Raw genomic sequence first — 57076 nt, 5'->3', positions numbered from 1 at the left:
CAATGAAAAGAAAAGCAATAACGATCGGGCTGCTGGCGTTGGCGATTGCCGGCGGCGCGCGGGCCAATACGCTGGTCTACTGTTCCGAAGGCTCGCCGGAAGGCTTCAACCCGCAGCTGTTCACCTCCGGCACCACGGTGGACGCCAGTTCGGCGGCGATCTACAACCGGCTGGTGGACTTCAAACCCGGCACCGTCGAGCTGCAACCCAGCCTGGCGGAAAGCTGGGAGGTGAGCGAGGACGGCAAGCGCTATACCTTCCACCTGCGCAAGGGCGTGGCATTCCAGAGCAATAAATATTTCACGCCCACCCGCGATTTCAACGCCGATGACGTCATTTTCTCGTTTATGCGGCAAAAGGACGCCAACAACCCGTATCACAAGGTCTCCAACGGCGCCTACACCAACTTCGAGTCGATGGAGTTCGGCACGCTGATCGACCGGATCGTCAAGGTGGACGACAACACCGTGCGCTTTGAGCTCTCCCGCGCCGAGGCGCCGTTCGTCGCCGATTTGGGCATGTACTTCGCCACCATTTTTTCGGCGGAATATGCCGACGCGATGCTGAAGGCCGGCACGCCGCAGCGGGTGGACAACGATCCGATCGGCACCGGGCCGTTCCAGCTGGTGCAGTATCAGAAAGACGCGAAAATCCTCTACAAGGCGTTCGATCGTTACTGGGAAGGCAAACCGAAGATCGATCGGCTGGTGTTCTCGATCACGCCGGATGCGACGGTGCGTTACGCCAAGCTGCAAAAGAACGAGTGCCAGGTGATGCCTTTCCCCAATCCGGCGGATCTGGCGCGCATGCGGCAGGACGGCAACCTTCAGGTGATGGAAAAATCCGGCTTGAATATCGGCTTCCTGGCGTTCAACACCCAGAAGAAACCGTTGGATAACGTCAAGGTGCGCCAGGCGTTGGCGCTGGCGGTCAACAAGCCGGCGATCATCGAGGCGGTGTTCCACGGCGCCGGCCAGCCGGCCAAGAACCTGCTGCCGCCGACCCAGTGGGGCAGCAACGCGCAGCTTGAAGACTACCCGTATTCGCCGGAGCGGGCGAAGCAGCTGTTGCAGGAGGCCGGGCTGGGGCAGGGGTTCGACATCGATCTGTGGGCGATGCCGGTGCAGCGGCCCTATAACCCCAACGCCAAACGCATGGCGGAGATGATCCAGGCCGACTGGGCCAAGATCGGCGTGCGCGCCAAAATCGTCACCTTCGAGTGGGGCGAATATTTGCAGCGGATTAAAAACGGCGAGCATCAGACCGCGCTGATGGGCTGGACCACCGCCAACGGCGATCCGGACAACTTCTTCGGCCCGCTGTTCACCTGCGCTTCGCTCGGCGGTTCCAACTCGGCGAAATGGTGCTACAAACCGTTCGACCAGTTGATCCTGCAGGCGCGCGAGGAGAACGATCACGCCAAGCGGGTGGCGATGTACCAGCAGGCGCAGGTGATGATGCACGATCAGATGCCGGCGCTGATGATCGCGCACTCGACCATCTTCGAACCGGTGCGCAAGGAAGTGAAAGGCTACGAGATAGACCCGTTCGGCAAACACATCTTCAAGCAGGTATCGCTGGAGAAATAAAGCAGGGCGCCGCGGCAATGCGGCGCCCAAAGGTTTTACCAGCTGTAGCTGACCGTGGCGGTGACGGTGCGGCCGCTGCCGTAGAAACAGGCGTCCACGCCGCCGCAGGACGAAACGTAATGCTTGTCGGTCAGGTTGTTGACGTTAACCTGCAGCGCGGCGCCTGCCAGGCTCGGAGCCACTTCTGCCAATTCGTAGCGCGCCATCCAGTCATACAGCGTAAAGGCCGGCACTTTGTAGGTGTTGGTCGCATCGCCTTGGCTGGCGCCGTTGTAACGTACCCCAGCGCCGGTGGAGAAGCCTTTCAGCGGCCCTTGCAGGAAGCTGTAGGTTCCCCAGGCGGAGGCGGCGTGCGTCGGCACCATCACCAGCGTCTTGCCGCGCTGATCGTCGACATAGGTTTCTTTGGTAACGATGTCGGTATAGGTGTAGGCCGCCATGAGCGCGATGGCCGGGGTGAGCTGTGAATGCACTTCGGCTTCCAGCCCCTTGGAACGCACTTTGCCGATCTGCTCCTTGTATTTGGTTACCGGGTTGGTGGAGCTGACGTTTTTCTGCGTCAGATCGAACAACGCCAGCGTCATCAGCGTGTTGCTGTTCTTCGGCTGGAATTTCACGCCGATTTCGGTTTGTTCACCGGTGGTGGGCTTGAACGGATCGGTGCCCGGCGCGCCGGTATCGAGGTTGGGTTCAAACGATGTGCTGTAGCTGATGTACGGGGCAATGCCGTTGTCAAAGGCGTACAGCAGGCCGCTGCGGCCAGTCAGCTTGGTGTCGTTTTGCTGACTGTCGCTGGATCTCAACATGTCCTGAGTGCGCAGCTCGGTCCAGTCGTTGCGCAGCGACAACAACAAATTCCAACCGCCGTAGCTCATCTGATCCTGCAGATAAACGCCGAGTTGGTCCAGCACCTTGCGGTTATCGGTGACCTTCGGCAATGCGCTTTCGTTGACCGGCATGCCGTAAACCGGCCGAGTCCAGTCGAGGAAATAGCCCGCGCTGTCGCCGCGCCAGTTTTGGGTATTGACCTTGCTCCACTTGTAGTCAAGGCCGGTCAACACGCTGTGCTCGACGTCGCCGGTGCTGAATTGCGCTTTCAGTTGGTTATCCAACCCCAGCTCATGGGATTTGACGATATCTTTTTGCGGACGGCGCTGCAGCAGCGTGCTGTTTTTGGCTTGCGACATGAACACCAGATATTTGTAACGTTCATCCACCGTGGTGTAACGCATGTTCTGCTGGAAAGAGAAAACGTCGTTAATATAGTGCTCGAAGATATAGCCGAACGAGGTTTGTTCGCGGCGAGCCTGGTTGAAACCGGGATCGCTGACGTTGAAATCATACGGCAGATAGCCGGCGCTGCTTTTGATCGCCACGCCGGAGGTCGGCAGGAAGTTGCGGTAGCCGTTCTCCGGTTCCTTTTGATAGCTGGTCAACAGGGTGAACGTCGTGTCTTCATTGGCGATATAGGTCAGCGCCGGTGCGATGGCGAAGCGTTTTTCCTTGTGATCTTTGATGCCGGTCTCTTTGGTGCCGGCGATGCCGTTAAGGCGATACAGCAGTTTGGCATCTTCGTCCAATGCGCCGCCGAAGTCGAAAGCGGCCTCTCCTTGATGCAGGTTGCCCGCGCTCAATTGCAGTTTGCGAATAGCCTGGGCGACGGGCCGCTTGCTGGTCATCGCCACCAGCCCACCCGGGTTGGCCTGGCCGTACAGCACAGAAGCCGGGCCGCGCACCACCTCAACGCGTTCAAGCAGCCAGGGGTCGATCTGGCCGCTTTGATAGCTCAGGCCGTCCAGATATTTTGGGGCGTAACGAAAGCCGCGTACGATCACTTCGTCGCTGCGGTTAGAGGTGCCGCGGTATTCCGCCACGACGCCGCTGGAGTATCGCAGCGCCTGAGCGACGGAAGCCGCATCCTGCTGATCCATTTGATCGCGCGTGACGACGGTGATGGCCTGCGGCGTTTTTACCAACGGCGCGGCGCTTTTGGTTCCCGCCGCGCTTTCTTTGGCGACGATGCCCTGCAGCGGCGCGGTGACGTTTTCCTGTGCGCCGGCGACGACGGTGATATCACGCTCAACGTTGTCGGTTCCGGCCTGTACGCCCGGCGCCAGCAGCATGGCTGAGGTCAGCAAGAGCTTGGCGACTGGGTGACGCAGAGGTTGATTGGCGGTATTTTGGGGGTGTTCTGACATTTTTCATCCCTTAAAAAACAATTTTATATCAAGCTATTGCTGTCTTTTTTCATTTGGCGCCGCCGAGAAGGGCTGCGCAGTTCCTTGCCATAAATGAACGGTGGACGAATCGCTTACCGTTTTGCAGAGCCACGCTTCGAAGTGGCCTTGTTGACCTCAGGCGCGTTGATTTATAATTGGTTACATTTTATTGAAAATACAAATGATTCTCAATACCATTTGCATTATTCAAGAAAACAAAAAACGCCGGGTGCGGTGAACAGGGGAAAAAGGAAAAATGCATTCGCTTCATGCCGATGGCCTGGTGCTCAACCTGCTGCAAAGGCCCGATCTCGGCGGAAAAGATTGGTGGCGTCAGGTCGCGGAGTTGGGAACGCCGCTCGTCGAATCGCTGCCCGCAGCGCAGGTGCGCGTTACCTTTTTCTGGCGCGACCCGTGGGGCGATGAACGGCGCTCGCCGATTAAAAAGGTGTATGTCGATATCAACTGCGTGACCGACCATCACAGCCCTTCGCCACAGAGTCTGGAACGCCGGCCGGGTAGCGATATTTGGTGGTGGCAGTTCACTGTTCGCGAAGATTGGCGAGGCAGTTACAGTTTTATACCCATTGAGACGGCGCAACTGCCGCCCGCTTTTACCGGCGATGCGGCTCAGCGTCGGCAGCAGCAGCGTCAGTGGTGGTGTTCGTTGTTTCCGTTGATGCGCCATGATCCGCTCAATCCGGTGGCGCCGCACTGCAGCAGCCGCGGCTTCCCGTTGTCTGCGATACATTTGCCGGCGGCGCCGGATCAATCAGCGTGGCGGGCGTTGGACGCCGGGCAAGCATTGCCCGCCGCGTCTGGGCGTTTGCAGCACTTCTTTTGGCACAGCGAACGATTGGCTAACCGACGCAACATCTGGCTGTACGCCACCGGCGCAGGGGAAGACCGCCCGTTAGTCGTACTGCTGGACGGGCAATTTTGGCTGCATGGCATACCGATTTTTTCCGCACTGGACGCCGAGACGCTTAACGGAAGGCTGCCGTCGGCGCTTTATCTGTTTATCGACGTGATAGACATGGCGCGGCGTGCGGAAGAATTGGCCTGCAATGCGGCTTTCTGGCGGGCGGTGCAAGAGGAGCTGCTGCCGCAGGTGGCGGAGCGTGCGCCTTACAGCGACGATCCGCAGCGCACGGTGGTGGCGGGGCAGAGTTACGGCGGGTTGGCGGCGTTGTATGCCGGGTTGCATTGGCCGCAGCGTTTCGGCTGCGTATTGACCCAGTCGGGTTCTTTCTGGTGGCCGCATATTGAAGCGATGATTAACCCGGCTGAGGAGTATGACGCCGACGTCGGCTGGTTGACTGAACAGGTGCGGCGGGGCTTGTGCGCCGCGACGCCGCTGCGCGTCTTTCAGGAAGCCGGTGAAGGGGAGAGGGATATTCATCAGGTCAATCGCCAAATGCATCGGGCGCTGGTGGAGGCGGGGCATCGGGTCGATTATCGCGTGTTCGCCGGCGGGCATGATGCCGTCTGCTGGCGCGGCGGTTTGCTCGACGGATTGCGGGCGCTGTTGGCTCCCTAGTCATGGATAAACGAAGGCCGGGCTAACCCGGCCTTTTTCATGCCTGCGGCGTGTCGCAGTGGTAGCGGCCGCGCGGGATCACCAGCGGCGTGTGGGACAGCGGATCGTCGATGATCATGCACGGCATGCCGAATACCCGTTCCACCAGCTCGGCGGTGATGATCTCCGCCGGTTTCCCCTCCGCCACGATCTTGCCGTCGCGCATAGCGATGATGTGATCGGCATAGCGGCAGGCGTGGTTGAGATCGTGCAGCACCGCGATGAGGGTTTGGCCGTGCTCGCGGTTGAGCTGGCGGAACAGATCCAGCAGCTCGATCTGATGCGCGATGTCCAGATAGGTGGTCGGTTCATCCAGCAGCAGCAGCGGCGTTTGCTGCGCCAACGCCATCGCCACCCAGACGCGCTGGCGCTGCCCGCCGGACAGCTCGTCGACGCTGCGGTCCGCCAGCTGGCCGACGTTGGTGGCCGCCATGGCGGCTTCCACCGCCTGTTTGTCGGCTTGCGTCCACTGTTTCAGCAGGCTCTGGTGCGGGTAGCGGCCGCGCGACACCAGATCCGCCACGGTAATGCTGTCCGGTGCGATCGAGGTTTGCGGCAGCAGCCCAAGCTCGCGCGCCAGCGCCTTGGTGGCGAAGCTGCTGATGTTCTTGCCGTCCAGCATCACCTCGCCGGCGCTGGGTTTCAGCAGGCGGCACAGGGCGCGCAGCAGCGTCGATTTGCCGCAGGCGTTCGGCCCGACGATCACCGTGAAGGCGCCGTCGGGGATCGCCACGCTCAGATCGTCAGCGATGATTTTATTGTCGTAGCCCAGCTTCAGATGCGAGGCGTGCAGGCGGTGGCTCATGGCATTGTCATTCTTCATTATCTGCGGGCCTCACGGATGAGCAGCCAAATCAGGTACAGACCGCCGATGCAGACGGTCACGACCCCGACCGGCAGTTGGATCGGTGCGAAAAGATGTTGGGACACTACGTCGGCGCCGAGCAGCAGCGCCGCACCCATCAGCGCCGAGGACGTCAGGGTGACCGAGGATTGGCCGGCCAGGCGGCGGGCGATCTGCGGCGCCGCCAGCGCGATGAAGGAAATCGGCCCGGCGGTGGCGGTGACGGCGGCGGTGAGGGTGACGCCGAACAGCATCAGCCACAGCCGGCTGCCTTCGGCGTTCACGCCCAGCGCGCGCGCCGTATCGTCGCCCATTTCCAGCAGCTGCAGCCGTTTGCCCATCAGCAGCGCGGCCGCGGCCGCCAGCACGATGAACGCCGTGGCGGGTTGGGCTTTCTGCCAGGTCATGCCGTTGAGCGAACCGGCCTGCCACATGGCGGCGTCCATGGCGCGCTCCAGCGAGGCGGTGATGATCAGCCAGGTATTGGTGGAGACCAATACCGCGCTGATGGCGATGCCGACGATGATCAGCCGGAAGCCGGCGATGCCTTGCCGCCAGGCCAGCAGGTAGATGGCCAGCGCGGCGAGAATGCCGCCGGCCAGCGCGCCGCCGGCGATGTAGTAATAGCCGCCGTTGAACAGGGTGATGGCGATCAGCGCGCCGGTGTAAGCCCCCATGTTAAAGCCAATCACGTCCGGGCTGCCGAGCGGGTTGCGGATAATCGACTGGAAAATGGCGCCGCTCATGCCGAGCGCGGCGCCTAACAGCAGCGCCATGGCGATACGCGGCAAGCGCCATTGGGTAACCACGGTGACCAGATTTTTCGGCGCCTCGCCGCTGAGCGCGGCAAAGACCTGCTCCAGCGAGAGCTGCAGCGTGCCGTAGCACAGCGCGGCAACGGCCATCGCCAGGCACAACGCCAGCAGCGAAAGGTTGACCAGCAGCAGGCGCAGCGGCATGCGCCAGTTGATGACGCCGTCCGGGCGGCCGATATGCAACGTGTGGGGCAGACTCATCACAGCCCCCCCAGCGTTTTCTTGCGGCGCACCAGCCAGATCAGCACCGGCGCGCCGATGAAGGCCGCCACGATGGAAACCCGCAGCTCACCGGCCGCCAGCAGACGGCCGACCACGTCGGCGCACAGCAGTAAAATCGGCGCCAGCAGCATGGAGTAGGGCAGGATCCAGCGCTGGTCGGGGCCGACCCACCAGCGGGCGATGTGCGGCACCATCAGGCCGATAAAGCTAATTGGGCCGACGGTGGCGGTTGCCGCGCCGCACAGCAGCGTGATGGCGATCACCGCGATGACCTGAGTCAGCACCACGCGCGCGCCGAGCGCGATAGCCAGATCTTCCCCCATGCCGATGGTATTCAGCGGCCGGGCGATGAGCAGCGTCAGCAGGCAGCCGAGCAAAATGGCGGGGGCGGTGACCGGCAGCGTGGACAGCGTGCGGATATCCAGCGTGCCGGCCTGCCAGAAGCGCAGTTGATCGAAGGTTTGCGGATCGATCAGCGACAGCCCGGTGGTGATGCCGAGCAGCACCGCGCCGATCGCCACGCCGGCCAGGGTCAGCCGCACCGGGTTGATGCGCCCGCCCGCCAGCGTGCCGATCAGGTAGACCAGCAGAGTGGTGAGGGCGGCACCGACAAAGGCGTAGGCCATATAGCTTTCGGTGGTGGCGGCGCCGAAAAACATGATGCCGATGACCACGGCGAAGCTGGCGCCGGCGTTGATGCCGAGCACGCCGGGATCGGCCAACGGATTGCGCGTCAAGGCCTGAATCAGCGCGCCGGCGGCGCCGAGCGCCATGCCGGCCAAGATGCCCGCCAGCGTACGGGGCACCCGGGCGTTGAGAATGATGGTGCTGTCGGAACCGCTCGCGGCGCCCTGCAGGCTGAGCCAGACGGTGTGGAAGGGGATGGCTTTGGAACCCAGCATCAGGCTGGCAATGATACACAGCAGCAACAGCGCCAAGCCGATACCGAACCCGGCGATGCGTTTGAAGCCACTGGCGTAAGCTGCGTGCGGTGCGGACGAAAGCGTCCGCTCAGTCGGAGTGGGTACGTTCACACCGGTAACTCCTGTATGATTTTTATTCTCATTGTTATTTGCGTTCATGCGGGGTGCCAATAGTAGCACGAGTTTACGCCCGCATGCACCCGCCGGTTGGTGGCGCAGGTGCGTTGACGATGTTAATAACTATTGATATTTCAATTGATTGAATGTGAACGGTTGCCCTGTTTATGGCAAACGTCGGCAGGAGGCTGACCCGCCGACGGCGTGGTTCAGGGCTTTTTGAACAGCCGTTCGATTTGGTTCAGCATGTTGGTGGCGCTGTAGTAATCGAGGCGGAAGGTGTCGTTGCCGACGGCATAGACGTGCCGCTGTTCCACCGGCTCCAGATGTTTGAGGAACGGGTTGGTCAGCACCTCTTGCACTTTGCGCTCGTTGGTGGCGAACAGGATCAGCGTTTTGCCGTTCAGGCCCTCGGCCATTTTTTCGCCGGAGATCTGGATGATGTCATGGCGTTTACCCATGCTGGTGTTGCCTTTGGCGCTTTCCGGCGGGGTGGCCAGCTGGAAGCCGAGCTGCGTCAGCAGCTTGCCCTGGGCGGAACCCGGCGTCCACAGCATGGCCTCGCGGCCGTTGTCGGCATACACCAGCGGAGTGGTCGGCTGCGGCGGCAGCGCGATCGCCTGCTTCACTTGCTCCACGCGCTGTTCGAAACGATCCTCCGCCTGTTTGGCGCCGGCTTCATGGCCGGTGATCTCGCCGAGCTCGCTGGCCAGCTGCTGCCAGCTCTTGTCGCCATAGTCGAGCACCAGCGTCGGCGCAATGGCGGACAGCTGGTCATACAGCTTCAACGCCGAATCACCGCCGGTGGCGGCGACGACGATCAAATCCGGTGCGGCGGCGGCGACGGCTTCGGCATTGGGCTCCACCTGGTACAGCCGTTCGACGTGGCGCTGTTTGGCCACTTCGCTCCACTGGGTAAAGAAGCCTTGCTTATCGGCCACCAGGGGATTTGGGCTGGTGGCGGCGCTGGCGACCACCGGGGCGTCGATAGCCAGCAGCGTGCCGGTGATGGTGACGCTGGTGGACACGATGCGCTGCGGCGGTTTTTCCAGCGTGAATTTCCCTTTGACGCTGTCGATGGTGCGCGGCCAACTGCTGTCGGCAGCGGGGGCGGACGGTTTCTGCCCGTCGCTCTGGTCGTCCGGGCCGCAGCCGCTGAGCAGCAGGCTGGAAGTGGCGATAAATGCAATGAACAGCTGGCGTAAGGATAGGGTCATGAGCGGGCTCTTTCTTTCCTTGAACTAAGGCTTATCAATCCGGCGGCGGATTGGCTGCGTGGTGGATGCCCGCTAATTTACCATCCAAGCCGGCAAAATGATAACCATTCGTATCTCAGCGCGTGGTGAATAGTGAGAATAAGGAGAAAGTGGAGGTGAGTGCGGCAGAAACGAAAAAAGCGCCAAAAGGCGCTTTTCTCTGAATTGGTGGGTCGTGCAGGATTGATTCGGCCTTTGGCCTCACCCTGCGGGCAACGCTGCGCGTTGTCGTATCGCTGCGCGATGCTCGAACCTCTACGGCTCTTCATCCTTCACGACTCGGTAAACTATGCCTGCAAGAAGATAAAGTCAGAGTTGGGTGGCGCAGAAACGAAAAAAGCGCCAAAAGGCGCTTTTCTCTGAATTGGTGGGTCGTGCAGGATTCGAACCTGCGACCAATTGATTAAAAGTCAACTGCTCTACCAACTGAGCTAACGACCCGCAGAAGTGGTGGGTGATGACGGGCTCGAACCGCCGACCCCCTCCGTGTAAAGGAGATGCTCTACCAACTGAGCTAATCACCCACTTCAGGACTTCCAGGTACTGCTAAACGAGATAATGATGGTGGGTGATGACGGGCTCGAACCGCCGACCCCCTCCGTGTAAAGGAGATGCTCTACCAACTGAGCTAATCACCCTCATTCGTTCTCATTTTTCTCAACAAGATGGTGGGCGATGACGGGCTCGAACCGCCGACCCCCTCCGTGTAAAGGAGATGCTCTACCAACTGAGCTAATCGCCCCGTCTTGTTGGAGTCGCATTATAGGGATAGTTCAAAGTGAGTCAACGGTTTTTAAAATGATTTCAATCGTTCGCCGCAAATTTAGGCAGGGCGCGATAATTATCGCCAACGGCGCCGATTCTTTGCGCAACGCTATGCGAAACTCGCCGCAAAACGCGCGAAATCGACCGGCGCAATATCGTGTCGGCGTTGAGGAATTAGCGCGTGGTGATACAATGTCGTCCACTCTTTTTTCAATTCCGAGCAATCGTCGGCAACCGCCGACACGCGTTGCGTAATAAGGCAGTGAACCCAATGAAAATCAAAACCCGTTTTGCACCGAGCCCGACCGGCTATCTTCACGTCGGCGGCGCGCGTACCGCACTTTATTCCTGGTTGTTCAGCCGCCATGCGGGCGGTGAGTTCGTTCTGCGTATCGAAGATACCGATCTGGAACGCTCCACCCAGGACGCGATCGACGCAATTATGGATGGCATGAACTGGTTGAACCTGGATTGGGATGAAGGCCCGTATTTCCAGACCAAGCGTTTCGATCGTTACAACGCGGTCATCGACGAGATGCTGGAGCAGGGCACTGCCTATAAATGCTATTGCTCCAAGGAACGTCTGGAAGCGCTGCGCGAGAAGCAGATGGAAAACGGCGAGAAGCCGCGCTACGACGGCCATTGCCGCGACAGCCAGTGCAGCCACACCGACGACGAGCCGCACGTGGTGCGCTTCCGCAACCCGCAGGAAGGCTCGGTGATCTTCGACGACAAAATTCGCGGCCCGATCGAATTCAGCAACCAGGAGCTGGACGATCTGATCATTCGCCGCACCGACGGTTCGCCAACCTATAACTTCTGCGTCGTCGTCGATGACTGGGACATGGAAATCACTCATGTGATCCGCGGCGAAGACCATATCAACAACACCCCGCGCCAGATCAATATTCTCAAAGCGCTGGGCGCGCCGGTGCCGGAATACGCACACGTGTCGATGATCCTCGGCGACGACGGTAAAAAATTGTCCAAGCGTCACGGCGCCGTGGGCGTTATGCAGTACCGCGACGACGGCTATCTGCCGCAGGCGCTGCTGAACTACCTGGTGCGTCTGGGCTGGTCCCACGGCGATCAGGAGATCTTCTCCATCGATGAGATGAAAGAGTTCTTCACGCTGGAAGCGATCAACAAATCCGCCAGCGCGTTCAACAACGAAAAGCTGCAGTGGCTGAACCACCACTACATCAACCATATGCCGGCGGAAGAAGTGGCGGTGCATCTGGCGTGGCACGTTGAGCAACTGGGCCTTGAAACCCGCAACGGCCCGGAACTGAAAGACATCGTCAAGCTGCTGGGCGAGCGTTGCAAAACGCTGAAAGAGATGGCGGAGTCTTGCCGCTACTTCTATGAAGACTTCAGCGAGTTCGACGCAGACGCGGCCAAGAAGCACCTGCGCCCGGTGGCGCGTCAGCCGCTGGAAGCGGTGCGCGCCAAGCTGGCTGCCATCACCGTCTGGACGCCGGAAAACGTGCACGACGCCATTCAGGGCACGGCGGATGAGCTGGGTGTCGGCATGGGCAAAGTCGGCATGCCGCTGCGCGTTGCGGTGACCGGCGCCGGTCAGTCGCCGGGCATGGACGTGACCGTGCATGCGATCGGCCAGAAGCGTTCGCTGCAGCGCATCGACATGGCGCTGGCTTACATCGCCGAGCGCGAAGCGCAAGCCTGATTTGCTGATACGCCTTAAAGAAAAAGCCCCGTGGAGCGATCCCGGGGCTTTTTTCATGGCGGTGTGTCAGGCTTGCTCGCCGGCCGGCAAACCCGGGCGGTAGGCGAGGAAATACATCAGCCCGACAAAACCGGCGCCCCCCAGCGCGTTGCCGAGAAATACCGCGACGAAATTGGGCAGATACTGCTCCCAGCCCATGCCGCCGGCAAAGATGGCCGCCGGGATGATGAACATATTCGCCACCACGTGCTGGAAGCCGATGGCGACAAAAGCCATGACCGGGAACCACATGCCGATCACTTTGCCCGGCACATCCTTGCTGGCGAAGGCTAACCACACCGCCAGGCACACCAGCCAGTTGCAGCCGACGCCGGAAATGAAGGCGTGCAGGAAGTCCGCATCCACTTTGGCCTGCGCGATCGCCAGCGTCTTATGCAAGAATGCGCCTTCGGTCAGGCCCAGCAAATGGCCGAAGAAGTAGGCGACGGCCAGGCTGCCGGCCAGGTTGGCCAGGGTGACCCAAAACCAGTTGCGCAGCACGGCGATGGCGGGGATTTCGCGGGCAAACCAGGCCATCGGCAAGGTCATCATGTTGCCGGTCAGCAGTTCGCCGCCGGCCAGAATAGTCAGGATCAAACCGATAGGAAAGACCGCGGCACCCAACAGGGCACCGAAAGAGCCCCATTCGGCCGGCAGGGTGCCGATGACGTGAATATCCAGCAGAAAGCCGGTGGCAATAAAGGCGCCGGCGAGAAAGCCCAGAATCAGCAGATTAGCGAGCGGGGCGCGGCTTTTGTTTACCCCGGCCTGAACGGCGAGGGCGGCGATTTCTTTTGGTGAATGCAAAGACATGACGGACTCGGTTTATAGTAATGAAGTTTATGGCGCGGGCAGTCTATGCCGCTCGGGAGTCCGACTCAAGCGCATTTCGTTAACATTCCATTAATTAAAAATCAATGTGATATGCAGGGTCTTTTGCCATTTTGAGATGTAGCGCGCAAAATGGATGAACTCTGCGCAAAGTGATGATTTTTTGGCGCCAAAGATGCTGATTTGGCGGCTTTTTCAACGCTTGATTCAGTAATTCAATTTAGCCGTTGACAGCTTTGAGCGGGTTTCATATTATGCGCCCCGTTCACAGCACAAAGTGATTGTGGAACGGGGCTATAGCTCAGCTGGGAGAGCGCTTGCATGGCATGCAAGAGGTCGACGGTTCGATCCCGTCTAGCTCCACCAAACTTCTTCTCAGAGAGGTTGGGGAATACCGTAACGCCGGTCAACGCGTACCACTTTTGTGGGGCTATAGCTCAGCTGGGAGAGCGCTTGCATGGCATGCAAGAGGTCGACGGTTCGATCCCGTCTAGCTCCACCACCATTTAAAAAGCCGACCTTAGGGTCGGCTTTTTGCTTTATGCGTGCGTCTAATGCTTGCCTGACGCTTGGAAAAATGACTCTGGCTTTCCGATAGCTCGGAGTTATGCCGCCAGCTCACCAAAACTAGCGATATGACACGGTGAATTGAGCCACGGCATTGACTTCTCCCGGCGTAACTTTTTCTTCCGTTTGATAATATTGCACGCTGAGCGGGATTTCGTTCATCCCTACCAGCGTCTGGTTTAGCATGCCGGTTTTCGTCCCCAACTCAAAGGGAATGCCGTTACGCAGTATCTGCAGACCAACGCCGGTGGCCGCCTCTTTTGATGGGATAACGGCCAATACCTGACGATTGCCATTAACCATGTCACCGCGTATCTCCAGATCGACTTTAGTGTTGACATTGCACTCCATCGCGATGTTAAAAGGGGTATTTCCCGCCGTGGCCCCTATACCAGAGAGCGTCCGCCGGTTGATTTTTCCCAGGAAAACCTGTTTCGACGGCGTGCTGAGGCGGCAACCTTCCACTGCGATATTGACGGCAGGAAAATAGGTCTCACCCAGCCGTCTGGCGTTGGTTGCTCTCAAGCAGGTATAGTTAAAGGAGAAAGGGGAAAATGCAGACATGGCACCAGATTGTATGTCGCCGGTCTTGACCAGATAATATTTGAAGTTTCCGCCAAGAACATAGTTCACGGGTGTATTACGCGGCGCATAAATATCCCAAAGCCCCGGTTGGTCATTGAGCGACATGGCAATGCCGACCCCCTGCCAACCAGTCTGATAGACGGGAATACCGTGGTATTGTAATGCTGTCGCACTCAAGTGGGTATAGGCTTGCAACACCAGATCGCCGGGTTCGCCAAAGGAGAACTGTATGGCATTAGCCAACAGCCTGACGGAAAAGTAAGATTCCCCACGACCGATAAGATCGCCGACTTTAACGCCTGCCGGGACGGTAATGCCGGATTGCTCGATTTTTAGCGGATGATGCCATATCGCATAGCAATCGCCCTCACTTTGGGCTGAAAAGGAAAATAATAAGACCAGGATGCCAGCGATCCTGGCTATAGCTGTTGTTTTAAATAGCGTTGACATATTCACTTTTCCTATTAGATATTGCTCGAACTGCACATAGTGTTATTTTTATCTATCAATTTTTTATATAAACGATGGGCGCTCATCCTTCGGCCATCATGTAGTTTTCTAGCGTTAGTTGTATGAATATTTTTGATATGACTGATATTGCATACTGAAGCACTGGGTGCACGGAACAGAGGCGTCGTTTATGTGCCAATGTGGCTTGGAGCCCCTCTTATTCCACAAAGGGCTATCGATATGAAACGGTGAATTGGGCGATGGCGCTCACGTCTCCCGGCGTTATGTTCGCCTCTGTTTGGTAAAACCTTGCCAGAAATGAAAGGGAATTCTGGCCGAGCAGCGTTGTATCTAATGCATTAATTTTGTTGCCTAAATCAAATGGGGCACCGTTGCGCAGAATCTGCAACCCGACGCCTTTAGCCGCATTGTCAGTATGATTAATTGCCAATACCTGGTTGTTGCCACTCACCGTTTGCCCTCTGATTTCCAGGTCTACTTTGGCATCTGAGTTACATTCTAAAGTAATATCGAACGGAGTTTCGCCAGCGGTACTTCCAATACCGGAGAATTCTTTTCTATTCACTTCTCCCAAATGGACGTATTTGATTGGCGTGGTTAATCGGCAACCTTCCACTGAGACGTTGGTAGCGGGAAACTTTGGATGACCGAGTCTAAAGGCTCTACCGGCGATCCGCAAACACGCATAGTTCATCAGGAATGGCTCAAATTGCGGCATCACACCCGGTTTAATATCTCCGATTTTTACGAGATAGTATTTAAAATTTGCCGAAAGTATATAATAAGGCGGCGTTGGGTTCGGTCCAGAAAACTCTGGAATACCGGCATGGTTATTTAATGACATTGCAATGCCAATGCCTTCCCAGGAGGTTTTATAGACGGGGATGCCATTGTGTTTAAAACCGGTTGAGGTCAGGTAGGTGAACGGTTGTACCACGAAATGTCCGTATCCGAAAATCGCTTCGCCATTTGACAGTACCTTAACGGAAAAATCCAATTCGCCTTGCCCCAGAACTGCCCCGTTTGACGCATCTGCCGGAACAACGATCGGACTCTGGCTAATATATGGCGGTATATGATACATTGCCCGGCAATCTTCATCTCCGGCATAAGTTTTCGCGGAGTATAAAAATACCAGAGCAAGCGAAATAATCCCATGCAATATTATTTTTGCTTTATCTAGTGATTTTCTTCCTATCATTGTCTTTTTCCTTTCAACCGCTAATGAAGTGTTTACCATGCCGTGATGAAGATAACAAAGGTTCGCCTGACATGAAGCTTCGATTGGGTTCTTGTGCATCATTTTTTTTGTCTTCAATGGGATTGCAGGATTCATCGCAAAACCAGTCAGTGTTTATATTTGATAATATTAACAGAGCAGATGCGAACACCAGTATGTAAATAATTACGACTGCTTTCATCATGTCGTTTCTCTACGCTGTGCTGTTTAATTACAAACATGCCTTGGTTGCCTAATGTTTAGCTCATTGCCAGTTGGTCGACATTTAGCAGGAAAGATCCTGCATATTATGCTATGTGCGTTTATCAATAATTTAATGCTATTTACATATCATATTGAGCATTTTTATTTTTGACTCAGACTCTTTAGCTGTAATGGCATAACTGCCTTGGCAGCGTTGCTTCCCCTCCCAATGAACCAACACCGTTCCTGAATCCGGCATACCGCTCATATAAACGCTATTATCATTTCCTACGATCCCTGTCGTTTTGTCTTCACCTTGCAGCGTAGCGACAGCGCCGAAAGGGATTGCGTTGGTATTGTGTTGCAGCTTTAAGATAATTCTATTGCCGATGTTAGATTTAAAGTGAGCGGATACAACAGCGCCTTTTGTCGGGATAACAATCTTGCTGTTCTTTGCTATTTCAACGTCATCGCCAAAGCTTTGCGGGTTTAAGGCAATCCGATTCTTATGATAACTGCTGATGTAAGGTACTACCGCATAGCCTCGAGAGTCAGTTTTGACGCCGACACTGTTAATCACTTCAATATTGTGGGCATTGGGTACCTTAACTAAAGCCACAGTATCCCCCAGCGATTGCGATAATGTAATGCCGTCGCCATGGGCGATGGCGCCGCCGCGTAGGCTGTAATTAACCCGCTGCATATTTTGATCAAAGCTGTATCCGGCCCCGACCTCGCCATACCCGCCGCGATAATAGGCGGAGCCGTTGCCGGATGGTCCGGATCTGATGCTGCTTTGGGAGGCCGAGACGTTATAACTGAGCTGGTTATTTTCCAGAGCCGTTCCGCTCACACCTAATTGCTGATTGAACTTGCCCTTGCTGTTCTTGCTGGCGGTGTAGTTAGCCCAGCTGTTCGATTGCCATTTGTTCAGCGGGATCTGAACGTTAAGAGTGGCAATCTTGTCGGGTTTATCCGTATAAGGGCCGCTATTGTAACTCAAAGCAAGATTGTAGCTAATACCACGCTGGCTGGTTGAGAACCCAAGCAGAAAATTCTTCTCAACGCTGCTGTTATGCCAGTAGTTCTGTTGATAACCGTTGAGGTAGAAACTACCGAAATCGTGAAGGGGCTGATTAATATTGAGAACCAGCTTGCTTCTTTTTATGTCACGCGCCAGCCACTTTTTCTCAAGATTGGTATTCATGTCACTAAATTCAGAAAAATTTAAATAGCCTGATGTTGAATATCGATATCCTGCAAGCGTGAAGTTTGTACCCGTAGTTTCAAGGTTTTTTGCGTACTGGAGCCGATATTGTTGCCCTGAACGGGAAGTGCCCGTAATGAGCCGGCTTTTGGTATGGGTGACATCGGCTGAAAATGATCCGAACTTTTTCAAGCTGCTGCCGATGCCGGAAGAAATTCCCTGGTGTTTTTCTGAGATGATTACGCCCCCATAGAGCGTTTTATCGTCTCTAAGACCATAAATTAATGACTGTTGAAGAAATTTATATTTAGATTTATCGCGTTGCGCGGCACGGTACTCGCCTAGCGTTAATTCATTTTTTTTCATGCCTTCTCGCAGCATGATGGGCACTGCGGAAAAGGGTTGAAAGAAGCTGCGTTCTGAGCCATCTGCCTCTTTGATGATTACTTGCAGCCCACCGCTGGAGGTGGTGGGGTAAATATCGGTTATTTCAAAACTTCCTGCGGGCACGTGAGTTTGATAAATGATGTAGCCATTTTGCTTCACAATGACTTCGGCATTGCTTTGCGCGACGCCTCGCACCGTGGGGGCGAAGCCCCGCTGGCTGTCAGGGATCATGGAGGGATCGCTCGCGAGTTTCAGGCCGCGAAATTGAAAGCTGTCAAAGACGTCGCCAGAAGTTGAACTGTCACCCACGATCAAGGTGCTTTTACTGTCTCTAAGACCGCGCTCAGCATAGGAATTGATGCTTTTCCATTTGGTGCTGTTTTGGCTTGAGTAGGTAGAGTAGTTTCTCAAGCGCCAGGCGCCGAAGTTTGCGCCGCTGCGCAGGTTCAAATATTGATTATCACCCGTTTTTGCATTCCCATTTTGCCATGATTCGGTGCCGCTGAAGCTGTAATCCATCAGGAGGACGTTTATGCCGTCATCCCAAAGCGTCGGGTTTACCCAGTCCCGCGGCTGGTTTTTAAGATAAGCCTGAGGAATATTTAAATCTAATCTTTGGCGATTGAAGTCAAACTTTGCATAGCTGCCCGGAATAATCTCATTGATGGGATGATCGGTTAGACTGTTTTCGCTCGTCGTTGCCTTTAATGCGTCAAATTGGATGCCGAAATTTTCAAGATCGTTTCGATGGATGCGAGGTTGCAAAGCACCGGCAACGTGAAAAAACTCCACTTTTTGATTAGCGAAAAAAGCGTTGTTTAGATAGATATCCACCCAATACTCACCAGGCAATTGATCGCTCGGATTGTTGAAATGGGACAAGTCAGCCACGTTTTGATAATTTCTGTTTAATGCAGAAGGCTCAAAGTAGTCCTCTGCCAGTGCAACCGGTGAGGATAAAAAACAGAAAAACAGCACCGACTTTTTGTTGTTGGCGATACTTGGCATAGTCATTTTTGCATCCCTTTACATATTGTTATAACGATGCTTTTATTTCCTCGGTCACGCCTCCATAGTCGTTGATGGCTTGCCATTTTATTACAGTGCTGCGTATTCCGTTTGGCATAGCCCATTGCTTTTTACTTTTTGGTGCGACCATGTCGGCTTCTTTAAGCTCTTTTTCACCTACAGAGAGAGAGTAAAAAGAGACATAAAATGGCGTTGGGTTACTCACAATCAACATGTTTTTTTCTCGAGAGAATTTGATTTTTTTGTATGCGTCACTTGCCTCTTTCTTTGATAAAGAACTGGGGCGATAGATTATTTTTATTCTGTTTTGTACTGTAATAAGGAGTTTGTTTTCCTTGGTTCTTTTGGTTGAAGGTATCGATCTTACGCTAAGCCAATATACTTTTTCTTCATGCTGTGGCAAAACGCCGCCAGAATGGATGATTCTAATAATATTATCCTGCTCTGGCTCCAGCCTGAACAATGGCGGGGTAACAATGAATGGGACTTCACTGCTATCCTCGGCCCGAAAATTTTCTGCCCAGGTTTGGATGAGTACCGGTGAATTGCTGTCTTGATTGCTTACTGAAATATTCGATTCTTTTTTATTTTCCTCATAAATGACTCGCGTTCCTCCCAGGGTTACGCTGGCGACAGTATTAAAAGAAAATAATAGCAGAAAGCAAAGGATTCTTTTTTTAATCATCGTTATTCCCGTAGCGGTTTTAATTATCGGGCCGGCGTTGTTGCCGGCCCGATAAGAGCACCTTATTAATTATATGAGATGCTGAATTGTGTCGTGGCATTTGCCGGGCCGACGGTAACCGTGCCGGATGTAGACATATATTTAGCGACATAAGTAAAGACGTTCCTGATGTCTTTTTGCACGCTTTGCGCATTAGAGAATGACGCAACCGGGATTTGCGTTGTGCCATCGGCCTCATAGAGCGCAACGCCGATGCCTGTAGCGGCGTTGGTCTCTTTATTGAGCGACAACAGAGTTGTGTTGCCATCTGCGTAAATGCCATCGAACTTGATAGACGCTTTTTTGACCGTGTCCGGACAGCTGACTAAGGCGATATTGAATTTTGTCGGTAGCGCTGTATCGCCAACGCTTCTAAACGCTTTGGCACTGACATTGCCCATTGGGATTGTCTGGTTGGCGCTGCCCGCCTCAACCGTGCAGGTTTGGTCGGTCACCGTGCCGGTAAAGTTTATAGTACCGTCTGCAGCGTATGATGTAGACGATATGACTAGATATGCTCCAGCTAACAGCATGGTTCTCTGTGTGCGTAATTTCATATTCTCTATCCTTTTATAACTGTATGTAAATCATAGTTTTTTAAATCAATCCCTATGGTTATTGAATACGCGTTAAAACTCCCTTTTTCAGGTGATTGATGCTTTTGAGTGTGTGTTAGTTTGAATTTGAAAACTGCAATTCTCACTTTTATTGGTTTTTAATGCTGCCAGGTGGTTTTTCTCCGGCCGCTATTTGTTAACGAAATTTAGTCTATATGAAAAAAAACTATTCAGTGTTAAAGATCATAAAAAGTGCTATTTTTAGAGTTAAATTCTGTGTTTGTGGTTTTTTATGCTATTGGTTTGAGTGTGTATCCTGAATTTAAGCAATCCTAATAGTTTGATCCTCTGATTAATCTTGTGATTGTTAATGTGCTAATTAATGTTGATGATGGGTATGTGTTGACATTGATATTGTTTTCTTGATGAAACTATTGTCATTGTTTCACCATCGTTGGATGAGGTTATCCATGAAAAAAAATAAAAATATCGCAATTGTTGGTGGTGGCGGGGTAACGGCGGTGATGACGGCCTTGGCCTGTGCGAGGAAAGGGATCTCCGTTGATTTTTTTCTCGATGAGATGGATTACGATGAGTTTAAGACCTCTTTGGGTAACCATTGTTTATGGCGAAGCGTTCATGAAGATAATCTGCGCCTGAGCCGATTTGCGGCTCAGTCTCAATGGATATGGGAAAAATTTATTTTGGCCTCTAGCGGTGAGTTTGGCCGCAAAGAAAGAATGGTACGCGTGGTTGAACGTGCGGAACTCAACCGGCTGATAAAATTGTATGAGCAGTATAATTTACCCTATGAAGTGAAAAACTGTGGCGATGATGAGTCAATTGTATTGCCGCCTTTCCTTGATTATAAGAATAAATTTATCTTCGTGAGTTATGACTCTATTTTACTTAACGTGGCTGAAATATTTTCATATTTTAGTGATGAATTGGCGTTTTTCACGAGTGTGAATGTTTTCAGAAATAAAAATATTGGTGGATTAGGTAGTATTGAAGGCGGTGTGATTTTTGTTGACGAAAAGAAACATCTGTATGATATCGTGGTTAAGTTTACAAATGATTTTAAAATCAATGAGATGAGTTCTTTCGAGGCCGTAGATGTCGAGGCTAAAACGATTTTTAAAGACTTTTATCTGTCAGACGCCATCGGCCATTTAACACAGCCCATATGGATTTCTGAAAATGAGTTTAATATATCGCTAGTACCCTCTGTCGATGGACGTGTTATCAGGGTTGGCATGGATGTTCATTTCCCCCAATCGGCAGAGGTATTGGTGCGGAATTTAAACATTGATGCTTATTTATCAAGAAGTAAAATCGACGTAATGTCCAGTTCGATATTTTCAATTAGCTCATGTGGCGTCTCTTCTGAAGATGCCAGGTCAGTGATTCCATGCTGGACAGTGAGTGATGACAATAAAAAGATAGTTGTCGTTGAAAGTATGGACTCCTACTACAATGCCTCACCTGCTGTTGCGGAGGAGATCACTACGCTATTAACGCTGATTATTAACTGATTGTTTGTTTTATGGCGTGCGCACAGCTAAATGCAATACCGTATGGCGTATCAAAAGCGTTCTGTTATAAGGACAAAAATCGACCTGTTCTGACTACGCAGATTGTTGTCACAGCCATTCCATTTTATGCAGCAGCATTATTGTAGGGGAAGGGTTAACCGAGCGGCGAATGCTTATTTTCTGTCAGCATGCGCCATTGTAGGCGGTCAGGATACCGGCATAAAAAAGGCGCCCGCAGGCGCCTTTGTATGTTTGTGGCGACGCTGAACTTAGCCCAGCACCAGGCCTGCGATCGAAGCGGACAGGATGCTGACCAGCGTAGAGCCGTACACCAGCTTCAGGCCAAAGCGCGACACCACGTTGCCCTGATGTTCGTTCAGGCCCTTGATCGCACCGGCCACGATACCGATGGAAGAGAAGTTGGCGAAGGACACCAGGAACACCGACAGGATCCCCAGGCTGCGCGGCGACAGTTCGGCAGACACTTTCTGCAGCTCCATCATTGCCACGAACTCGTTGGAAACCAGCTTGGTGGCCATGATGCTGCCAACCTGCAGGGCTTCGTGCTTAGGAATGCCCATGATCCAGGCGAACGGATAGAAGAAGTAGCCGAGGATTTCCTGGAAGCTCAGGCCGAAGATGGCGCTGAACACACCGTTGAGCGCGGCGATCAGGGCGATGAAGCCGATCAGCATCGCGGCAACGATAATCGCTACTTTGAAGCCGGCCAGGATATATTCACCCAGCATTTCGAAGAAGCTCTGGCCTTCGTGCAGGTTGCCGAGGTGCAGCTCTTCTTCTTTATTGGTGTCGTACGGGTTGACCAGCGACAGCACGATAAAGGTGCTGAACATGTTCAATACCAGCGCCGCCACCACGAACTTGGCGTCCAGCATGGTCATGTAGGCGCCGACGATGGACATGGACACCGTAGACATCGCGGTCGCCGCCATGGTGTACATGCGCTTTTCCGACATCTTGCCCAGGATATCCTTGTAGGCGATGAAGTTTTCGGATTGGCCGAGGATCAGCGAACTGACGGCGTTGAATGACTCCAGCTTGCCCATGCCGTTCACTTTCGACAGCACGGTACCGATAATGCGGATGATGAACGGCAGCACCTTGATGTACTGCAGAATACCGATCAGCGCCGAAATGAAGACGATCGGGCACAGCACCTTCAGGAAGAAGAACGCCAGGCCTTTGTCGCCCATGCCGCCGAATACGAAATCAGTCCCTTGTCCCGCAAACCCGAGCAGTTTGTCAAACAGCGCGGCGAATCCTTTTACGAAGCCCAAACCCGCTTCCGAATGCAGGAAAAAGTAGGCCAGCAGTACTTCGATAACCAGTAATTGAATAACATAGCGAATGCGGATGCTTTTGCGATCGCGGCACACCAACAGGGCCAAGATCGCCACCACCACTATCGCCAACGCAAAGTGCGCAATATGGGACATGTTTGCTCCAAATTTGAGGCAGGCTGAATTTCGGCTGTCATTTTATGTAACGCTACGTTTAAAAACGAGACTTCTATTGCAAATATGGAAAATCATAGCGGGAGTTCTCCTAAAGTGTTGCGCAAAAGCATAAAAAATCAAGACGTTAAATCGGCAATAGGAAATTCGTATTCTTGTGCTAACCTGTCTTTCAGGGGTATTGCAGCCAAAATCCCATCAGAAAAGCACGGAAATCGGCAAGCTCCGCGCTGAACCCTTCGATAAAACCGTTAATGTTGGCTATTACAGAGATAAGTTTTACCGCTCTAAATGCGCTTGATAATTATTATCATTTATATAGAGTGGAGATAAACGTAATTTCAGTAAGGGTTCAACATATGCTGAACAGTCGCGTGGTTGAAACCACCTCCGGTCGCTCCGCCAGAAAAATCAAACTCTCGCTGATGGGGCCTGCCTTCATCGCCGCTATCGGCTATATCGATCCCGGTAACTTCGCCACCAACATCCAGGCCGGCGCCTCGTTCGGCTACAGCCTGCTGTGGGTGGTGGTTTGGGCCAACGTGATGGCGATGCTGATCCAGCTGTTGTCCGCCAAGCTGGGCATCGCCACCGGGAAAAATCTGGCCGAGCACATTCGCGATCGCTTTCCGCGGCCGGCGGTGTGGGCCTATTGGGTGCAGGCGGAGATCATCGCCATGGCGACCGATCTGGCCGAGTTTATCGGCGCGGCGATCGGCTTCAAGCTGCTGCTCGGCGTTTCCCTGCTGCAGGGCGCCGTGCTGACCGGCATCGCCACCTTTTTAATCTTGATGCTGCAAAAGCGCGGGCAAAAACCGCTGGAGCTGGTGATTGGCGGCCTGCTGCTGTTCGTCGCCGCCGCTTACATCGTCGAGCTGGCGTTCTCTCAGCCGCAGCTCGCGCCGCTGCTGAAGGGCATGGCGCTGCCCGATCTGCCCAACGGCGATGCGGTATTTCTGGCCGCCGGGGTATTGGGCGCCACCATCATGCCGCACGTGATCTACCTGCATTCCTCGCTCACCCAAATCGGCGGCGAGCACGACAAGGCGGAGCGCTATGCCGCCACCAAAGTCGACGTCGCCGTGGCCATGACCATTGCCGGTTTTGTTAACCTGGCGATGATGGCCACCGCCGCCGCCGCGTTTCATTTCAGCGGCCACAGCGGCATCGCCGATCTCGACGTGGCCTACCTGACGCTGCAACCGCTGCTCGGGCAAGCCGCCGCCACCGTGTTTGGCCTGAGCCTGGTGGCCGCCGGCCTCTCCTCTACCGTGGTGGGCACGCTGGCGGGGCAGGTGGTGATGCAGGGGTTCGTGCATTTCCATATTCCGCTGTGGCTGCGGCGTGCGGTGACCATGCTGCCGTCGTTTATCGTCATCATGCTGGGGATGGACGCCACGCGCATTCTGGTGCTGAGCCAGGTGCTGCTCAGCTTCGGCATTGCGCTGGCGCTGGTGCCGCTGCTGGCTTTCACCGGCAATCGGGCGCTGATGGGGGAGATGGTCAACGGCCCTGTGGTGCAAAACCTGGGCAAGCTGATCGTGCTGGTGGTGGTGGGATTGAACGGCTACCTGCTGATCGGCAGCGTACTGTAGGCGAAAATAGCGTGGGCCGGCATTGCGCCGGCCCGTCGTCGTTAATCGCGGTCGTCATCGCCGTGGCGGCGCCAGCGATCGCGGTCATGATCGTGGTGGTGCTTTTTCTCTTTCTTCCAGTGGTGCTTATCGTAATGCCTGTCGTATTTACGATAGCGTCCTTCATGATAGTAATAGTGTTTGCGCCAGTAGTCGCGGTCGCGCCAGCGATAGCCGTCCCAGTAGTAACCGCGGCGGCTGCGGTCGCCGAGATAGCGCCCCTGATGGCCTTGCCACCAGTCGCGATCGCGCCAGTCGTAACCGTCCCAGTAACGGCCGCGATTGTCCCGATCGCCGATACGCAGTGAAACGCCCGGCATCAGATCGATGCTGATCCCTTCGGCGTGCGCCTGCTGTGCGGCGGGCAGTACCGTCGCCGCCAAGATGGCGGCCAAGAGCAGAGGTTTAAACATGACTTCTCCTTTCCGCTTGCGCGGCCTGGCCGTTTGTCACTTTATGAAGCGCGTTCATCAGTTTAAAAAAGCGGCCTTATCGTTATTTTTGCTGCAATATCGGCATCATAGCGCCGGCGCATAGGGTTGAATCTGAGAGCCACTCTGAAAACGGCGACGAAGGCCAAGATTTGAGATTTTTCTGGGGTATCGCCGCTCGATTGAGCGGCGGAATTTGTAAGCGATTACAGTAAGATTTTCTCGATCTGCGCGAGTTCTTCTTCACTGAAGTGGCGATTGGCCAGCATGCCCACCGCGTCTTCTATCTGCGCATTCTTGCTGGCGCCGATCAGCACCGAGGTAACGCGATCGCCGCGCAGCACCCAGGCCAGCGCCATTTGCGACAGCTTCTGCCCGCGTTGCCGCGCCAGCGCATCGAGGCGGCGCACCTTGTCCAGCCGCTCGGCGGTCAACTGCTCCGGCTGCAGGAAGCGGCTGCCGCTGGCGGCGCGGGAATCTTGCGGAACGCCGTGCAGGTAGCGGTCGGTCAGCAGGCCGCCCGCCAGCGGCGAGAAGGCGATCGAGCCGACGCCATGCTCCGCCAGCGTATCCAGCAGCGCCGTCTCCGGCCCGCGTTCCAACATCGAATACTTCGGCTGGTGGATCACGCACGGCGTGCCGAGCCGCTGCAGAATGTCGAATGCCTGCCGCGCGCGCTCGGCCGGGTAGTTGGACAGGCCGACATACAGCGCTTTGCCCTGGCGCACCAACAAATCCAGCGCCGCCATGGTTTCTTCCAGCGGCGTCTCCGGATCCGGCCGATGATGATAAAAGATATCCACATACTCCAGCCCCATGCGCTTCAGGCTCTGATCGAGGCTGGCGACCAGGTACTTTTTCGAGCCCCAATCACCGTAGGGGCCGGGCCACATGGTGTAACCGGCTTTGGATGAGACGATCAGCTCATCGCGCCAGGCCCGCAGATCGGCGTTGAGTATGCGGCCAAAGTTCTCCTCGGCGGCGCCGGGCGGCGGGCCGTAGTTATTGGCCAGATCGAAATGAGTAATGCCGCGATCGAAGGCGCAGCGGATCAGGCCGCGGGCGTTGTCGTACAGCGTGGCGTCGCCGAAATTGTGCCACAGTCCGAGCGAGACGGCGGGCAGCTTCAGCCCGCTGCGGCCGCAGCGCCGGTATTCCATGTCTTGATAACGTGAGGGGGAGGCGGGGTAGGACATAGTTATCCTTGTCGGCGAGAGGTGAAGTGCTTTGAGTGTATACGCTTTCACACCGCGCTGCCGGGGGAGCGATCACAGCGCCGGCATGTAACGCCAGGTTGCCGATCGATGCAGGAATCCTTGTTCGAAATTTGAACAGCATCTTCGATACTTAAAGGTAATCGCTCCAGCTGCAGACAGGTGATGATCATGACTCAGACCTATACGGTGGCCGATTATCTGCTCGATCGTCTGGCCCAAATCGGCATCCGTCATTTCTTCGGCGTGCCGGGGGATTACAACCTGCAATTCCTCGATCACGTCCTCGCCCATCCGCAAATCACCTGGGTAGGCTGCGCCAACGAACTGAACGCCGCCTACGCCGCCGACGGCTATGCGCGCTGCAAACCGGCGGCCGCGCTGCTCACCACCTTTGGCGTCGGCGAGCTGAGTGCGTTGAACGGGGTGGCCGGCAGCTACGCCGAGTACCTGCCGGTGATCCACGTGGTCGGCACGCCGGCGCAGCGCGCTCAGCGCGCCGGTGATTTGCTGCACCATTCGCTGGGGGATGGCGACTTCACCCACTTCGCCCGCATAGCCAAAGAGGTGACCGTCGCGCAGGCCGACCTGACCGCCGACAACGCCGCAGAGGAGATCGACCGCCTGATCTGCGCCGCCTTGCTGGAACATCGCCCGGTTTACCTGATGTTGCCCAGCGACGTCGCACAGGCGCCGCTGCCGAGTAAACCGGCGCCGCTGATGCTGCGCCAGGCCAAACTGTCGCGCAGCGCATTGCAGGCGTTTATCGCCGCGGCGCGCGAAAAGCTGCTGTCGGCGCGGCGGGTATCGCTGCTGGCGGACTTCCTGGCCGATCGCTTCGGTGCCGAAGCGGCGCTGGACGAGTGGCTGCAGGAGGTCGACATTCCGCACGCTACGCTGCTGCTCGGCAAAGGCGTGCTGGATGAGAACCGCGCCGGTTTTGTCGGTACCTACTGCGGCGGTGCCAGCGATCCGGCGGTGAAACAGCTTATCGAAAACGCCGATGTGGTGATCAACGTCGGCGTGCGTTTGACCGACACCATTACCGCCGGTTTCACGCATCATCTGCCGGTGGAAAAATGCATCGACATTCAGCCGTTCGAAGCCTGGGTCGGGCGGCAGCGCTTTAGCCGCATTCCGATGCGCGACGCGGTGCGGGCGCTGCATCGCCTGAGCCTGTCGCTGGCGTCGCGTTGGCCGTTGCCGCCGATCGTCCGCCCGGCGCTGCCGGAAGGCGATGGGGAAGGGCTGGATCAGCACGCCTTCTGGCGGCAGATGCAGGATTTCCTGCGGCCCGGGGATATCGTGCTGGCCGATCAGGGCACCGCCTGTTTCGGTGCGGCGGCGCTGACGTTGCCGCGCGGCTGCCGGTTGATCGTGCAGTCGCTCTGGGGCTCGATCGGCTATACCCTGCCGGCGACGTTCGGCGTGCAGACCGCCGAACCGCAGCGCCGGGCAGTGCTGCTGATTGGCGACGGCGCCGCGCAACTGACCGTGCAGGAGCTGGGTTCGATGCTGCGCGACGGGCTTAAACCGGTGATCTTCGTGCTGAATAATCAGGGATATACCGTCGAGCGCGCCATCCACGGGCCGGAGCAACGTTATAACGACATCGCGCGCTGGAACTGGACGCAGTTGCCGCCTGCGCTGGCCGGCGAGCGGCCGGTGAAGGCGCTGCGGGTCAGCGATTCGGACGGCTTGCGCCAGGCGCTGCGCGAGGTAGCCGACGGCGATCGGCTGGCCTTCATTGAAGTGATGCTGCCGAAGATGGACATTCCCGAGCTGCTCGACACCGTTTCGCGCGCCATTCAGGCGCGCAACGCCGCCGCTTAAGGCAGGGAATCGCCCAGCAGGCGCTTCAGCACCCAGAACCCCGCCGGGCCCGGCGGGGTCAGTTTTGACCATACCGCATCCACCGAGATCATTTTCGGCCAGCCGCGCGGCCGCAGCTCGGTCAGCATATTGTGGCCGTATTGTTGCACCAGCCAGTGCGGCAATACCGCCCAGCCGAACCCCTGTTCCGCCATCTCCAGCAGCAGCAGATAGCTGGGCGCCGACCAAACCAGGCCGCCTTGTCTGGCCGCTTCGGCGCCGGTGTAGGTGTTCAGGATCAGCTGTCGGGTGCTGGACAACTGCTCCGGCGTCGGCGCGGCGGCCTGCGCCAGCGGATGCTGGTGGGCGACGAACAGCCCCATGTCGGTTTGTTCCGGCAAACGAGAGAAGGCGATATCCGGCGGGTAGCTTTTTTGCACTTCCACCATGCCCAAATGCGCGCGGCCGCTTTGCAGCAGATCAATAACGTCGCCATCTTCGGCGATCATCCACTCCAGCTCAATCTCCGGGTAACGCAGTTCGAATTGTTGCATCAATTGATCGTGATGCTTGGGTTGATAGGTATCGGAGAACACCATGCTCAGGCGCGGTTCGACCTCGCCCGCCAGTTGAATGCTCAGGGCGTCGAGCCGCTCGCTGGCGGCGAGGATCGCCTGCACATGCCCCAGCACTTTGCGGCCGGCGGCGGTGAGCACCGGCTGGCGCGCGCTGCGATCGAACAGCGTCAATGCCAGGTCGGCCTCCAGATTGGCGATGGCGGTGCTGATGGTGGATTGGCTTTTGCGCAGCTTGCGCGCGGCGGCGGAAAACGAGCCGAGGGCGGCGGCTTCGACAAACGCGTGCAGCGCTTCCGGGGAATAGTGCATAAACTATCTACTTTATCGATGGTATCTATTTTTAATCTACCCAAAAAAGCGATGATAATCACCTGACTTTCGCAACAACTGTCGGAAAAAAGGTGATGTATGCAACTGCAAAACAAGTCTCTCATTGAACGTATCGTCCACGCCGTCGGTTTCGAGGTGATTGCCGTGATGATCGTTTCTCCGCTGGGGGCATGGCTGCTTAATCGTTCGATGGTGCAAATCGGCGCATTGGCGGTGGCCTTGGCGACCATCGCCATGGTCTGGAATATGGTTTACAACACGGTATTCGACCGTCTGTGGCCGGTCAGCCGGGTCGTCCGCAACCTGAAGGTGCGTGTGCTGCATGCCGTCGGTTTTGAAGCCGGTTTTATCCTGATCGGCGTGCCGATCGCCGCCTGGATGCTGAATATTTCCGTATTGCAGGCCTTTATGCTGGAGATCGGTTTCTTCCTGTTCTTCCTGCCGTACACCATGGCCTATAACTGGCTGTACGACACGCTGCGCCAGCGCTGGTTCGAAGCGCGCCAGCCGATCAATTCCGGCGCTGAATAAGGCGTCGTCAGCCCGGCGATTCTCAGGTAAGGTCAGAGGATTGTCGCAACAGGCTGAGGAAAGAAAAATGAAAGTGTTGGGCTTGCTGGGTGGCATGAGCTGGGAATCCACCATTCCGTATTACCGCACTATCAACGAGCAGGTAAAGGCGCGCCTCGGCGGGCTGCATTCGGCCAAAATCGTGCTCTACAGCGTCGATTTTCAGGAGATCGAGCGCTTGCAGCACCAGGGCGATTGGGACGGCGCCGGCCGATTGCTGGCCGCCGCCGCGGTGGCGTTGCGCGCCGCCGGCGCCGAAGCCATCGTGATCTGCACCAACACCATGCACAAGGTGGCGGAGGCGGTCGAGCAGGCCAGCGGCCTGCCGCTGATCCACATCGCCGACGCCACGGCGCTGCAGGTGCGGGAAAAAAACATTCGCCGCGTCGGGCTGCTGGGCACGCGCTTTACCATGGAGCAGACCTTCTACCGTGGCCGCCTGCAGGAATTGCACGGCATTGAGGTGGTGACGCCGGTCAGCGCCGATCGCGACATCGTACACCGCATCATCTATGACGAACTGTGCCTCGGTAAAATTCGCGACGCCTCGCGCGACGAGTATCGCCGGATCATCAGCGATCTGGAGCAGCAGGGCGCGCAGGGGATTATTTTCGGCTGCACCGAGATAGGGTTGTTGGTGAGCGAGCAGGATGCCTCGGTGCCGGTGTTCGACACCACCGCGATCCACGCCCGCGCCGCCGCGGCGTTCGCGCTGGCCTAATCGTCGTGCGGCGGTTGCCGGCGGTTTACCAGCATCAGCGGTTTGCCCGCCAGCGCCAGCCAGGCGGGCAGCATCACGATGCACAAGACCGGCAGCAGGTGCAGATCCGGCACCACCGCCACCGCCATGAACAGGCTGAGCCAGCCGTCGCGCGTCACCACCAGCACCAGCCCCATGATGGCGCAGGAGACGGTGATCGCCGCCGGCACCGCCGGAACGTGCTGGTGCAGCATCAGCCCCAGCGCCACGCCGACGAACACCGCCGGGAAGATGCGCCCGCCGCGAAAGCCGCTGGCGGCGGCGATCACCAGCGCCGCCAGCTTGGTCAGGGTAATGGCCAACAGCGCCGGCACCGAATAGCCGTCGTCTTGCGCGAGGCGCTTCATTTCATCCAGCCCTTTGAACAGGGTAATCTCTCCGCCCACCAGCGCCAGCAGGCCCAGCACAAACCCCCCCAGCCCTAACATCAACACCGGATTCTTCATCGAATGGAACAGGCGGTGAACGTGCGGGAAGCACCACAGCGCCACCATGCCGAGCGCGATGGCGATCAGCGCCACGATGGCGCCGCTGAAGATGTCCGGCAGCCGCGTCACGTCGTAGGCGTCGAGCTGCAGGGCGAAATTGGGCTCGAAGAACATCTGGGTGGTGACCGCGCCGGCGGCGGCGGCCACCAGCGGGGCGAACAGGCGATCCCACAGCGGCGTTTCGTTATTGCCCGCCAGGGTTTGCGAGAAGATCAGCGCGGCGGCGACCGGCGTGCCGAACATCGCGCCGATGGTGCCCGCAGCCGCCAGGATGATCCAGTCCATGCGCGGCACCTTCGGCAGCAGGCGCGCACCGGCGGCCGCTACCAGCGCGATATTGATGGCGGTGATCGGGTTCTCCGGCCCCAGGCTGACGCCGCCGGCCAGGCCGACGATCAGCGCCAACCCCAGCCCCGGCAGGGCGGAGAGCGGCAGCGGCATGCCGATCAGCGATTCCGTCGCCGGGTCCGGCCCGGCGTGGCCCGGCATATAGCGCACGATAAGGCCCACCGCCACGCCGGTCAGCGTCAGCATCGCGACCGGCCACCAGGGCGACTGGGCATCCAGGCTCAGCGCATCGGGCAGCGTCACCCACAGTAATTGCTGCAGCGCGGCGGCGACTTTCATCACCAGCAGCAGCACCAGACTGGAAGCGGAACCGATAATCAGCGCAGGCAAAGCAAAGGCCAACATGGCATTGGCGCGCGGATGCAGCATGGGTAATCCCTTGTCGATGCCTCCCTGCAGGGCAGGGAGAGCGGGTGGTTGGGCTGTGGCCACAGCTTGCCAGACTATCGGCGCGCAGGCACGCATTGATATTGCCCGGCGGCGATGACGGTTAACAGTCGCCTGGGGGCGTTTTTTGCCGCAATTTGTTTCAAGGCGCGGCGTCGCGGGCAAGCTGAAACGTTTTTTGTGATCCGGATCGCTATTGGGGTGCAGATCCGGGGCGGGTGATTGTTGTTTTCGCAGCAGGATTTTACAGTGTGGGCAGCTTTTTATTTTTCATTTTGCGGAGACGAAATCAATGACCTATGCCCTCGTGGGTGATGTTGGCGGCACCAATGCCCGCCTGGCGTTGTGCACTGTTGCGACGGGTGAAATTACCCAGGCGAAAACCTATTCCGGCCTGGAGTTCGACAGCCTGGAGGCGGTGATCCGCCAATACCTGAAAGCGTGCGATATCGAGGTGCAGGATGCCTGTATCGCGATCGCCTGCCCGGTGACCGAAGACTGGGTGGCGATGACCAACCACAGCTGGGCGTTCTCGATCAAAGAAATGAAGGCCAGCCTGGGGCTGAGCCACCTGGAAGTGATCAACGATTTCACCGCCGTCTCGATGGCGATCCCGATGCTTTCGCCGGATGACGTGCTGCAGTTTGGCGGCGGCGATGCGCAGCCGGGCAAACCGATCGCGGTGTACGGCGCCGGCACAGGGCTGGGCGTCGCCCACCTGGTGCACGTCGATCGCCGCTGGGTCAGCCTGCCGGGCGAGGGCGGCCATGTCGATTTCGCGCCGAACAGCGAAGAAGAGGACATCATTCTGGAGGTGCTGCGCGGTGAAGTGGGGCACGTTTCCGCCGAGCGCGTGCTATCCGGGCCGGGTCTGGTCAATCTGTATCGCGCCATCGTCAAGGCGGACAACCGCCTGCCGGAAAAATGGGAGCCGAAGGACATCACCGAGCGGGCGCTGGCAGACAGCTGTATCGATTGCCGCCGCGCGCTGTCGCTGTTTTGCGTGATCATGGGGCGCTTCGGCGGCAACCTGGCGCTGAATCTGGGCACCTTTGGCGGCGTGTACATCGCCGGCGGCATCGTGCCGCGCTTTATGGAATTCTTCAAGGCCTCGGGCTTCCGCGCCGCCTTCGAAGACAAAGGGCGTTTCCGTGACTATGTGCGCGACATCCCGGTGTTCATGATAACGCACGGCCAGCCGGGCCTGCTGGGTGCCGGCGCGCATCTGCGCCAGACGCTGGGCATGCAGCTGTAAGCCCAGAGATGAAGTAATAAAAAAAGGGGGCGCAACCCGCAGGTTGCGCCCCTTGTCGTTTTCGTGGGGGATCAGGCTTTGGCCAATTCCGCCGTCTGGGCGGTTTCTGCCGTTTCCGCTTCCACCCCTTTCGGCGCTTTGATGAACAGCGTAATCAGCAGGGAGGCGGCGGACAGGACGCCAATCACCATGAAGGTGGCGTGGAAGCCGCCGAAGTATTTGGCGACGAACGAACCGGCCAGCGCGCCCAGGCCGAAGCCCTGGTAGATGATGCCGTAGTTTTTGCTGTGGTTTTTCAGGCCGAAGAAGTCGCCGACAATCGCCGGGAACACGGTGATGTTGCCGCCGAAGCAGAAGGCCACCGCGCCGACGCAGATGAAGAACAGCGTGTGGTTCAGGGTCATGAAGCTCAGGGCGACAATCGCCAGCACGGTAACCAGCATGGTGAAGCTGATGACGCGCATGCGGCCTACTTTATCGGACAGCGTACCCAGGATGATGCGGCCGGCGGTGTTGAAGATGGCGACGGCGGACACGGTGTTGGCGGCGGTGGCCAAATCCATCCCGGCCAGTTGAACGCCCATGTCTTTCACGATGCCGATGAGGTACAGACCGCTCATGCAGGCCGCGAAGAAGATGGTGAACAGCAGGTAGGCTTCTTTGGTGGCCAGCATCTGGCGCACGCTGAAGTCGTTGCCCAGACCGTTGGCGCCTTGCTGCGCGGCGTTGGTCGCCAGCACCGGCTCTTTCAGCAGCAGGGAGCCGACGACGATCAGGCCCATCACGATGGCACCCCAGTAGAAGAAGGCGCCGGAAACGCCGACGTCGGCGATCAGGGCGGCATTGACGTATTTGAACAGCAGGCTGCCGCTGCCGAAGGCGCCGACGGAGATGCCGGAAATCAGGCCTTTATTGGCCGGGAACCACTTAATCAGGTTGGACAGGGTGGAGATGTAGGCGATACCGACCGCAAAGCCCACCACCACGCCGGCCAGCAGGTAAATCATGTCGAGCGAGCTGACGTGGGCGCTGGCGATCAGGCCCAGGCCGACCAGAATGCCGGAACACAGCGTCAGGTTGCGGATGCCGAAGCGCTCTTGCAGCTTGCCGGCGAACAGCGTGGCGAAGGCCAGGAAGAAGCTGGTGATGGAGAAGGTGGTGGCGACGTCCGCCAGCCCCCAGTGGAACTTGTCGACCAGCGGCTGGTTGAACAGGCTCCAGGTGTAGATGGTGCCCAGGCCCATCTGACAGATGATGGTGCCGAGAACGATTAAGCTGCGATTTGCCGGTTTGGTGTTCATGGCCGGTCTCCTTCCTGTGTGTGCGTTGCCGGGCGTGAGCCGCTGGCTGAAATTTGCGGGGTGAAGCTGTGTTCCCGCGGTATGGGCTTATTATATGGCCGGCCCCCCTAGCGGGCGGCGGATCGGGAATGAGTTGCACGGCGGAAGGAATGAAATGCATGTTATGCGGCGTGAGTTGCCGTTTTAGCGCCGAAAAGCGCGTGAAATGCCGTGGGTGGCACGTGATCTACATCAAAGATATCAACGATTTATTGTTAACTGCCGGTGAACGATTGTGGTGAAATTGTGAAGGATGCGTCTGAAAGGCGTAAATCGGCATTGCGCCTATAGAGCGGTGATGAGCGCGGGACTATGTTATCTGCGATCGGACGAGGTCCGCTCTGCAGGAGTCCATGAAATGAAAAAAACGCTGTTGTTACTGGCCGCGCTGCTGGCGCTGCCGCTGGCGAGCCAGGCCGACGTGTCCATCGGCGTGAACGTGCCGGGCCTGTCGTTGCATATCGGCGATCGCGATAATCGCGGCCACTACTGGGACGGCTATCGCTGGCGCGATCCGCGCTGGTGGGCCGATCACCACCGGCATGAACGTCCGCGCGGGTACTATTATGGCCCGCCGCCACGGGTGATTTACTACGGGCCGCCGCGGCGCGACTGGCGAGATCGGCCGCATTACCGCATGCCGCCACCGCCGCCGCCCGGCTATTACTACCGTCCGGGCCCGCGCTGGTAAGCGCTTACAGGCGCATCAGCTGGCGAAACTCTTTCACCTTGCTGCGGCTGACCGGCACTTCAAACTCAAGATCGCTCAGCCGCAGAATGTAGGTATTGTTGAACCAGGGCACGATCTCGCGGATCTTCGCCAGGTTAACGCAGTAAGAGCGATGGCAGCGGAAGAAATGCGCTTCCGGCAGCCGGCCGTAAAACTCGGTGATGTTCATCGGCATCACGAACTCTTCACGGCGGGTATAGACCCGCGTCACCTTTTCATCGGCGGCGGCGTAGTAGATGTCGTTGATGTCGGTAACGATGATCCGCTCGTCTTTGATCAGGTTGATGCTGTGGCTGCCGCGGTTCGGCGCGCTGGCCGGTTCCGCCCCACCGGCGGGGCGCTGGTGCAGCGCCTCCAGCTTTTGCAGCATGGTGACGATGCGCGCTTCGTGATAGGGCTTGAGGATATAGTCGAACGCCTCGATCTCGAACGCTTCCACCGCGTGCTCTTTATAGGCGGTGATGAACACGATCGACGGGCGATGCGCGAACTTGCTGATGTTTTGCGCCAGCAGCACGCCGTCCAGCGACGGGATATTGATGTCGAGGAAAATGGCGTCGACCTGGTGGGTTTGCAGGTATTTCAGGACGTCGAGCCCGTCCTCGAAGCTGGCGACGATATCGATATTGCTGTGTTTCTTGATCAGGTAGCTGAGTTCTTCCTGCGCGAGGAATTCGTCTTCCACGATGATGGCTTTCATGAGGCCTCCCCGACCGGCGGCGCGCTCGGTTCCTGATGCAGCTTGCCGCCGTTTTTGCTGATGTAGAACGCGATTTCGGTGCCCGGCTCAAGGCGGCGGATATGCAGCCCTTCACCGTACAGCAGCGACACGCGGTGGTGCACGTTGAGCAGGCCGATATTGTGGCCCGGCATCTCGTTGCGCGCCACCCGGTCGATGGTTTCCTGATTGATGCCGTGGCCGGTATCCTTCACCGAAATCTTCACCCGATCGCCCTGATCTTTCACCGCGATCACCACCACCCCTTTACCCTTGCAGGGCTGGATGCCGTGCACGATGGCGTTTTCCACCAGCGGCTGGATCAGCAGGCTGGGAATGCGCACCGAGACATCGTCGTCGATGTCGTAAATCACCGTCAGCTTGGCGCCGAAGCGCGCCTGTTCGATGGCGATATAGTCCTGAATCTGATGCAGCTCCTTGCGGATATCGATCAGTTCGTCGTTTAGCTCCAGGTTGTAGCGCAGGTAGCGCGACAGATTGATGATCAGCTGGCGCGCGGTGTCCGGATTCAGGCGAATAGAGGAAGAGATGGCGTTCAGCGCGTTGAACAGGAAGTGCGGGTTGATCTTGCTCTGCAGCGCGCGCATTTCGGCTTTGTCCGCCATCTGGCGCAGATGCTCGATGCGGGAAACCTCGATCTGCGTGGAGATGATTTGCGACAGCCCGACCGCCATCACCTTCAGCGTGTTGGTGATCTGGTGGGCGTGGCAGTAGTAAATTTTCAGCGCGCCGGTCACTTCGCCTTTTTCCCACAGCGGCACCACCAGCTGCGAATGGATCTGCGGCGCGGCCGGGTTTTCCAGGTTGTTCTTGATGATGATTTTGCCGTGGCGAATGCTTTCGCGGGTGACGCGGCTCAGCCCTTCGCGGCCGATCGGGTAGGCTTCGCGCCCTACGCCGACGTAGGCCAGCACCTGATGGGTATCGGTGATCGCCACCGCGTCGGCGCGGATGTCCTGGCGGATGATATCGCAGATGGTGGCCAGCGATTCGCTGTTGATGTTGCGAAAATAGGGCAGCGTCTTGTGGGCGATATCCAGCGCCAGCTTGGCCTGGCGCGCGGCGATCACCTCTTTTTCATCCTCGACGCTCTGCACCAGCAGCACGATCAGGCCGATGCACACCGTGCCGAGGATCATCGGCAGGGCAATCTGCGACACGATGTCCAATCCAAGCTCGGTCGGCTTGGCCCACAGCACGATCAGCAGCATGGTGAGGGATTCGCACAGCATGCCGCCGACGATGCCGGCGCGCCAGCGCTGCTCTTTTTTCACCTTGAGGTTGATGTAGCCGGCGCTGATGCCGGCGATGATGCTGGTGATAAGGCAAGGCACCGAGGTGATGCCGCCGATGTCGATCAGATAGCGGTGCACCCCGGCGACGATGCCGGTGACGATCCCCACCCAGGGGCCGAACAGGATGCCGCCGGCCATGATGGCGATGACGCGCACGTTGACCAGCGACCCTTCGACGTTGATGCCGGAGTAGGTGCTGAACAGCGCGAACAGCGAGAAGATCGCCGTGACGATGCCGAGCTCGAGCGGCGTATGGTCTTCTTTTTGCAGCAGTTGGCGGAACAGCCGGGTGCGGGTCAGGAAAAACAGACAGATCAACATCAGCGCGGCGCGATCAAACACCGCCAACAGCATTTCAAAAAAAGGGTGCACGACGGGTTCTCGCTGCGGCCTACGGATGGCGGCAGTATACCACAGCGAAAGGGGCCCGTGGCGCGCGCCACGGGCGGGGGATCAGCCCATGCCGAGCTGCGCTTTACCCAGCTGCGTCAGCAGGTCGGCGGTGGCGCGGCCGTCGAAATCCACCTCGAAGTCGTCGGGGGCGAAGTCCGGCGGCGTTCTGCCGTCGATAAAGCTCGGCAGCTGGCGCTGCAGATAGGCGTCGTTTTTCTCGCAGCCCGGCGCGGCGGCGATGTACATCACGTTGCTGTCGAACTCGCCGTTATGCTCGTTCTCCACCGCGTGGATCACGTCGCAGTGCCAAAATACCGTGTCGCCCGGCTCCAGATCGGGAATAGGGGAAATCCCACTTAATAAAAGGGGATGCCATTTTTCCGAGATCGACAGCGCGCGGCCCGGCGCCGCATCGCACAGATCGTCGTCGGCGACGTCGTCCTGCAGCGCGCGCAGCAGCACATAGGCCATGGCATTGGCGATCGGCACCAGGTTCAGCGTGCCGGCATTGGTGCGCTGCGGCGTCAGCGCCGTCCAACCCTGGAAGGTGCGGAACATCGAACAGACCGCCGGGGAGGCTATCTCGCGCACCTCGGTGCGGCCGTCGGCGGCGAAGGGATCGTACTGCTGCCAGTCGCCGGAGAAAACGTGGCGATACACATAGCGGAAGTTTTCGTCCAGCCAGCGCTCGATGGTGCCGCTGTCGACGTGCGGCGACAGACCCAGCGACGAGGAGTTCGGCGGGCGGCGGCGGGTACGATCGGCATAGGTGGCGACGCGGGTCGGATCGAAATGCTGTTTGCCGTTGCTCTCGGTGGCCCACAGGCTATTGAGGAACACCTGCACCGCATGCATGCGCGCATCCTGCCGCGCCTCGACCTGCGGTTTCGACCAATAGATGCCGTAGATCTGCGGTTTGCTGGCGGCCAGTTTGCCGAAATAGTTGTCTTCGGCGGCGTTTTTCAACCGCTCGACGAAGTTGTTGCGCTCGAGGTAGTCGCCGATTTCCCGGTTCCAGCCCTCGGCCTTGGCGCGGGGAAACACGCCGCGAATGGCGCAGGCGCCGCGCTGTTTGATCAGTGCTATCTGCTGTTCGCTGACGCGCTGTTGCAGGATATCTTCCGCGTCGATCTGCGGCACCGGATTGTGGCCGGCGGCCAGCTCGCGCCGGATCTGTTCGACCTGGCCGCGGATGTTCTCTTCCAGCGCCAGAAATACGTCGCGGTAGTTCGGCAATGCCTGGCGCAGCTGGCGCTTGACGTTAACGATCGTCTGCGGAATATCGTCGATGACTAAAGAGGCCATGGTGTTCTCCTCGTGCCGCGTGAGTGACTGCGGCGAGCGGTTGTAGGGAATCGGGCAAGACGTTATGGTTTTGTGGTTTTAACGTGAATGATTATCGGCAACCAATCGGGGAAAATAAAGAGATATCTTTCATTCGTAAGTTCCTCTTTTTCGTTTTTCGGAGATTTTATGAAGCTGGTCACTGAACGTCTGCACTTACAGTCGATAACCGCCGAGGATTGGCCGCTGTTTTTGCGCCTGTACCAAGATCCCGAGGTGATCCGTTACATCTCCGATCCGCGCAGCGAAGCGGAGATCCGCGCCCGGTTCGAGGAGCGGTTGCCGGCCTGGGACAAACACGGTGAGCAGTGGCTGTGCCTGGTGATGCGTGAGAAGCACAGCGGGGAGGCGGTGGGCGTTACCGGCTTTCGCCCGCAGTGGGTGCCGTATCGGCAGGCGGAAGTGGGATACGGGAGTTTGCCTGCCGGCCAGGGCAAGGGCTATGGCAAGGAGTCGCTGCGGGCGGTGCTGGATTTTGCGGTGAACGCCTGCGGTTTTCACAAGCTGACCGCCACCGTAACCGCGGGCAACCTCGCTTCGCGCGGCCTGCTGGAGTCGTGCGGTTTTCAGCTTGAAGGCACGCTGCGCGACAACTACCGTCTGGCGGGGCAGTGGTGCGACGACTGGCTGTTTGGGCTGCTGGCGGCGGAGTTTCAGGGCGGCAAATAAAAATATCGCGCCGGGTATCGACAAGCTCGTCGGCGCTGCGCTATGTTCGATATTCGGTCAGTTCGCTGGCCAGCGTCGCTCGGACGGTCCGGGCGCTAACGTCTATCGAGGAATCCCCTATGGCTGATAACAGTCCACAGCGCCGTTTTACGCGCATTGAACGCCTTCCCCCTTACGTATTCAACATCACCGCCGAACTGAAGATGGCCGCGCGCCGTCGCGGCGAGGATATTATCGACTTCAGCATGGGTAACCCCGACGGCCCGACGCCGCCGCACATCGTGGAAAAACTGTGCGCCGTCGCCCAGCGCGACGACACCCACGGTTATTCCACCTCGCGCGGCATTCCGCGCCTGCGCCGCGCCATTTCGCGCTGGTATGCCGATCGTTATCAGGTGGACATCGATCCGGAAAGCGAAGCCATCGTCACTATCGGTTCGAAAGAGGGGCTGGCGCACCTGATGCTGGCGACCCTCGATCACGGCGATACCGTGCTGGTGCCGAACCCCAGCTACCCGATCCACATTTACGGCGCGGTGATCGCCGGCGCCCAGGTGCGTTCGGTGCCGCTGGTGGACGGCGTGGATTTCTTCGGTGAGCTGGAGCGCGCCATTCGGGAAACCATTCCGCGCCCGAAAATGATGATCCTCGGCTTCCCGTCCAACCCGACCGCGCAGTGCGTGGAGCTGGATTTCTTCGAGCGGGTGGTGGCGCTGGCCAAGCAGTACAACGTGCTGGTGATCCACGATCTGGCCTATGCCGATATCGTCTATGACGGCTGGCAAGCGCCGTCGATCATGCAGGTGCCGGGGGCGAAAGACATTGCGGTGGAGTTCTTCACCCTGTCGAAAAGCTACAACATGGCCGGCTGGCGCATCGGGTTCATGGTCGGCAACCCCGAGCTGGTCAGCGCGCTGGCGCGCATCAAGAGCTATCACGACTACGGCACCTTTACGCCGCTGCAGGTGGCGGCCATCGCCGCGCTGGAAGGCGATCAGCAGTGCGTGCGCGATATCGCCGAGCAGTATCGGCAGCGCCGCAACGTGTTGGTGAAGGGGCTGCACGAGGCCGGCTGGATGGTGGAAAATCCGAAGGCGTCGATGTACGTCTGGGCGAAAATTCCCGAGCCTTATGCCCACCTCGGTTCGCTGGAGTTCGCCAAACGCCTGCTGGCGGAAGCCAAGGTCTGCGTCTCGCCGGGCATCGGCTTCGGCGACTACGGCGATACCCACGTGCGCTTCGCGCTGATCGAGAACCAGGACCGTATCCGCCAGGCGGTGCGCGGCATCAAGGCGATGTTCCGCGCGGATGGGCTGCTGAAGCCGGGGAAAGGCGGCAGCGCAAAATAATCCTGTCAGGCCGGGCGTTCGCCCGGCCTTATTTTTTCTGTCCCAAGGTTTTCTTCATTATTTCCCCATTATGCTCGACTACGCTGAGTTTTATTTTTTGGACTGAGTGTATGAGTAACCGCTACGCGCGATCGCAAATCGTTTTACATTGGCTGACGCTGCTGCTGGTGATCCTCACCTATTCGGCGATGTTGCTGAAGGATTCGATGCCGGAGGCGTGGGGGCCGGTGGTCAAAAATCTGCACTTTAATTTCGGGGTATCGGTCTTTGCCCTGATGCTGATTCGGTTGGCGGTGCGCGCTTTCCGCGCTGCGCCGCCGATCACGCCCCCGCTGGAGGAATGGCAGGAAGTGGGCGCCAAGATCTTCCATTGGCTGCTGTACGTGGTCTTCCTGATGTTGCCGCTGCTGGGTATGTTAACCCTGGCCTACGGCGGCAAATCGTGGTCTTTGCTGGGCTGGCCGGTGCCGCAGTGGGTGACGCCGGATCCGGTGATGCGCCGGCTGGTCAAAACGGTGCATGAGACGTTGGCAAACGTTGGCTACTTTATCATTGGCGCGCATGCGCTGGCGGCGCTGTATCATCACTATCTGCGCAAGGACGACACCCTGCGCCGCATGATGCCGGGCAAATGATCGCTAGCCGAAACGCCAAAGGGACGCTTGCGCGTCCCTTTGTCTGTGTTCCCGGTCAGGCTGCTGTCAGGCAACCATCAACATGAAGGTGCCAACCCAGGCAACCAGCATGAATGACACGCCCATCAAAAAATATTTCACTGAACAACTCCTGTCTGGAGTCCTCGCCAGCAATGATCCCGATTGTTGTGCTGAGTATTTTATGGGCAACCTGCTTGTCGGGCGGATTCTTCCAAGCGAAAGAACAACGTCCTCGAGCGCGGGTTGTCCGGTTGTCGCGCCTCATGCTCCGTGAGGTAAAATCCGAACCGCGACAGGATCGGCGCTAATGTACTCTCAATACTGGTCTGATTTCAATACTGTGTTTTTGATCACAATTTTTGGCTGTTTTTTGCACAGTGAGGGCTGTTTTATAACGCTTTTTAAGTCGGGTTAGGCCAACTTTCTGACCCACGATAGCCGCAGGTATTCTTTTTCGGTAGATGATTTTTGTGTTAGTGTGAATTTTATACTAATGAACGGTAAAAAGGAGTTTTACCTATGCCGCTACATGGAGAGTTTATCGTTAATAATGCTCAGTTCTCCCCTTTACTCATATACGGTGTTGGCACTTTTCTGGCTTACTCGGGCAATGGAATATATCGTAACCAAGCCGGTTGCGTGGCTGTTGCTGACAATGGCCCAATCCCTCAGGGCCGTTATCACATCGTCAACAGGCTAACGGGCGGCTGGAAAGGAATGTTGAGAACCGATCTTCGTGATTTCTATTCGTGGCCGACATCGACACCGGTTATCAAATATGAGTGGTTTGCCCTCTATCGTGAAGATGGGAAAATCGACGACTATACATGGATCAATGGGGTAAAGCGGGGAAATTTCCGTTTGCATCCATCAGGCCCTTTAGGTATTTCTTTGGGCTGTATTACATTGCAGCATCGGACTGACTTTTTAGCTATTCGTCAGGCATTAGTCTCTACCCGGCCAGTCAGGTTAGTTAACGGCCTGATGTCTTATGGAACGATTGAGGTCATTCTTAATGGAAAGCAGACGTGTCCCAATAGGGATTAAACTTCTGATAGGGGCTGGCATTTATATACTGACATTTTTGCTTGCGAGGCCTTCAGACCCCTCGACTCAGGGGGAGCGTGCATTTTGGATAAAAGCAGCAAACTTGTTCGGTGAACGCGATATTGAGGGGTTTGTAGGTATAGCGCTACTTATCGGCTGCTTGGTTATTACGCTTATAGTCAGCCCAGTAATCATTCGTGTTATTGAAAGAAGGCTTAGGGTTAATTGATTGATATTAAATAATATTTTTATATTAGGACTTTAGGCCTGCACGGGGTTTTGTTTCATCGCCCATGGCTGAATCACTCAGTCATGGGCGATGTTAAGCGTTAGGTATTGCAATGCGGCGGCAGGCGCTCAGGCGACGGCGTTGATGCCGGTCGCCAAAATGACCCAAAAAACGAGACAAGACAGCAGAATAACGGCCCAAATATGACGGCGACTCCACTCCATTTTTAGCCTTCGTTGTTGCGACAAGTGATTAGGTAGCGATCATATCGGCGCAAAACGGGGAAAATTTAGCCCCGTTGGATAATATTTCGCTTACCTGCCGCTAACCTATTGGCAAACTTCGCTTATTGTCACGCGCACTTCGTAGCCCAGCAGATACAGCGCCTGCTCCAACGCCTCAACCTTCGAGGCGTAGCCGATATCCAGCAACCGCTCCATTTGCCCGCCGTTGAATCCCAGCTTGCGCGCCAGCGCCGCTTTGCCGGTGTTTTTGCGCAGCATGGCGTTGTGCAGCTCGATCTTCAGCGCCACCAGCGCCGGCAGATGTACTCTCAGATCATCGGTTTGCACAGGGGAAGGGGCGGGCAGGGGCAGCCCTTCGTCCATCGCGGCGGCGATGGCGGCCAGCAGGCTTTCCTGCGCTTCCAGCTCGATGTCTTCGCGTTTATAGCAGGCAGATTGCCACTCGGGGAAGTCGTGAAAACCGATCTGCCAGGCGTCGCTGTCGCGATCGAAGGTGTAATGGGCGGGGTAGTGGCTGTACATGGCAATCCCTGATTGAAGCCTGAATGAGGCGCTATTGTGACGGCATGCCCGCAAGATAGCCAGCATGAACCCAGCCGTGGGGTAATTTAAATTGAAAGTAATAATTATTAGCAGGCAAATTTAATTTCCTTGTGAGCAATATTCTTATTATTTTTTCCGGGAAGAAAGATTATTTAATTGGGTGTTTGGATTAATATCCCTGTTGATGGGTGATAATGAGAATTAAAATCAAATATCACGCCGGTTTTTATACAATTTCACACGGAAGGGTGAAAATAAGAATATTGATCATGATAAAAGTTCATGTGTTTGATTTGTTGTGGTTTAATTTTTATTATTTCACTTATTAACAATTGTGAAATTCCAGTTTCAGGCAGATATCACCTGGCTGCGGTATTCACCGGCAGCTTTATAAAATACTCTTTTTAGGCAAAGGCGCATTCGATTCTCTTTATGTCTGCGCCAGACAGAAATATTCATTACTCCATGCTTATTACCCGACGGCTCTAGCCGACTTTTCGGGTGCCTGCTCGCATTTGCGCTCTGCCAGGACAGCAGCTCACGGATTAAAGGAATACCTCGTGCCTAAAGTTAACTCGCGTTCATTACGCTTTACCGAACGCCACGTCACCAAATATGCGGCGTCATTGCTGTTTATCGGTTTATCCCTGCCGGCCGCCGCGCTGGCGGATGAACGCTATGACGCGCTGATTCGTCAGGCCAGATCGGGCGATACCGCGCCGGTGCTGGCATATTTATCGCAGCGGCGCGCTCGCGAGGGGTTGAGCCTGCAGCAGCGAGCCGATTATATCCAGGTGGCCGGTTGGGCCGGCCATGACGAAGAGGTGGTCGCACTCTGGCGTGCCGACGGCGCCGCGCTGCAGCGGGATAGCGCCAGCCTGGCGACGGCGGCCCGCGCCTACCGCAATCTTAAGCAGTGGCAACCATCGCTGCGCCTGTGGCGGGCGGCGTTGCAGCTCGCTCCCGCCGACGGCGGCCTGCAGCGTGGCTACGTGATGACGCTGGCGGATGCCGGGCGGGATGCGCAGGCGCAAACGGAAGCGGCCAAAGCGGAGAAGTTACTGGAACCGGCGACGTGGTATCTGACGCGCGCCTATGTGGATCAGGCCGCCGGCCGCAGCTGGGCGGCGTTGGAAAACGTGACCCGCGCCCGTGCGCTGGCGCCGTCCGACGCCGGCATTCAGGCTTATTACGTGACGCTGCTGGCGGCGAACCGGGTCGCGGATCCGGCGCTGCGTGCAAGCCAGGGGCTGGCATTGCCGCCCGCGCAGCAGCGGCGCCTGCAGGCGGATGAAGCCGCCGAACTGGTGCGGCTGTCGTTTATCGATGCTCGTGGCGAACAGGAACGCTTCGTCATCGCCGACCGCGCGCTGGCGCGCTATGACCAACTGCTGACGCAGTGGCGGCCGCTGCCGGAGGCGCAGGACAGCTACCAGCAGGCGCGTATCGATCGCCTGGGCGCGCTGCTGGCGCGTTATCGCATGGCCGATGTGGTGAGCGAGTATCAAACCTTGCAGGCGGAAGGGCGCACGGTGCCGGATTATGCCCAGCGCTGGGCGGCGTCCGCCTACCTCTACCTGCAGCAGCCGGACAAGGCGCAGGCCATTTTCAGCCGCTTGAACGCCGCCGCGCCGCAGGCGGTGACCGCCGAAGACGAAACCGATCTGTTTTACGCGCAGGCGGAGGACGAACGCATCGATCGGGCGGCGTTGCTGGCGCAGCGCGTCAGCCAGCGCTATCCCTACGCGACCCGCCTGTACCAGCTGCCGACGCTGGCCTACAACGATGACTGGCTGGTCGGCCAATCGCTGCTGGCGCAGTCACGGGTTTATCAACGCGATCTGGCCGAGGCCGAACGGCAGTTGACCCATCTGGCGCGCACGGCGCCGGGCAATCAGGGGCTGCGCATCTCATTGGCCAGCGTTTATTTGGCGCGCGGCTGGCCGCGCCGCGCCGAGGACGAGTTGAAGCAGGTGGAAGGGCTGGAGCCGCGCAGCCTGCCGTTGGAGATCCAGCAGGGCTATGTCGCGCAGGAATTGCAGGAGTGGCGGCAGCTGGATTTGCTGGCCGACGACGTCATCCAACGCGCGCCGGAAAGCGTCGCCGCTCAGCAGCTCGAGCGTTCGCGCCGCATTCACCACATGTCTGAACTGCGCATCAGCGGCAATCAGGGCATCGATTCCGACGGGCCGGTCAGCGGCAGCCACGATTTCGGCATTCACGCTGCGCTCTATTCACCGCCGATCGACGACAACTGGCGGCTGTTCACCGGCTGGGGATTCAACACCGGCCAGTTCGACGAGGGCAAGGGCATCAACCGCGATCTCAGCGCCGGCGCCGAGTGGCGCTCGCGCGATCTGTGGCTGGAAGCCGAGGTGGCCAACCGCAACTACGGCCACGGCAATGAGCTCGGCCTGCGACTTTCATCCTGGTATGACCTGAATGATCAATGGCGCCTCGGCGGTTCGGTGGCGCGCCTGTCGGCCGAGACGCCGCTGCGCGCGTTGACCAACGGCATCAGCGCCAACGGCGGCAACCTGTGGCTGCGTTGGCAGCAGAACGAAAGCCGCGAGCTGCGCGCCAGCGTGGCGCCTTCGCACTTCTCGGACGGCAACAACCGGCTGGAATACGGCGTGGAAGGGCGGCAACGGCTGCTCGCCGGCGCCCGTTATCGGCTGGACATGAACCTGACGCTGTCCGGCAGCCGCAACAGCCAGGAGAACGTGCCGTATTACAACCCGAAGCGCGACTTCACGCTGCTGCCGTCGTTAACGCTCGATCACACCCTGTATCGCCATTATCAGACCGAGTGGAGCCAGCAGTTCCAGGCCGGTGCCGGCAGCTATTGGCAGCGGGACTATGCGCGCAAGCCGATCACCCAACTGGGTTACGGCCAGCGCATCAGCTGGAACGGGGTGCTGGACGCCGGCGCGATGCTGCAGTTTGAGAAGCATCCTTACGACGGCAAGCGCGAGCGGAACATCGGCGTGACGTTTGATCTGAATTATCGTTTTTAAAGGAATAATCATGCTTATTCGATCTTCGCTTTTCGTGTTGGCCGCGTTGCTGACCACCGCCTGCAGCCAGGCGGACGTGCCGCGCTTCACGCCGCCGGCGGAGCGGCCCGTGGGGCCGATGGAACGCCCGTGGCCGGCCAACCGTTACGCGGTGCTGGCGTATCACGACGTGGAAGACGGCGCGGCGGACCAGCGCTACATGTCGGTGCGCACCAGCGCGCTCAATGAACAGTTCGCCTGGCTGAAGCAAAACGGCTACCAGCCGGTGTCGGTCGAGCAGATCCTGCAGGCGCAAAACGGCGGCCCGGCGTTGCCGAACAAGGCGGTGCTGCTGACCTTCGACGACGGCTACCGCAGCTTCTACAGCCGGGTCTTCCCGCTGCTGAAGGCCTACAACTGGCCGGCGGTGCTGGCGCCGGTCGGCGTCTGGCTGGATGCGCCGGCCGACAAGCCGGTCGATTTCGGCGGCCTGATGACGCCGCGCGATCGCTTCCTCACCTGGCAGCAGGTGCGGGAAGTGTCGGACTCCGGCTTGGTGGAGATCGGCGCGCACACCTACGCTTCGCATTACGGCGGCATCGCCAACCCGCAGGGCAATACCGAACCGGCGGTTGCCAATCGGTTGTATGACGCCAAACAGGGCCGTTACGAAAGCGAGGCGGAATATCGCCAACGCATCGAGAAGGACGTGGCGTTGATCACCCAGCGCATCACCGCCGCCACCGGCAAGGCGCCGCGCGTCTGGGTCTGGCCGTACGGCGCGGCCGGCGGCGTGGCGCTGGACATCGCGCGCAAGCACGGTTACCGCATGGCGCTGACGCTGGAGAACGGGCTGGCAGACGTCAACGCGCCTGAGAACGTGCCGCGCATGCTGGTGGCCGGCAACCCGTCGCTGACGAGCTTCGCCCAGCAGCTGACGCAGATACAGAACCGGCAGATCATGCGGGTGGCGCACGTCGATCTCGACTACCTTTACGATCCCGATCCGCAGCAGCAGGCCAAAAACCTCGACAAGCTGATCCAGCGCATCTACGACCTGCGCATCAATACCGTTTTCCTGCAGGCGTTCGCCGATCCAAAAGGCGACGGCAACGTGCGCGAGCTCTATTTCCCCAACCGCTGGCTGCCGATGAAGGCCGACCTGTTCAACCGGGTCTCCTGGCAGCTCTCTTCGCGCACCGGCGTGGCCGTGTATGCCTGGATGCCGGTGTTGGCGTTCGAGCTGGGATCTGACGTGCCGCGCGTACAGCGCCTCGATCCGCAAAACGGGCAGTTGTCGGTAGACGACAAGCAGTACCGCCGCCTGTCCCCGTTCAGCCCGGTGGCGCGCCAGCGCATCGGTGAGATCTACGAGGATCTGGCGGCTCACGCCACCTTCAAAGGGATCCTGTTCCACGACGATGCCCTGCTGTCGGACTTCGAAGATGCCGGCCCCGACGCCGCTGCTGCCTACCGCCAGGCCGGCTTCGCCGATTCGGTGGCGGCGATACGCCAGGATCCGCAGGCGATGGCGCGCTGGACGCGCTTCAAGAGCCGGGCGCTGATCGAATTTACCCAGTCGCTGACCGAGCGGGTGCGGGCGATCCGCGGCCCGCAGGTGCAAACCGCGCGCAACATCTATGCGATGCCGGTGCTCGATCCCGCCAGCGAAGCCTGGTTTGGCCAGAATCTGGCGGATTTCCTGCAGGCCTACGACTGGGTGGCGCCGATGGCGATGCCGCTGATGGAAAACGTGCCGCGCGCCGACAGCGGCCGCTGGCTGGATCAACTGGTGGGCAAAGTGGCCGCTTACCCCGGCGCGCTCGATAAAACGGTGTTTGAGTTGCAGGCCGTCGACTGGCGCAAGGAGCGCCGGATCAGCCTGGATGACGGTCAACTGCTGGCCGAATGGATGCGTCGCCTGCAGCGCAATGGCGCTCAGAGCTTTGGTTATTACCCCGACAACTTCCTCGACGATCGGCCTAAGCTGGATGCCGTTCGCCCGGTGTTGTCCTCAGCCTGGTTCCCACTGCCATGACCGATCGTTTAATTGCCTTATTCATCCTGTGTCTGGTGTTGAGCGTGCCTTTCGGCATCGTCCTGCTGTTTACCGGCGAAGTGCTGCTCAACTTCGTGTTTTTCTGGCCGCTGTTCATGTCCGGTATCTGGATCGCCGGTGGCATCTATTTCTGGCTGCACCGCGAGCGCCACTGGCGCTGGAGCCCGGACATGCCCGCGCCGGTGCTGCCGGGCAACCCGTCGATCAGCGTGCTGATCCCCTGTTTCAACGAAGGGTTGAACGCGCGTGAAACCATTTCGGCGGCGATGGCGCAGCGCTATGAAAATATCGAAGTGATCGCCATCAACGACGGCTCCAGCGATGACACCGCCGAGGTGCTGGATCAGTTGACGCTGGAGTTCCCCCGGCTGCGGGTGATCCATCTGGCGCAAAATCAGGGCAAAGCGATCGCGCTGCAGGCGGGCGCGGCGGCGGCGCGCAGCGAGTATCTGGTGTGCATCGACGGCGATGCGCTGCTGGATCGCGATGCGGCGGCCTATTTGGTGGCGCCGCTGTTGGCCAATCCGCACGTCGGCGCGGTGACCGGCAACCCGCGCATCCGCACGCGCTCCACGCTGATCGGCCGCATCCAGGTCGGTGAGTTTTCATCGATCATCGGCCTTATCAAGCGCACGCAGCGCGTTTATGGCCGCCTGTTCACCATCTCCGGCGTGGTGGCCGCGTTTCGTAAGCAAGCGCTTACCGATGTCGGTTACTGGAGCCAGGACATGATCACCGAAGACATTGACATCAGCTGGAAACTGCAGCTCAAGCACTGGGCTATCTTCTTCGAACCGCGGGCGTTGTGCTGGATCCTGATGCCGGAGACCCTGCGCGGGCTGTGGAAGCAGCGCCTGCGCTGGGCGCAGGGCGGCGCCGAGGTGTTTTTAAAGAATCTGCGCAACCTGTGGGCCTGGGAGCACCGGCATATGTGGCTGCTGTTCGCCGAGTATTGCCTCTCCACGTTGTGGGCGTTCACTTACCTGGTCAGCGTGCTGATTTTCCTGGTCGGGCTGGCGGTGCCGCTACCGGAGGGCATCCGCATTCACTCGTTGCTGACGCCGGCGTTTACCGGCCTGGTGCTGGGCGTGGTGTGCCTGCTGCAGTTCACCGTCAGCCTGCTGCTGGAGAAGCGCTATGAGAAGGGCTTCGGCCGCTCGCTGTTCTGGATCATCTGGTATCCGCTGGTGTATTGGCTGCTCAGCCTGCTGACCACGCTGGTGGCGTTTTCCAAAGTGATGTTGAAAGCTCGGCGCGGGCGTGCGCGCTGGATCAGCCCCGACCGGGGCATTGGGAGGATCAAAGAATGACGGACGTCCTGATTTATTCCGAACGCGGCCTGTTGCCGCGCGTGGTAGACAGCCTGCTGACGCTTTTCGCCTGGTGCGGCTTCCTTTATCTGTTCAGCCGCGGCCTGATGTCGGTGATGGATCAGCACGGGGTGGGCTCCGCCCTGTCGCTGCTGGAAGTGATCTCGCTGTACATCATTGTGGCGTTGTTCAATGCCGTCACGCTGATCGCCTGGGCCAAATACAACCAGTATTTCTCCCGTCGCAGGGCGGCCGACCGCTGGCGGAAACAGCAACAGAACACCCACATCGGCTATATCACGCCCGAGCTGACCCGGCAGCTGCGGCGTTTGCCGATCGCCGTGGTGTCCCATAACAGCGGCGGCGGCATCAGCCAGGTCAGCGGTAGGCTGACGGCGGCCGAACCGGCCGCGAACAAGGTGGTGCAGCTGCGTTAGTCGTCAGCGTTGCCGTCCGGCCTGCGGCGCAGCCCGCCCGGCGGCAACAGCAGAGCGCAGATCATGACGGCCAGGCTGAAAAGCGGCAGCCAGCGCGCCACCGGGCCGGGGGAGTAGTTGTTGAGCACCGAGCAAACATAGCACGCTGCGGCCAGCGCCCAGCCGGGCAGGCCGATATCGTTGAGCCGAAACGCGGTTTTGGCCATGAACCACGCCACCAGGCCGAAACAGAACAGTGCCCAAACCATAATGCACAGCAGATACAGCAGCACCGAGACGAATTCCTCGGTATCGCTGTGCGCATGGGCGCGAAAATGGTTTTTGTCCAGATAGGTCGACAGAAACGACAGCAGCACGATGCCAACGGCGAAGATCGCCAGCGAGAAAATAAAGGGTTTGCGCGAGATGCGCCCACGGTACAGGTCTTTGGCGAGTTGTCCGAGAGATTCCATCACAGTCCATTGTCGTGATCATTGCGGCGATAGCCGGGTGGCAAGCAGCCGGGCATTTTATCGGGGTAAAAGGGGGCGTCAAGGTGATAATTTTTCTCATTTAGTCGCGGTTGAGATTCCGCGCGGCCGCACCGGGCGTCCTTTCACCGTGCAAAACGTCACAATTTGGCACGTTTGGCTACCTGGCGTGGTAATTGGCGGCATAATCCTGTTTGTTCGCGTTGAACAATGCATTAACATAACTCCCACTTATCTCTTGCATGGCTATATGGATATCCGATGCGTCACCTGGTTGCGCTTTTACCGCTGATTACCTTGCTTGCTGCCTGTAGCAGCACGCCGAAACCCAGTACCACCGCTACGCCGCAGGGCACCCCGGTAAAGGGCGGCTTTTTGCTGAGCCCAGCGCACAGCGGCGCGCCGCTGGGTGGAGATTTCGCCAATAACCCGAATACCGCACGCTTTATCGATAAGATGGTGCGGGAACACGGCTTTGATCGACAGCAGCTGCACGACGTGCTGGCGCAGGCTCGGCGCCTGGATTCGGTGCTGCGGCTGATGGACAGGCAGGCGCCGAAACCGTCTACCCAGGGGCCTACCGGCCCGAACGGTTCCTGGCTGCGCTACCGCAACAAGTTCATCACGCCGGATAACGTGCAAAACGGCGTGGTGTTCTGGAATCAATATCAGGATGCGCTGCAGCGGGCCTGGCAGGTGTACGGCGTGCCGCCGGAGATCATCGTGGGGATTATCGGCGTGGAGACCCGCTGGGGCCGCGTAATGGGTAAAACCCGCATTATCGATGCGCTGGCGACGCTGGCCTTCAACTACCCGCGCCGCGCCGATTACTTCGCCGGCGAGCTGGAAACCTTCCTGCTGATGTCGCGCACCGAGGGCGACGATCCGCTCGAACTGCGCGGCTCCTTCGCCGGCGCGATGGGCTATGGGCAGTTCATGCCGTCTTCCTTCAAGAGCTATGCGGTCGACTTCAACGGCGATGGTCATATCAACCTGTGGGATCCGGTCGATGCCATCGGCAGCGTGGCCAATTACTTCAAGGCGCACGGTTGGTCCAAAGGCGAGCCGGTCGCGATTCAGGCCAACGGCCAGGCGCCGGGATTGGAAAACGGCTTCAAGACCCGCTACTCGGTCGCTGCGCTGGCGGAAGCCGGCCTAAGCCCGCAGGGTTCGCTCGGCGACAATCAGGAAGCCAGCCTGCTGCGGCTGGACGTCGGCACCGGCTACCAGTATTGGTACGGCCTGCCGAACTTCTACGTCATCACCCGCTATAACCACAGCACCCACTACGCCATGGCGGTATGGCAGCTGGGCGAAGCGGTAGGGCGCTCGGCGCGCGGCGGCTTCTGACGCTGCTTCAATAACGAAAAAGGCCGCTTGCGCGGCCTTTTTTACGTGCGGAACAATCAGAAATCGTAGCGTAGACGCACCACGGTCATATCGCCGAGGTTGTCGGTGCTCGATGTCAGCACGTGCTCTACGTCAACGCGGAAGCCGTAGTCAAACTGCACGGTAACCCCAAGGCCGTTGTCGATGCGCTGGTAGTTGCGGCCGGTGACGTATTCCAGGCGATCGCCCATAAAGTACGGCATTACCGATTTCACCGCGTACTGGCCCACCGGCACGGTATAACCGGCCAGGTATTCGATACCCCAGGCATCGCCGGCGAAGTAATTGTTGATGTCGGCTTTCTTGGTGGTCAGGAAGTCGTGGTAGTAACCGCCGCCGAAAGTCAGCGTCCAGTTGTCCGGTTTCCAGCTGAGGGCGGTGCCGACGATGTTCTGATCGTAGCTCTTGCTGCCGCTGGTGGACGGATTGCGCATTTCGGCGCGGGTGTAGTTCCAGGCGGTGCCCCAGGTCAGATCCTGCGTGATGTGGTAATCCACGCCCAGTGAGCCGCCGCCTTTGCGCTTATAGCGCAGGCCGTTGCCCGGCAGGTAGTCGCTGTCGCTGAACAGGTACGAGGCATAAACGTCCGCATCGCCGAAGCGGTTCTTGTACTTCAGCATCTTGCGTGAACGGTAAGAGCCGTCGTAGTCGCCGTTGATGCCGTTGCCCGGCGCCTGGGCCAGCATGTCGTAGTCCCAGATATCGGTCTTGGCGCCCACCACGTCATAGTAAACGCTGTTCTGCTGGCCGAAGGTCATTTGGCCCCAGGTGTTGCTTTTCAGGCCGGTGTACAGCATGCGGCGGCTGGTGTTTCTCGCGCCGTCGGCATAGTGGTGATCCCAGTCGAACAGCGCCGGAATGTTCACGCCCAGCTCGTAGTAGCTGATCCAGCTGATATCGTCGAACAGGTAGTAGTCCGCCGCGAAACGGAAGCGGGTGCCGCCGTCGAAGCCGTTACGCTTGTAGGAGCCCTTGTCGCCGTCGCCCGTCATGTTGTTGAACTGTGGACGGATGCTGCCGCCAACGGTGAAGTTCAGGCGGCTGAGCGGATCGCCGGCCTGCGGATCCTGCTTCAGCAGGGTGATTTCCGCCTGAGCGGCGAACGACGCGCTGCCGATCGCCAGACCCAGCGCCACCGCTTGAGTCAATACGCGCAATTTGATTGCCATGTGTTATCCCTGTTTTATGTATGACCGCCCCATCAGCGCCGCCATGCCGATGTTTTGCGCAGAACGCTGCGTTTTCACGCATTTTGACGGTTTTTTTGGTGTGTTAGCGGCGGGCGGCATTTGTAACATAAACAGTGACATAAAGAATTACTTTTCTTGCTAATTATCGACCGGTTTTTAACCATTTCGTGCGGTGAAAAGGGCCGTTGCGCATGTCTGGCGATTCGGATGAATTCATCTAACGCCAAGGTTTATATTTTTCATTTGTCAGTCACCGGCGCCAGCCTGTAATTTCAGCCGTGCAAGAGAGAATTAATTCGAGCCTTTCGCCGGCGTATTAACGTCAGCCTTTGTCTGCGTAATCGGCCGGCATGAATAAGCGATTGGGAGGTCGCCATGAGAAACCTGTTAATGTTGTTAGTGGGGCTGTTTTCACTGCCGGCGATGGCGGCGGAGTCGCACGTTTGCCATTCTCAAACCTATGATTATGCAGAGGTTAGCAAGCTCAGGTTGTCTGACGATACCCTGTTTTCCTGCCGCGGCGTGGGGCGCCTGACGATCCCCGAATTAGCACGCAAAGGATGGAAGGTGATTCATTTGGCGCAGCAAACCGAATATACCGACTCCGTCGACAGCGATGGTGAGGTGATTAAGCTTTATCAGGAAATCGTGGTGTACAAAGAATAACGCGACGGTAGCCTGTTATTATTCTCGCGGCGGCGAGAACCCTATTATGAATGCGAGAATCGGAATCGACGGCAGGGCTGCCGCCGCGGCCAGCGCTTCACCTGGGATCGCGCCACGCTGTGCGCCTGTTTGCTGATCGCGCTGGTGTTAAGCGTGGTGAGTTGTTCTTATCTTATTTATTTTTATCGAAGGGTGGCACCAAAAATATAAATTATGGATGTTGATGTACAGAACTACCAAATAAGCTGCGAAAGCCAATTCATTATTCAGCTGCAAATATCCCGCTATGCCTGGGGCGTGCCGCTGATTACGCTCGGCGATAACGGTGATTTTACCGTGATACGAAGCCGAGGCTGGTCGAGGTTGGCTAATGGGATGCAATTGGAGGTTTATTATTTTGCCAATAACTCCCTGCTGGCCTGGGATAAAAACCGCAAATATATCTCTTATTCAAAGGCCGGCCGGCTCTACGCCTGCGCGCTGAATTTTTCTTATTCCCCTAAAATAATGCGCTAGCCCTCCGGCCATCAGACCAGAGGGGCGATTTTCATGATCCACTGCTTAAACGCGAGGATTTTCGGCCACTGCCGCTCGGAGATGGTCGAGGTAAAATAGCAGTGCTCGCAGGGCACGGTCATGTCGGTGAACGGAATGATCAGCTTGCCGCTTTTGATCCAGTCCTGCACCAGATTGAGCCGCCCCATGGCGACGCCAAGGTGTCGCGTGGCGGCCAGCACCGCGAGATCGGAACGGTCGAACTCCATGCTTTTGCTGTCGGTATCCAGCCCCAGCGCAAAGTGTTGCGACCAGGTTTGCCACTCGTCTTCGCCGGAGTTGTAGCGATCGTGCAGCAGCGTGCAGTGGGCCAAATTTTCCGGCGCATCGTACAGGCTATGTGCGGCGGCGTACTGCGGCGTACAGATCGGCACCATCGATTCCTGCATAAAGGCCTCGTCCAGATGCCGCCCCGAGGGCAGTTTGCCGAAGTACATCGCCAAGTCCACGCCGCGGTTGGCCAGGTTGATGATCTCTTGCCCGGTCAGAATGTTGAGGTGAATGGTGGGGTGCTGGGCGATAAAGTCGCCGATGCGCGGCAGCAGCAGGCATTGCACCAGAGACGGATGCGAGTAGAGAGTCAGGGTGCCCGTCAGCTCGCGATTCTTGATGTCCAGAATTTCCTGATTCAGCGTGTTGAAGGAGCTGTCCAGCGCCCATTGCATGCGCTCGCCCTCCGGCGTCAGGGTAATTCTGCGATGAAAGCGCTGGAATAGCAGAAAACCCAACTCCTTTTCGAGCAAATTAATGCGGTGGCTTACGGCGCTGGGGGTGATCGACAATTCTTGCGCCGCCAGCGCAAAAGATAAATGACGGGCGACGCATTCGAAAGTATGCAGCCGGGAAAATTGATAGCTGGTCAGCGGGGTGGCCCGCTGTGAATGTTTTTTAGTGGGGAACATGCTATTTCTCCGTGCGCGCAATACAGCGATCTTAACATTTAATGGAGAGGAGGATAAACCCAGGTTGACGAATGGAGTCGAATTTTAACCTGATGGTTTTAATGATGTTGAGGGTAAACCGATTTATTGCACCAAGACCGTAAATAACCGCCGAGGGGTTTGGGTTGAGAAGACGATAAAAATCAGGAATACGCGAGGAAAATAAAATGGCTGTCGTTAAGCAGTGAGTAAAGGCGGCGTGCGACGGTATGAAAAATAATGCCGCCTATTCCATGAGGGATATCGCCGTTTCGCCATAATAACCCGATGTCGCTGAATAGCCGTTAATCATCATTGTCGGCGTAACGGATGAATAAATCGATAAGGCCATATGCCCGCACGGCATTGCCCGTTGGCCGATGGCACCGCGCCCGGTTGTCGTTAACCGGGCGCGGCGTTCAGGGAAAAGCGGTTTGCTCGCCGGCGCGTATCAACGGCGGCGCAGCAGCAGGCCGGTCAACAGGCCAGCGCCGGCAATGAGGGCTAATGCGGCGAGGGGGTTTTTCTTCATCATGCTGCCGGCGCAGCTCAGGGCGTCGCCGTATTTTTCTTGCAGCGCGCCCGCTGCATAGCGCGTGGCGCCTTCGGCCTGCAAACGTGGGTTTCCGGTGACGTCGCCCGCCATTTCCTGCGCCTTGCCCGCCACTTTTTCCATCATGCCATTGGCTTTTTCGCTGTTCATTGTGATGCGCTCCTAAGGTTCGATCCGTTTGGCTTCCGCACAGGGCGAAAGCCTGCATTTGCACCTCCATGTTATGCACTTCACTTTGAGCCTATAAGGGGCGTTTGCATCGGCGCGGATAGTGCATTTGCAGGCTACTTGCCGTTCCTGGCGGCCAGCCCGCCGGTAAACAGCCCGCGTTCTCTGGCCCAGACGATGGCTTCGCTGCGGCTGTGCACGCCAAGCTTGGAATAGACCGTCGCGACATGGTTGCGAATGGTGTTGAGCGCCAGATTGAGACGCGCCGCGATTTTCTTGTCCGGCAGCCCCTCGCAAATCAATTCCAGCACATCGCGCTCGCGCGGCGTGAGATCGCTGGCGGTCAATCCGGCCTGGTCGGGCCGGTTGATGCTTTTCACGTGGGCCAGTTTTTCAATCAGGGTTTGGCTGAACCAGGAGGCGTCCTGCATCACTTCTTCGATGGCGCTGACCAGCTCCAGCTCCGAGCGTTTGCGTTCGGTAATGTCCATGAGCACCAGCAGGTAGCAGGGCGCATTGTGGATGCTGACGGCATCCGCCGAGGCCACGCAGTCGATCGACTCGCTCCCTTTCTTGCGCACCCGGATGTCCAGCCCTTCGACGTTGCCGCTTTTTTCCAGCGCGGCAAACAAACGGCGGTTCGCCTCGGGATCGTCAATAAACGGGATCTCATCGATCGTCTTGCCGATCAAGGCTTCGGCGTCGTACTCGGTGGTGCGGGTGAAGGCTTCGTTGACGTCCAGCACGCGCCGCTCGTGCGCCGTACACAACAACGTCGGCACCGGGCTCAGGCGAAATGCCTTGGCGAACCGCTCTTCACTTTCCCGCAGCGCCGATTCCGCCTGGCGCCGGGGTTCGAGATCGGTAAAAGTGAACAGCATGCAGTCGTCTTCATTGATGTCCAGCGGTTGGCCGGCAACCACCACCAGCTTGCTTCCGCCACCGGGCAGTTTCAGCTCGGCCTCCATTTGTGGAATGGTGGCGCCTTCCCCCAGGCGCTGTATCGCCAGATCTTTGTGCTCCGCCTGTTCCAAAACGTCGAGTTCATAAACCGAACGGCCCATGACCTGTTCACGCTGGTAACCGGTCATATCGAGGAACCCCTGGTTGACCTTGACGTAGCGCAGGTCG

The 57076-nt window shown here is 57.8% G+C and carries 48 protein-coding genes, 6 tRNA genes and 1 other RNA gene (1 of these 55 cut by a window edge); 23 read left to right on the top strand and 32 right to left on the bottom strand.

What is annotated here, in order from left to right; translation table 11 throughout:
• Window positions 1-2 precede the first annotated feature (2 nt).
• A complete protein-coding gene (locus ACJ8PI_RS13325) occupies window positions 3-1589 on the top strand; it encodes an ABC transporter substrate-binding protein (protein WP_041036166.1) in 1587 nt (528 codons plus the stop codon).
• Between the two features lie 35 nt (window positions 1590-1624).
• Here ACJ8PI_RS13325 and ACJ8PI_RS13320 read toward each other — a convergent pair whose 3' ends face one another.
• A complete protein-coding gene (locus tag ACJ8PI_RS13320; protein ID WP_060430752.1) occupies window positions 1625-3787 on the bottom strand; it encodes a TonB-dependent siderophore receptor in 2163 nt (720 codons plus the stop codon).
• Window positions 3788-4064: 277 nt separating this feature from the next.
• On the opposite strand from ACJ8PI_RS13320, the gene fes reads away from it, so the two are divergent.
• Window positions 4065-5348, top strand: a complete 1284-nt coding sequence (gene fes, locus ACJ8PI_RS13315; protein WP_049213199.1) for an enterochelin esterase — start codon at window positions 4065-4067, stop codon at window positions 5346-5348.
• A 37-nt stretch (window positions 5349-5385) separates the two neighbouring features.
• Here fes and ACJ8PI_RS13310 read toward each other — a convergent pair whose 3' ends face one another.
• The 9 genes from ACJ8PI_RS13310 to ACJ8PI_RS13270 all read right to left on the bottom strand — a co-directional run bounded on the left by ACJ8PI_RS13310 (window position 5386) and on the right by ACJ8PI_RS13270 (window position 10306).
• Complete coding sequence (locus ACJ8PI_RS13310; protein WP_041038072.1) at window positions 5386-6192, bottom strand: ABC transporter ATP-binding protein; 807 nt, start codon at window positions 6190-6192, stop codon at window positions 5386-5388.
• Window positions 6193-6209: 17 nt separating this feature from the next.
• Window positions 6210-7247 carry an iron-enterobactin ABC transporter permease gene (gene fepG, locus ACJ8PI_RS13305; RefSeq protein ID WP_033635436.1) on the bottom strand — a complete coding sequence of 346 codons (1038 nt, stop codon included), beginning with the start codon at window positions 7245-7247 and terminating at the stop codon, window positions 6210-6212.
• Window positions 7247-8302, bottom strand: coding sequence for a Fe(3+)-siderophore ABC transporter permease (gene fepD / locus ACJ8PI_RS13300; RefSeq protein ID WP_033635435.1), 1056 nt, complete (start codon window positions 8300-8302; stop codon window positions 7247-7249). The genes fepG and fepD overlap by 1 nt, the downstream gene beginning before the upstream one ends.
• 215 nt (window positions 8303-8517) lie before the next feature.
• A complete protein-coding gene (gene fepB, locus ACJ8PI_RS13295) occupies window positions 8518-9525 on the bottom strand; it encodes a Fe2+-enterobactin ABC transporter substrate-binding protein (protein WP_033649828.1) in 1008 nt (335 codons plus the stop codon).
• Between the two features lie 205 nt (window positions 9526-9730).
• A non-coding RNA gene (locus tag ACJ8PI_RS13290) (RtT sRNA) lies at window positions 9731-9854 on the bottom strand.
• 75 nt (window positions 9855-9929) lie between these two features.
• A tRNA-Lys gene (locus tag ACJ8PI_RS13285) sits at window positions 9930-10005 on the bottom strand.
• Between the two features lie 7 nt (window positions 10006-10012).
• Window positions 10013-10088: transfer RNA gene (locus tag ACJ8PI_RS13280), tRNA-Val, on the bottom strand.
• Between the two features lie 38 nt (window positions 10089-10126).
• Window positions 10127-10202, bottom strand: a tRNA-Val gene (locus ACJ8PI_RS13275).
• A gap of 28 nt (window positions 10203-10230) precedes the next feature.
• Window positions 10231-10306 (bottom strand) — tRNA-Val (locus ACJ8PI_RS13270).
• Between the two features lie 294 nt (window positions 10307-10600).
• Between ACJ8PI_RS13270 and gltX the strand changes: the two genes are divergently transcribed.
• A complete protein-coding gene (gene gltX, locus ACJ8PI_RS13265) occupies window positions 10601-12016 on the top strand; it encodes a glutamate--tRNA ligase (protein WP_319861194.1) in 1416 nt (471 codons plus the stop codon).
• A 66-nt stretch (window positions 12017-12082) separates the two neighbouring features.
• Here the strand turns inward: gltX and ACJ8PI_RS13260 are convergent, their stop codons facing one another.
• A complete protein-coding gene (locus tag ACJ8PI_RS13260) occupies window positions 12083-12868 on the bottom strand; it encodes a formate/nitrite transporter family protein (protein ID WP_041036155.1) in 786 nt (261 codons plus the stop codon).
• A 308-nt stretch (window positions 12869-13176) separates the two neighbouring features.
• Here ACJ8PI_RS13260 and ACJ8PI_RS13255 point away from each other — a divergent pair.
• A tRNA-Ala gene (locus tag ACJ8PI_RS13255) sits at window positions 13177-13252 on the top strand.
• Window positions 13253-13312: 60 nt separating this feature from the next.
• Window positions 13313-13388: transfer RNA gene (locus tag ACJ8PI_RS13250), tRNA-Ala, on the top strand.
• Between the two features lie 125 nt (window positions 13389-13513).
• Here ACJ8PI_RS13250 and ACJ8PI_RS13245 read toward each other — a convergent pair.
• The 5 genes from ACJ8PI_RS13245 to ACJ8PI_RS13225 all read right to left on the bottom strand — a co-directional run bounded on the left by ACJ8PI_RS13245 (window position 13514) and on the right by ACJ8PI_RS13225 (window position 19836).
• A complete protein-coding gene (locus tag ACJ8PI_RS13245; protein WP_033635432.1) occupies window positions 13514-14488 on the bottom strand; it encodes a fimbrial protein in 975 nt (324 codons plus the stop codon).
• Between the two features lie 232 nt (window positions 14489-14720).
• Window positions 14721-15845 (bottom strand): fimbrial protein, encoded by a 1125-nt coding sequence (locus tag ACJ8PI_RS13240; RefSeq protein ID WP_164134480.1) that lies wholly within the window; start codon window positions 15843-15845, stop codon window positions 14721-14723.
• Window positions 15846-16068: 223 nt separating this feature from the next.
• Window positions 16069-18540, bottom strand: coding sequence for a fimbria/pilus outer membrane usher protein (locus ACJ8PI_RS13235; protein ID WP_164134481.1), 2472 nt, complete (start codon window positions 18538-18540; stop codon window positions 16069-16071).
• 22 nt (window positions 18541-18562) lie between these two features.
• A complete protein-coding gene (locus ACJ8PI_RS13230; protein WP_074027148.1) occupies window positions 18563-19240 on the bottom strand; it encodes a fimbrial biogenesis chaperone in 678 nt (225 codons plus the stop codon).
• A gap of 65 nt (window positions 19241-19305) precedes the next feature.
• Window positions 19306-19836, bottom strand: a complete 531-nt coding sequence (locus ACJ8PI_RS13225; protein WP_041036151.1) for a fimbrial protein — start codon at window positions 19834-19836, stop codon at window positions 19306-19308.
• Window positions 19837-20306: 470 nt separating this feature from the next.
• Between ACJ8PI_RS13225 and ACJ8PI_RS13220 the strand changes: the two genes are divergently transcribed.
• Window positions 20307-21371, top strand: coding sequence for an FAD-binding oxidoreductase (locus tag ACJ8PI_RS13220; RefSeq protein ID WP_060430744.1), 1065 nt, complete (start codon window positions 20307-20309; stop codon window positions 21369-21371).
• Between the two features lie 269 nt (window positions 21372-21640).
• On the opposite strand, the gene ACJ8PI_RS13215 is transcribed toward ACJ8PI_RS13220, so the two are convergent.
• Window positions 21641-22828 carry a NupC/NupG family nucleoside CNT transporter gene (locus tag ACJ8PI_RS13215; RefSeq protein ID WP_004936373.1) on the bottom strand — a complete coding sequence of 396 codons (1188 nt, stop codon included), beginning with the start codon at window positions 22826-22828 and terminating at the stop codon, window positions 21641-21643.
• Window positions 22829-23205: 377 nt separating this feature from the next.
• Between ACJ8PI_RS13215 and ACJ8PI_RS13210 the strand changes: the two genes are divergently transcribed.
• Window positions 23206-24441 (top strand): Nramp family divalent metal transporter, encoded by a 1236-nt coding sequence (locus tag ACJ8PI_RS13210; protein ID WP_033635427.1) that lies wholly within the window; start codon window positions 23206-23208, stop codon window positions 24439-24441.
• Window positions 24442-24482: 41 nt separating this feature from the next.
• On the opposite strand, the gene ACJ8PI_RS13205 is transcribed toward ACJ8PI_RS13210, so the two are convergent.
• Window positions 24483-24893: a DUF2502 domain-containing protein gene (locus tag ACJ8PI_RS13205; RefSeq protein ID WP_049195598.1), complete on the bottom strand. Its 411-nt coding sequence runs from the start codon at window positions 24891-24893 to the stop codon at window positions 24483-24485.
• A 224-nt stretch (window positions 24894-25117) separates the two neighbouring features.
• On the bottom strand, window positions 25118-26107 hold the full coding sequence (gene mgrA, locus ACJ8PI_RS13200) for an L-glyceraldehyde 3-phosphate reductase (protein ID WP_060388090.1): 990 nt from the start codon (window positions 26105-26107) through the stop codon (window positions 25118-25120).
• Window positions 26108-26296: 189 nt separating this feature from the next.
• Between mgrA and ACJ8PI_RS13195 the strand changes: the two genes are divergently transcribed.
• Window positions 26297-27958, top strand: coding sequence for an alpha-keto acid decarboxylase family protein (locus ACJ8PI_RS13195; protein ID WP_060438803.1), 1662 nt, complete (start codon window positions 26297-26299; stop codon window positions 27956-27958).
• Here ACJ8PI_RS13195 and ACJ8PI_RS13190 read toward each other — a convergent pair.
• A complete protein-coding gene (locus ACJ8PI_RS13190) occupies window positions 27955-28824 on the bottom strand; it encodes a LysR family transcriptional regulator (protein ID WP_033653700.1) in 870 nt (289 codons plus the stop codon). The two genes, ACJ8PI_RS13195 and ACJ8PI_RS13190, sit on opposite strands and share 4 nt — an antisense overlap.
• Before the next feature lie 99 nt (window positions 28825-28923).
• Between ACJ8PI_RS13190 and ACJ8PI_RS13185 the strand changes: the two genes are divergently transcribed.
• Entirely contained in the window at window positions 28924-29376 is a 453-nt protein-coding gene (locus ACJ8PI_RS13185) for a multidrug/biocide efflux PACE transporter (RefSeq protein ID WP_033635424.1), read from the top strand.
• A 67-nt stretch (window positions 29377-29443) separates the two neighbouring features.
• A complete protein-coding gene (locus tag ACJ8PI_RS13180; RefSeq protein WP_033653701.1) occupies window positions 29444-30136 on the top strand; it encodes an aspartate/glutamate racemase family protein in 693 nt (230 codons plus the stop codon).
• Here ACJ8PI_RS13180 and ACJ8PI_RS13175 read toward each other — a convergent pair.
• Entirely contained in the window at window positions 30133-31380 is a 1248-nt protein-coding gene (locus ACJ8PI_RS13175) for an ion channel protein (RefSeq protein WP_164134482.1), read from the bottom strand. The genes ACJ8PI_RS13180 and ACJ8PI_RS13175 overlap by 4 nt on opposite strands.
• 310 nt (window positions 31381-31690) lie before the next feature.
• On the opposite strand from ACJ8PI_RS13175, the gene glk reads away from it, so the two are divergent.
• Window positions 31691-32653, top strand: coding sequence for a glucokinase (glk, locus tag ACJ8PI_RS13170; protein ID WP_033653702.1), 963 nt, complete (start codon window positions 31691-31693; stop codon window positions 32651-32653).
• Between the two features lie 71 nt (window positions 32654-32724).
• Here glk and ACJ8PI_RS13165 read toward each other — a convergent pair whose 3' ends face one another.
• Window positions 32725-33954, bottom strand: coding sequence for an L-lactate MFS transporter (locus tag ACJ8PI_RS13165; protein WP_033648111.1), 1230 nt, complete (start codon window positions 33952-33954; stop codon window positions 32725-32727).
• Window positions 33955-34351: 397 nt separating this feature from the next.
• On the opposite strand from ACJ8PI_RS13165, the gene ACJ8PI_RS13160 reads away from it, so the two are divergent.
• Window positions 34352-34684, top strand: coding sequence for a DUF2502 domain-containing protein (locus ACJ8PI_RS13160; protein WP_103799104.1), 333 nt, complete (start codon window positions 34352-34354; stop codon window positions 34682-34684).
• Window positions 34685-34688: 4 nt separating this feature from the next.
• On the opposite strand, the gene ACJ8PI_RS13155 is transcribed toward ACJ8PI_RS13160, so the two are convergent.
• The 3 genes from ACJ8PI_RS13155 to ACJ8PI_RS13145 form a co-directional block, all read right to left on the bottom strand.
• On the bottom strand, window positions 34689-35423 hold the full coding sequence (locus tag ACJ8PI_RS13155; protein ID WP_164134483.1) for a LytR/AlgR family response regulator transcription factor: 735 nt from the start codon (window positions 35421-35423) through the stop codon (window positions 34689-34691).
• On the bottom strand, window positions 35420-37111 hold the full coding sequence (locus ACJ8PI_RS13150; RefSeq protein ID WP_033635418.1) for a sensor histidine kinase: 1692 nt from the start codon (window positions 37109-37111) through the stop codon (window positions 35420-35422). The genes ACJ8PI_RS13155 and ACJ8PI_RS13150 overlap by 4 nt, the downstream gene beginning before the upstream one ends.
• A 99-nt stretch (window positions 37112-37210) precedes the next feature.
• Window positions 37211-38455: a DUF1479 domain-containing protein gene (locus tag ACJ8PI_RS13145; RefSeq protein ID WP_039564882.1), complete on the bottom strand. Its 1245-nt coding sequence runs from the start codon at window positions 38453-38455 to the stop codon at window positions 37211-37213.
• A 168-nt stretch (window positions 38456-38623) separates the two neighbouring features.
• Here ACJ8PI_RS13145 and ACJ8PI_RS13140 point away from each other — a divergent pair, with 168 nt between their 5' ends.
• The 3 genes from ACJ8PI_RS13140 (at window position 38624) to ACJ8PI_RS13130 (ending at window position 41147) form a co-directional block, all read left to right on the top strand.
• A complete protein-coding gene (locus ACJ8PI_RS13140; protein ID WP_033648108.1) occupies window positions 38624-39163 on the top strand; it encodes a GNAT family N-acetyltransferase in 540 nt (179 codons plus the stop codon).
• 119 nt (window positions 39164-39282) lie between these two features.
• A complete protein-coding gene (gene alaC, locus ACJ8PI_RS13135) occupies window positions 39283-40512 on the top strand; it encodes an alanine transaminase (RefSeq protein WP_039564884.1) in 1230 nt (409 codons plus the stop codon).
• Between the two features lie 110 nt (window positions 40513-40622).
• Window positions 40623-41147, top strand: a complete 525-nt coding sequence (locus ACJ8PI_RS13130; RefSeq protein WP_103772930.1) for a cytochrome b — start codon at window positions 40623-40625, stop codon at window positions 41145-41147.
• 66 nt (window positions 41148-41213) lie between these two features.
• Here ACJ8PI_RS13130 and ypdK read toward each other — a convergent pair whose 3' ends face one another.
• On the bottom strand, window positions 41214-41288 hold the full coding sequence (gene ypdK / locus ACJ8PI_RS13125; protein ID WP_099782600.1) for a membrane protein YpdK: 75 nt from the start codon (window positions 41286-41288) through the stop codon (window positions 41214-41216).
• A gap of 399 nt (window positions 41289-41687) precedes the next feature.
• Between ypdK and ACJ8PI_RS13120 the strand changes: the two genes are divergently transcribed.
• Window positions 41688-42215, top strand: a complete 528-nt coding sequence (locus ACJ8PI_RS13120; RefSeq protein WP_103799102.1) for a DUF2778 domain-containing protein — start codon at window positions 41688-41690, stop codon at window positions 42213-42215.
• Window positions 42216-42773: 558 nt separating this feature from the next.
• Here the strand turns inward: ACJ8PI_RS13120 and ACJ8PI_RS13115 are convergent.
• Window positions 42774-43211, bottom strand: coding sequence for an antitoxin HicB (locus ACJ8PI_RS13115; RefSeq protein WP_033648105.1), 438 nt, complete (start codon window positions 43209-43211; stop codon window positions 42774-42776).
• 581 nt (window positions 43212-43792) lie between these two features.
• Here ACJ8PI_RS13115 and pgaA point away from each other — a divergent pair.
• The 4 genes from pgaA to pgaD are packed head-to-tail and all read left to right on the top strand — an operon-like array spanning window position 43793 to window position 50034.
• Entirely contained in the window at window positions 43793-46249 is a 2457-nt protein-coding gene (pgaA, locus tag ACJ8PI_RS13110; protein ID WP_072271461.1) for a poly-beta-1,6 N-acetyl-D-glucosamine export porin PgaA, read from the top strand.
• Window positions 46250-46259: 10 nt separating this feature from the next.
• Window positions 46260-48266 (top strand): poly-beta-1,6-N-acetyl-D-glucosamine N-deacetylase PgaB, encoded by a 2007-nt coding sequence (gene pgaB / locus ACJ8PI_RS13105; RefSeq protein ID WP_033653711.1) that lies wholly within the window; start codon window positions 46260-46262, stop codon window positions 48264-48266.
• On the top strand, window positions 48263-49597 hold the full coding sequence (gene pgaC / locus ACJ8PI_RS13100; RefSeq protein WP_033653713.1) for a poly-beta-1,6-N-acetyl-D-glucosamine synthase: 1335 nt from the start codon (window positions 48263-48265) through the stop codon (window positions 49595-49597). The genes pgaB and pgaC overlap by 4 nt, the downstream gene beginning before the upstream one ends.
• Window positions 49594-50034: a poly-beta-1,6-N-acetyl-D-glucosamine biosynthesis protein PgaD gene (gene pgaD / locus ACJ8PI_RS13095; RefSeq protein ID WP_015378639.1), complete on the top strand. Its 441-nt coding sequence runs from the start codon at window positions 49594-49596 to the stop codon at window positions 50032-50034. The genes pgaC and pgaD overlap by 4 nt, the downstream gene beginning before the upstream one ends.
• Here pgaD and ACJ8PI_RS13090 read toward each other — a convergent pair.
• Window positions 50031-50486 carry a DUF805 domain-containing protein gene (locus ACJ8PI_RS13090; protein WP_060427592.1) on the bottom strand — a complete coding sequence of 152 codons (456 nt, stop codon included), beginning with the start codon at window positions 50484-50486 and terminating at the stop codon, window positions 50031-50033. The genes pgaD and ACJ8PI_RS13090 overlap by 4 nt on opposite strands.
• A 279-nt stretch (window positions 50487-50765) precedes the next feature.
• Between ACJ8PI_RS13090 and mltB the strand changes: the two genes are divergently transcribed.
• A complete protein-coding gene (gene mltB / locus ACJ8PI_RS13085; protein ID WP_033648101.1) occupies window positions 50766-51854 on the top strand; it encodes a lytic murein transglycosylase B in 1089 nt (362 codons plus the stop codon).
• A 56-nt stretch (window positions 51855-51910) separates the two neighbouring features.
• Here mltB and ACJ8PI_RS13080 read toward each other — a convergent pair whose 3' ends face one another.
• On the bottom strand, window positions 51911-53062 hold the full coding sequence (locus ACJ8PI_RS13080) for a porin (protein ID WP_164134484.1): 1152 nt from the start codon (window positions 53060-53062) through the stop codon (window positions 51911-51913).
• A 396-nt stretch (window positions 53063-53458) separates the two neighbouring features.
• On the opposite strand from ACJ8PI_RS13080, the gene ACJ8PI_RS13075 reads away from it, so the two are divergent.
• Both ACJ8PI_RS13075 and ACJ8PI_RS13070 read left to right on the top strand, forming a co-directional pair.
• Window positions 53459-53749 (top strand): hypothetical protein, encoded by a 291-nt coding sequence (locus ACJ8PI_RS13075; protein WP_164134485.1) that lies wholly within the window; start codon window positions 53459-53461, stop codon window positions 53747-53749.
• Window positions 53750-53962: 213 nt separating this feature from the next.
• Window positions 53963-54265 carry a hypothetical protein gene (locus ACJ8PI_RS13070; protein ID WP_041036126.1) on the top strand — a complete coding sequence of 101 codons (303 nt, stop codon included), beginning with the start codon at window positions 53963-53965 and terminating at the stop codon, window positions 54263-54265.
• Window positions 54266-54276: 11 nt separating this feature from the next.
• Here the strand turns inward: ACJ8PI_RS13070 and dsdC are convergent, their stop codons facing one another.
• From dsdC to ACJ8PI_RS13055, 3 genes are all read right to left on the bottom strand, one after another.
• The gene (gene dsdC / locus ACJ8PI_RS13065; RefSeq protein WP_164134486.1) at window positions 54277-55206 is read right to left on the bottom strand and encodes a DNA-binding transcriptional regulator DsdC; all 930 of its coding nucleotides are present in this window, start codon (window positions 55204-55206) and stop codon (window positions 54277-54279) included.
• A 469-nt stretch (window positions 55207-55675) separates the two neighbouring features.
• Complete coding sequence (locus ACJ8PI_RS13060; protein ID WP_033648096.1) at window positions 55676-55927, bottom strand: CsbD family protein; 252 nt, start codon at window positions 55925-55927, stop codon at window positions 55676-55678.
• A 134-nt stretch (window positions 55928-56061) separates the two neighbouring features.
• Window positions 56062-57076 carry the 3' portion of a PAS domain S-box protein gene (locus ACJ8PI_RS13055; protein WP_164134487.1) on the bottom strand. It continues 482 nt past the right edge of the window, so 1015 of the gene's 1497 nt are visible here — the last part of the coding sequence; its start codon lies off the right edge, out of view — the gene reads right to left on this strand; it ends in the stop codon at window positions 56062-56064.

The sequence above is a fragment of the Serratia sp. CY82433 genome, from assembly GCF_052166535.1.
GTDB lineage: Bacteria > Pseudomonadota > Gammaproteobacteria > Enterobacterales > Enterobacteriaceae > Serratia > Serratia sarumanii.
The sequence above is the reverse complement of the archived record's forward strand: the minus strand, read 5'-3'. Positions and strand labels throughout refer to the sequence as shown.

Bases quoted from the DNA above. Each gene is read 5' to 3' on its own strand.
- ACJ8PI_RS13325 (WP_041036166.1), top strand. From the start codon at position 3: ATGAAAAGAAAAGCAATAACGATCGGGCTGCTGGCGTTGGCGATTGCC.
- ACJ8PI_RS13320 (WP_060430752.1), bottom strand. From the start codon at position 3,787: ATGTCAGAACACCCCCAAAATACCGCCAATCAACCTCTGCGTCACCCA.
- fes (WP_049213199.1), top strand. From the start codon at position 4,065: ATGCATTCGCTTCATGCCGATGGCCTGGTGCTCAACCTGCTGCAAAGG.
- ACJ8PI_RS13310 (WP_041038072.1), bottom strand. From the start codon at position 6,192: ATGAGCCACCGCCTGCACGCCTCGCATCTGAAGCTGGGCTACGACAAT.
- fepG (WP_033635436.1), bottom strand. From the start codon at position 7,247: ATGAGTCTGCCCCACACGTTGCATATCGGCCGCCCGGACGGCGTCATC.
- fepB (WP_033649828.1), bottom strand. From the start codon at position 9,525: ATGACCCTATCCTTACGCCAGCTGTTCATTGCATTTATCGCCACTTCC.
- gltX (WP_319861194.1), top strand. From the start codon at position 10,601: ATGAAAATCAAAACCCGTTTTGCACCGAGCCCGACCGGCTATCTTCAC.
- ACJ8PI_RS13260 (WP_041036155.1), bottom strand. From the start codon at position 12,868: ATGTCTTTGCATTCACCAAAAGAAATCGCCGCCCTCGCCGTTCAGGCC.
- ACJ8PI_RS13245 (WP_033635432.1), bottom strand. From the start codon at position 14,488: ATGTCAACGCTATTTAAAACAACAGCTATAGCCAGGATCGCTGGCATC.
- ACJ8PI_RS13240 (WP_164134480.1), bottom strand. From the start codon at position 15,845: ATGAATCCTGCAATCCCATTGAAGACAAAAAAAATGATGCACAAGAAC.
- ACJ8PI_RS13235 (WP_164134481.1), bottom strand. From the start codon at position 18,540: ATGACTATGCCAAGTATCGCCAACAACAAAAAGTCGGTGCTGTTTTTC.
- ACJ8PI_RS13230 (WP_074027148.1), bottom strand. From the start codon at position 19,240: ATGATTAAAAAAAGAATCCTTTGCTTTCTGCTATTATTTTCTTTTAAT.
- ACJ8PI_RS13225 (WP_041036151.1), bottom strand. From the start codon at position 19,836: ATGAAATTACGCACACAGAGAACCATGCTGTTAGCTGGAGCATATCTA.
- ACJ8PI_RS13220 (WP_060430744.1), top strand. From the start codon at position 20,307: ATGAAAAAAAATAAAAATATCGCAATTGTTGGTGGTGGCGGGGTAACG.
- ACJ8PI_RS13215 (WP_004936373.1), bottom strand. From the start codon at position 22,828: ATGTCCCATATTGCGCACTTTGCGTTGGCGATAGTGGTGGTGGCGATC.
- ACJ8PI_RS13210 (WP_033635427.1), top strand. From the start codon at position 23,206: ATGCTGAACAGTCGCGTGGTTGAAACCACCTCCGGTCGCTCCGCCAGA.
- ACJ8PI_RS13205 (WP_049195598.1), bottom strand. From the start codon at position 24,893: ATGTTTAAACCTCTGCTCTTGGCCGCCATCTTGGCGGCGACGGTACTG.
- mgrA (WP_060388090.1), bottom strand. From the start codon at position 26,107: ATGTCCTACCCCGCCTCCCCCTCACGTTATCAAGACATGGAATACCGG.
- ACJ8PI_RS13195 (WP_060438803.1), top strand. From the start codon at position 26,297: ATGACTCAGACCTATACGGTGGCCGATTATCTGCTCGATCGTCTGGCC.
- ACJ8PI_RS13190 (WP_033653700.1), bottom strand. From the start codon at position 28,824: ATGCACTATTCCCCGGAAGCGCTGCACGCGTTTGTCGAAGCCGCCGCC.
- ACJ8PI_RS13185 (WP_033635424.1), top strand. From the start codon at position 28,924: ATGCAACTGCAAAACAAGTCTCTCATTGAACGTATCGTCCACGCCGTC.
- ACJ8PI_RS13180 (WP_033653701.1), top strand. From the start codon at position 29,444: ATGAAAGTGTTGGGCTTGCTGGGTGGCATGAGCTGGGAATCCACCATT.
- ACJ8PI_RS13175 (WP_164134482.1), bottom strand. From the start codon at position 31,380: ATGCTGCATCCGCGCGCCAATGCCATGTTGGCCTTTGCTTTGCCTGCG.
- glk (WP_033653702.1), top strand. From the start codon at position 31,691: ATGACCTATGCCCTCGTGGGTGATGTTGGCGGCACCAATGCCCGCCTG.
- ACJ8PI_RS13165 (WP_033648111.1), bottom strand. From the start codon at position 33,954: ATGAACACCAAACCGGCAAATCGCAGCTTAATCGTTCTCGGCACCATC.
- ACJ8PI_RS13160 (WP_103799104.1), top strand. From the start codon at position 34,352: ATGAAAAAAACGCTGTTGTTACTGGCCGCGCTGCTGGCGCTGCCGCTG.
- ACJ8PI_RS13155 (WP_164134483.1), bottom strand. From the start codon at position 35,423: ATGAAAGCCATCATCGTGGAAGACGAATTCCTCGCGCAGGAAGAACTC.
- ACJ8PI_RS13150 (WP_033635418.1), bottom strand. From the start codon at position 37,111: ATGCTGTTGGCGGTGTTTGATCGCGCCGCGCTGATGTTGATCTGTCTG.
- ACJ8PI_RS13145 (WP_039564882.1), bottom strand. From the start codon at position 38,455: ATGGCCTCTTTAGTCATCGACGATATTCCGCAGACGATCGTTAACGTC.
- ACJ8PI_RS13140 (WP_033648108.1), top strand. From the start codon at position 38,624: ATGAAGCTGGTCACTGAACGTCTGCACTTACAGTCGATAACCGCCGAG.
- alaC (WP_039564884.1), top strand. From the start codon at position 39,283: ATGGCTGATAACAGTCCACAGCGCCGTTTTACGCGCATTGAACGCCTT.
- ACJ8PI_RS13130 (WP_103772930.1), top strand. From the start codon at position 40,623: ATGAGTAACCGCTACGCGCGATCGCAAATCGTTTTACATTGGCTGACG.
- ACJ8PI_RS13120 (WP_103799102.1), top strand. From the start codon at position 41,688: ATGCCGCTACATGGAGAGTTTATCGTTAATAATGCTCAGTTCTCCCCT.
- ACJ8PI_RS13115 (WP_033648105.1), bottom strand. From the start codon at position 43,211: ATGTACAGCCACTACCCCGCCCATTACACCTTCGATCGCGACAGCGAC.
- pgaB (WP_033653711.1), top strand. From the start codon at position 46,260: ATGCTTATTCGATCTTCGCTTTTCGTGTTGGCCGCGTTGCTGACCACC.
- pgaC (WP_033653713.1), top strand. From the start codon at position 48,263: ATGACCGATCGTTTAATTGCCTTATTCATCCTGTGTCTGGTGTTGAGC.
- pgaD (WP_015378639.1), top strand. From the start codon at position 49,594: ATGACGGACGTCCTGATTTATTCCGAACGCGGCCTGTTGCCGCGCGTG.
- ACJ8PI_RS13090 (WP_060427592.1), bottom strand. From the start codon at position 50,486: ATGGAATCTCTCGGACAACTCGCCAAAGACCTGTACCGTGGGCGCATC.
- mltB (WP_033648101.1), top strand. From the start codon at position 50,766: ATGCGTCACCTGGTTGCGCTTTTACCGCTGATTACCTTGCTTGCTGCC.
- ACJ8PI_RS13080 (WP_164134484.1), bottom strand. From the start codon at position 53,062: ATGGCAATCAAATTGCGCGTATTGACTCAAGCGGTGGCGCTGGGTCTG.
- ACJ8PI_RS13075 (WP_164134485.1), top strand. From the start codon at position 53,459: ATGAGAAACCTGTTAATGTTGTTAGTGGGGCTGTTTTCACTGCCGGCG.
- ACJ8PI_RS13070 (WP_041036126.1), top strand. From the start codon at position 53,963: ATGGATGTTGATGTACAGAACTACCAAATAAGCTGCGAAAGCCAATTC.
- dsdC (WP_164134486.1), bottom strand. From the start codon at position 55,206: ATGTTCCCCACTAAAAAACATTCACAGCGGGCCACCCCGCTGACCAGC.
- ACJ8PI_RS13060 (WP_033648096.1), bottom strand. From the start codon at position 55,927: ATGAACAGCGAAAAAGCCAATGGCATGATGGAAAAAGTGGCGGGCAAG.